Origin of the sequence: Kitasatospora sp. NPDC091276 (assembly GCF_040684355.1) — a bacterium.
In the GTDB taxonomy this organism is placed as follows: Bacteria; Actinomycetota; Actinomycetes; order Streptomycetales; family Streptomycetaceae; genus Kitasatospora.
On record NZ_JBFBFU010000043.1, the window covers coordinates 1 to 57,671 of the forward strand.

The window sequence follows — 57,671 nt, forward strand, 5'->3', positions numbered from 1 at the left end:
TCACAGCACACGACTACCGGGACCAACCCTCCAACGGCAGGCGAACGCTACTGCTTCACCCATCCGAGCGACATCACGAATTCAACTTCAATAGCGTCAACCTTGGGCTGTGGGTCAATGGCTTCGGTCTCCATGATGTTGAGGACTTCGAAGCGTGGTTGATTGATGCCGACGCAGCGATGTGACTCCACGTAGCTCGAAACGCGCGCGGCCCCGTCGGAATGTATTTCCGGTGGGGCCGCTGCGGCGTCTGACGGCAACGTCAACGGACGGATGCAGCACAAAGCGGCGGGGCGTCGTCGTTGTCGAGCTCGGTGGCAGCCCAGGAGGGCCCGCCGAGCACGCTGCTGAGGAAGTCGATGGCGCCGTACTGGAGGCGGAGGCGGAGGCGGACCCGTGCGGACATTGTCGCGGTCACGCCGATGTGCGAGTGTCCCGGCCTGCTCGCGGTGGTGACGAAGGCCGGCGGAGCCGGAGCTGTTCAGCGTTTCTTTACTGATTCAAGGCGGCCCGCTGTCGCGGGCCGCGCGCTCCGGCCCGGCGGGGCCGCCGCCCGCTCCTGTCTCCGCCCCGCTCAGCGGCAGCCCCGCCCGTCCGGGCGCGCAACACCAGCGAGAGCAGCGCAGTCCGCAAGGCTCTACCCCACACCAGGCCCTCCCTCCGAGGGACCAGGGGCCGAGCACCGGTGCAGCACCGTCGTGGTGAGAGGTCGCGGTCGCGGGTCGTGCCCCTCACCGGCGGACCCCCGGAGGCGTACCAGGATCCCCCGGGGGCCACCAAGACCGAGCGCAGGCGTCACCGGGTGAGCCTTGGCGGCCCCCGGAGAACCCTGGTCCGGCGAAGCTGCCCGACCGACGAGGGACCCGTCCCGCTCAGGCCCGCGGCCTGCCGAAGTCTCTGGTGCCGCGCCGTCCAGTCAACCGCTTGCCCGACGGTGCGCGTGGCGGTGGGTCACCGTCCCGGGTGGGTATCTGCCCAGAGAGCCCGGTCAGTTCACCGTCAGGCGTACCGTGGCGCTGGAGGTGGTGAGCAGATGACGATGGAACTCGCGGACAACGTACGGAAGTATCGGCGCCGCGCCGGGATGAGCCAGGAGGAACTTGCGCACGCGGCGGGTCTGTCTCCGGCGACCGTCCGGAAGGACGAGCAGGGCGGGACGGTCCGGATGGAGACGCTTCATGCTCTGGCTCGCGCTCTGGGCATCCCCACGGCGGCACTCGTCGCGTCCGACGCTCCGGAGCCCGTGGGACGGGCGGAGGAGCCGAACCGGCTCAACCTCATCCAGCTTCGTGCCGCGCTCACCCCGGCGGTGGGGCTCGTGGACCAGGACACTGACGCCGTGGGCGAGGAACCGAACCTGCGCGCCTACGCGCGAACAGTTCGAGACGCGCGGGTGCTGTACTTCTCCGACAGCTACAAGAGCGTCGCCGCCCAACTGCCCGGCCTGTTGCGGGACGCTGCGCGGGCCGTCGCCCACTACGACAGCGGCGAGGAGCACCGGCAAGCCCTGCTCGCCCGCGCCGAGGCGTTGCGCCTGGCCGGCACGTACCTCACGCAGGTGAGGCAGTACGACATTGCCTACACGGCCCTGCGAGGAGCCATCACGGACGCCCGGGCAGGTGGGGACATGCTCGCGGCTGGCTCCGGAGTCGGCTGTATGTGCTGGCTGCTGGTGCGGCAAGGCCGGCTGGAGGAGGCGGAACGGATCGCTGCCCAGAGCATGGACGTGGTGGAGCCGAAGATCACCGGCGCCGAACCGGACCACTACGCGGTGTGGGGCGGTCTGGCCATGGAGGCCGCAGCCGCAGCGGCACGCAACAACCGCCCGGACGAGGCCAAGGCGTACCGCAGGGCGGCGCGGGTGGCGGCAACCGCCGTCGGCACGGCACACCGCAACGTCTCCCGACACTGGTCCGTCTTCGGACCGGTGACCGCCGCCATCAAGGCACTCGAAGACTCCATGGTCGTCGGCGACGCCCGCGCGGTGGTGCGCAAGGCGGGTGAAGAGGTGGAGCTGTCGCCGAAGGCGTGGAAGCGACTGGGCAGGCCCAGCACGAACGACGGGAACCGCTTCACCCTGGACATGGCGCGCGCCCACACGCGAACCGGAGACCTGTCGGCGGCCATGGACGAGCTGACCCGCGCTCGTGAGGCCGCCCCCGAGTGGCTGAGGCACCAGAACTCGGCCGCCGAGACGATGCAGGAGATCCTGAGCCAGCGCAAGCGCACACTGACCAGCGACATGCGCGAGATGGCCGGCTACCTGGGCGTCGTCGGATAGCTGCTACGTAGCGTGGCAGTTCGCGAACCTTGCGTTGCGATCTGCCCTGCTGGGTCCGTGGAATGACGCATGGCCAGGTCGTTACGGTCGCCGTGTCCTGTTCCAGCGACCGAGGCCGGGGATCCACGATGGGCATGCCGAGGAGCGACGCGGACCGTCTGCGTCGCAGGGAGTTGCACGAAGCGGCGTCGGGCATGGCGGGACCCCGCCTGCTGCCATGGACCACCGAGGACGGACGCCCCTGCTACCTGAGCACCGACGGCAAGGGCTACATCTCGACGCTCGCTGACGGCATCGAAACCGTGCAACTCGGCATGGGTCAGGAGCTCCTGGAGTACGCCCGGGGCATCCTGACCCCCGGAGCCAAGGCTGAGTCGGCCATCGAGTACCGGTGGCTCGCCTGCCGGCTGACCGAGGCCCTGTCGGACGCGCTCAGGGTCGCCGAGTCGCGCGGCCAGCGCATCCCGGCGCCGCAGGAGGAGGCGGCCGACGAGGGTGAACCTGCGAACGCCAGCCCCCTTGATGGGAACGAGGAAGGCTGATGGGCAAGACCACCCACTACCGCTTCCGCGAGTACCACGTGACCACCGCGACCGACCCCCTGGCGCTGCCGACCTTCGAGGCAGTCTGCGTCACCGGCGAAGAACGGAATTGCGCTGCCGCATCCGGCGAGCTACACACCCCAGAGGAGCTGACGCGCTGGATCGCCGGACACTGCGCGCAGACCGGGCACCACTCGTACGAGCAGACCACCCGCACTATCGTCCGCGCCGAGCCCGGAGCTTGGCAGTAGGATCACGCGCGCGGCCGACGACAGCACGACTGGTCTACACCTCTGACGGCAGTAGCGACGGCAACAACCACGGACTTCAGCGCACATCCACGAGCACCGACGGACCGTCAAACTACCGCTGACCTGCGAAAATGCAGGTGGAGAGGGGTCGTGTAGCACACGTACTATGTGCTGGCGGGGACCACGCCGGTCCTGGTGCACAACACGTGCGGTGATGGCGTCGCAACATTGCACTATCACGGCGACGGAAAATCACTTCAGTATTGAGGTGACGGATGGTGAGACGGTGACGCACACACACCTGATGCCTCACGACGGGGAAGCGGTTGTCTCGCCGTATTCTGGCCCTCCGAGCATCATGAGCCGAGACATTGACCTTCCGAATGCTAAGGCTGCCCTGGAATTCTAGAAGGAAACTCAGGGAAGCTGGGGTCCGTATCACCCGCTGGGGAACAGTTGCCTGACGTACTGTGCAAATTTTCTCCGAGCGGGAGGAGTTGACGTTCCGGAAGGAAAGGCGGCCATCCCGTGGGCGAGGAAGTTCCTCTCCGGTGACCAGGAGGATGCTCGCTGTCGATACGCTGACCAGCATCTTCAAGTGTTGTGTCCTGACTGCAAGGAACGTTGATGGCTGCAAGAAACTCCGAGGCTCTCGATGTTTTCCTCAGGGTGGCTGCTGACTCGCGAGTTTCGTGGCACACTGTCGAACTCGCTGGCCGAGGGATCTCGGCGGACGCGGCGAGTGTCACTTGGGTGATTTCTGAGGGGAAGCGCTCGCTGGGCGGAGAGGAGCTTTCCGATCTCCTCATCGAGCAGAGTGATCTGGTTGATACGCTGGTCGAAGCATGGCAATCTTTCGAGAGCGGAGAGATTTCCGGCGCAGACTTTGAGGTATATCTAGAAAGGGTTGTCATAGGGCTCGAAGGATGGATTTCTAGAGCCTCGCGGAAGTAGCTCCTTCCAAGATCATAAGCCCCACCGGATTCTCATCCCGGTGGGGGGCTTCTGGGCGTCTTGACGGCAACGGTTGACGGCAACGTCAGCGGACGGGTGCTGCACAAGTGGGTGGTTCGTCGCCGTCGTCGGGTCGGGTGGTGGGCTGGGCGGGGGCGCGGAGGGCGTTGCTGAGGGTGTCGATGGCTTGGCGCTGGAGGTGGAGTCGGACGTGTAATGGTGACGTCGGGTATTGGAACTGTCCGAATGCCTGCGTGCAGAGTTGGGTGGAGCGGGCTCACAGGTAGTCGAAGAAGCGGGTCCACCAGGTTGGTGGGTGCTCGGGTGGGTAGTAGGCGGCGAGATTGCTGGCGCCGTCGTATCGGGTCCAGAGCAGGTGCTCGGAGACCGCGATGTAGCCGAGCGCTTCCACTTCGTCCTTGATGCGGCGCCGGTCTGCGGTCTCGAAGAGGAGGTTCTCTTCTTCCTCGTCGTAGCTGCCAGGGTTCCCCAGCGTCACGGTGACGAGGGCGCCGAAGTTGCTGACACGGATGGCGATGTGGTCGCCGCTGGCCGTCGCCGTGGTGGGAATGACGATCGTCCCGTGGTGGCTGGCGTCCTGGACGCCTCGATCGACGGAGCAGGTGCACTGGAACCGTTGATTCAGCCTGGCTGCGAGCTGGTCGAATCGGGCCCGGGTCGCGGCGTGGTCGTAGTTCTGAGGGAACTCCATGTGGTCGGGATCGTCGAGGTCCCTCAGCAGAGCCCAGATGTGCTGGTCATCGAGGGGCATGATCATCGTCTCCGTGTTGGTGGGTGTGGTTGATGCGGTGGCTGACTTCGGCGGCGTAGTTGGTCCAGTCGCCGGCGGAGAGTCGCTGCCAGGTGACGGCGACGTCTGTGTGGATGCCGAGGGTGCGGGCGAGGATCGCGGCGGGGATCTCGGTGGCGAGTTGGAAGAGTGCGGTGCTGCGGTTCGCGGTGACGGCGCGGGCGAGCGCGGCTACTGGTTCGGGCAGCTGGATAGGGGCTTGGCCGAGGTGGAGGCGCACTCCTTGAGCGTCGGCTTCGACGTCCGTGGTGGTGAGGCGGCTGATCGCTGCGGGTCTTTGGGCGTAGAGGAGGAGAAGCAGTCCGGCGAGGCGGTCTTCGGCTTTGAGAGCGCCGTCGTGCAGGAGTCGGCGTGCGGTGTCCCATCGGTGCTGGTCGTCCAGGGGCTGGGTCGGGCCGCTCCAGCGGTGGGCGGGGGCGTGGATGGTGGTCAGCTTGTTGGTGCGGGCCCAGCGGATGAAGTGGCCGGCGGTCTCGCGGTAGGTGGCGGAGTCGTCGGTGAGCCAGCGGTCGAGGTCACTTTGTCCGCAGGTGGCCAGGGCAAGGTTGTGGGTGGAGAGCCAGCTCAGGAAGGCGACGGCCGCGTGGGTGCGCTGGCGGATGGAGTTGAACTGCTGCAGCGTGGCGGGTTGGCCGTTGTTCTTGGCGCGCAGTCGCCTGACGAGGTGCCAGGTCGTATAGCGGTGGAGGAGTCTGCGCTGGTCGGGGTCCTGTTGGGAGGTGATCAGGTCGGCGAGGAAGCGTTCGGTGCGGGCCATGTGCTCGTCGCGTTCGGGCAGGGCGCCGGCGCTGACGAGTACCTGACGCAGGTGCGCGAGGGGCTGGGTGTCGGGCAGTTCGTCGAGGGCTTGGTGGGTGAGTGGACGTCGGCCTGCGGCAAGGTCGGCGAGGACCGGGGCGACGGAGGGCTTGTTCAGCCAGCGCCTGGCGGTGATGGGGTATTCGGCGGTGGCGATGTTGCGCCGGAGGGCCTGGAGTCCGGGGTGGAGGGTCGCTGTCGGAGGCCCCAGCAGCTCGTTGAGGCGCTGGTTGATCAGGCAGCGGGCGCACTGGCCCGGGTGCGGATGGTCGGGATCGGTGCAGGTGGGGCAGGTGTGCCAGACCTCGGGGGCGGTGCAGTCGGCGCAGAGGGGTTCGGCGAGGGTCCCGGAGATCACCGCTGAGAGGCGGCCGCAGGCCGAGCAGGAGGCGGTGCGGCGTTGACAGGTAGGACACCAGGGGCGACCGGTGGTGCGGGAGGTGCCGCAGGGTCTGTTCTCGCCGCAGATGGAGCAGGTCGCGGTGCGCAGAGCGGGGCAGCTCGGGCAGATCGGACCGTCTGGCGTGCGGGTGTTCACCAGACGTAGGCGGCCGCAGTTGATGCAGGTTTCGAGGTTCGCGGGGTCGGTGATCAGGCAGTTCGGACACAGCGGTCGGCCCTGGTCGTCGCGGGTGGCGGGTTCACGGTGGGCCCCACAGCGCGAGCAGTCCTGGAGGCGGCTGTGGGCGATGCAGGTGCGGCAGACCCGCTGACCATCGAGTGGCTTGTCGATGCGGACGACTCTGCAGCAGCGGGGACAGGCGGGTTGGACGACTCCGGCGATGCCCGCGGTGTGCAGGAGGTCGATCAGCCGCAGAATGGCGCGAAGGGGTGCGAGGTGCCCGTCCCCGGTCAGCAGGCCGGGATCGGTTTCCAGGGCCCAGGCGAGTTTCTGCTGGTAGGCGGGGCGTGGTGCAGAGCGGCGGACCGCGTCGGCTATCGCCCCGCGATCGGCGGCCGGGTCCAGAGCGCTGACCAGCGTCTGGATGACCGTGATCGGATCCCGGTCGTCGAGGTCCGGACACATCTTGCAGCGCGGCCGCCCGGCGCGATCCCGCGTCGCGACACGCCGGGTATTTCCGCAGGCGCCGCAGGGCTCGGGCTGCGGTCCGCAGATCCAGCAGTACCAGTCCTGCCCACGGCGCTGGAGGGTTCGCATCGACTTGCCGCAGTCGGCGCAACAGGGAGGCGAGATGTGCGAGGCGCCTGCCTCGCGGAGCGCGATGAGCAGGTCACCGACGGCCCGGGGCGCCGGCGAGCGGCCGTCGGTCAACACACCGGGACGCCCAGCCAAGTGGGACGCGAGACGGCGGGCCTTCGCCCGGCCGCCCGCGATGCCGGTGACCACGGTGCGGATCTGCTCGGTCCCCAGCTGAGGTTCGATGGCCGCGACCAAGTCCACGATCGTTCCGATCGGATCGGAGACCGCCCGATCAGGGTGTCCCGTGGTAGTCACGGTCGCTCGACACCACGGATGCGGGCCCGCTTGGGCCGAAGATCACCAACACCGGCCTCGGCGCCGACTGCCTTCTTTGTTCGGCTGGTTGCTCCGGCACCGGCTGCGGCCACGGGTTCGATGAGGTCGTCCATGGTGCAGTCCAAGATGTCGAGCAGGGCCATGAGGATCCTCAGGCTGAGCCGTTCGGGGCGCTCGACGACGAGTCGGTAGACCTGACTGGAGGACAAGGTGATGCCGCGTTTGTCCAGCAGCGGGATGAGGTCGGTGGTGGAGAACAGCCCTCGGTCGGCCATGACCTTGCGCAGGTGCCAGTGGTAGTCGAGCTTGGCGGCCATCAGCGGTCCTTGTCTGCGGAGGTGGTCGGCGCGAGCACGGGCGCGAGCGCCTTATGGAGCATGGTGTTCATGAAGTCGTCGCTGACGTGGGTGTAGATGGCGGTCGAGCTGTCGTTCTCGTGACCGACCTGCTGCTGGATGAAGCGGCGGTCGACACCGTCCTCGGTGAGGTGGGTGACATAGGTGTGCCTTGTGTCCGCAGAGGCCGTGTGCGGATCAGCCCGTGTTGGTATTGAGCTCGCGGGACTCGGAGGGGACATTCGCCGCGCTTCTCCCGGGCCGTGTTGCATTGCGACCACCCAGATGTGAGGCAGACCACACTTCTGGGTGACGCCCCTGGACCGTGCTGATCATGCCTCCTCGAAGCCCTCGATGAGCTGCTGATGTTCCCTCAGCTCGGTAGTCCGGGCTGCACTTGTGAGTACGGTCTCCTTCGCCGTCCCGAGGGATCCTTGGCCTGCGCCGAGCAGTTCGCGGGTGACCACGATGGAGTCGATGACGCTGGCCCCCTGACTGCGCAGGAAGCGTTGGACGGCCTCCATTCCGCGCTCCTGGTCGAGCAGTGGAAGGCTCTGCTCGACCAGAGAGACAAGGTGGGCGGCTCGGTCAGGGGTGAGGCCGTGAACGTCGTCGAACATGCGATCCCTCCTGGAGGTTGCTGCTTCGATGCTCAGGTGACCTGGGCTTCTTCGCCGTTCTCTCGGTCCGCAAGGAACTCGTCGAGTAGTTGGAAGAGAACCTCGATCGCGCGGGCTTCGTCCTCAGGCGGCAGGTCCCAGGGGTTGTCCCAGCCGCCGGGAAGAGCGATGTGCAGGACCTGGCCGGGCCATGCGTGGTTGCAGTCCTGTCCTCGCCGGGCGACGAGCCACTCGCGCCATCCCACCAGTCCTGGAGACCGGTGCCGGGCCGCGTTCTGGTCGTATCCGGTGAGGAATGCAGTCAGCGCGTGGAAGGAAGGGCGGCCGACGAACATCCCGGGCCGCTTGCCGACGTTGGAGAAGTACTCGCGTTCGCTCATCTCGATGAGGCTGGTCATGACTCCGTTGAGTACCGTCAGCGAGGGAACATGTCAGCGTAGGGGTCTGGTTCGCCAGTGGCAGGGTCGAGTCCTGCCTTCCAGCGGAGTTGCTCCACTCGCCAGTGGACGAAGGTCGGTGGTGAACAGTTCCAAAGCTCACCACCGATGCTGATCGGCCAGGGCGACCACAGGTCGTGGTCCTTCTGGACCAACCGGCGGAGAAACTCGACCATGCCGAACGTGTGGATCGTGAAGGTCGGGTTTGTGTGCCGCCCGTAGACCAGGACCGGCCAGCGGTCCGGATCACTGTCTTCGGTCAGCCAGCAGAGAATGTCTGGCCCCGAGGTGATTCCCCAGGCGAGAATGTGCCCCGGATCGACATCAAGAGCGGCCCGGCCGCCCTCCATTTGCCAGCCATAGCGGGCATTCTCGGTCTCCCCTGCCATGTCGCCGGGGTCCCACTGAATGCCTTCCGTAGGGAGGGGAAGCAGGACGCTGGCCTCGCCGTTGATCGAGCCGCCGCCGTAGACAGACATGAAAGCCTTGTAGTCAGCGGGAAAGCGAACGTGCCAGGTCGCTTCAGCGACCCTCCAGTCGACCTGTTCGTCCGCACCGTGCTCCGGCGACATGATCTGTGTGAGCGCTGCGACGCCCGACTGCTCCACGATTACGCTCCCTCTCCTCTGAGGCAATCCGATCAACCTAGCGGCCAGGTCCGACAGCGAATCCCCTCACCTGGTCCGGCTCCCGCGGCGTGAATCCCACGGGCAGATCATCGCATCCGCTGCTGACGGTGCCGAAAGCCGGGACGGTTGCCTAACTGCAGGATCCGATCGTTGAGGTTCGGGCCGTCGGGAGGCGAGTCACGCGACTTGCCACCGCCGCTGACCCGCGGAGGTGCAGGATCTCCTCGTGCTGGGCGGCGAGCCGTGCCAGGGCCTGGGTCCGGAACTCGCTCAGCTCTTCATTCACGTTCTCGGCGCGGGCCAGCCGTTCCTTCAGGGTGGCGATCTCGGCTTTGAGCCGCTCGATCTGGGCTTCGCGCGGGTCGGGGACCTGCCCTGCTTCCTGCAGAATCTGGAGGCGGCGCTCGAACTCGGTGCGGAGGTGGGCATAGGGGCGGGTTCCGTAGAAGGCGGTGCGGTCGACGGCGGCCGCGCGGGCGAGGGTCTTGATGTCGCACTTGCCGCCGGGCGGGATCTCTCCGCGGAGGAGCCGGTCCATGGCGGCCCGGATGCGGTTCTCGTTCTCGGTGCGCTGAGCTGTGGTGATCCTCATGCGGAGTCCTCATCGGCTTGGTCGAGGGTGGCCGCGTCGATCTCGGTGACGACTCGAAGGGCCCGGTCGTAGTCGTGCTGTAGGCGGGAGCGTTCGGTCTTGCGGGTCTTGCCCAGGTCACCGAGGAACGTCTTCGTCCGTTCGGCGTGTTCGGCCCAGACAGGCCGGTGGCAGGGGTGGTGGGTGGCCTGCGGGCACCGGGCGGAGTCACACATCCCGACCAGTGGCCGGTCCGCGGTGGGGGTGCCGGCGAGCTTGAGGCAGAGCGCGCGCGAGGGGTCGGTGAGCCAGCAGAAGTTCGCCGGGCCGATGTGCAGGGTCTTGGCGCGCTTAGTCAGCAGGTTCAGCACGTCTCGGTCACTGCGCTGGGTCTTGGGCGCCGGTGCTGCGGCCGGTTCGAGCTTCTCGTCGATGCTGGCGAAGAACTCGGTGAGGCTGCGGGCGCCGGGGCCGGCGGGCAGGATGCCCTGCTGGTAGTTGCGGAACTCGGCCAGGACCAGCTGGAGGTTGCGGTCGCTCTCGTGCTTGTTGACCTCGGCCAGGAGTTCGGCCTGAGCTCCGCCAGGTCGCGAGGCATAGCCTTCTGTAGTGGCGACGGCGATGTGTTTTAGGTGGATCTTGGAGGCCAGGACACCTCCGGGACGGTAGGCCATTTCCAGGGCCAGGGCCCTCCTCAACATCCGGAGGTTGACCGGCCCGTCGGGAATCGGGGCAAGGCCGAGCCGTTGTCCTGCCTCGGAGTTGACCCAGTTCTTGAACCACTTGTAGCGGACGCCGAAGGCGAACCGGCCGAAGAGCAAGATCCCGTCGCGCGGGTCGTCGTGCAGTTGCTCGGCGAGTTCGATCGCACGATAGACCGGTTCGATGACGACCCATTCATCGTCGGTTCCGCCTAGTGGCTGGCCTTTGACGACCTTGCTCGCGACGCGGTAGCGGGTCAGGCCGGGGACGGGCTCCTCGGGCGGGCGACGGCAGCCGACCCGGAGTTCCATCAGCTCGCTCGCCCTCATTCCGGAGATCGTGGCCAGGACGATGATCACGGCCGTGCGGACGATCCCGACCAGTGCGTCGGCCTGGATCCTGTGCAGCGGCAAGCTCCAGGACACCGAGGAGGCGCCGTCCGCCGTGGTGACCTCGGGGGCATGGCGGGCGAACAGCTTCTCCACTCCCACCGAGGCGACTGCGGCTTCCAGAGGCCCGCGCAGAGTCGGGAGCCACCTCGACCAGAACTGGCTGAACCCGGCCTGTCGGGCCAGCGCTCCGGTTGCCACCGGCAGCAGCGGATCATCGGGGGCCCAGCCGTCGGCCAGCCGGTCGGTGGCACGGTGTTCGGCGAGCATCGGCAGCGGTGTGCACGTTCGTGTGTACTCGGTCAGCAGCTTCACGATCTCATCGGCGAAGTCGGGGCCGCCGTGACGGAGCCCGGCGCTCTTGGAGGAAGTGCTTCGGTCGTTCTCCCGTACTTCCCGGTCCAGTTCGACAGCGTGCGGGCCGAGGGTGGACACGACGTAGAGTGCAGCCGCGAGCATGGGCTGTAGCACGCTGTGCTCGACCGGTGCTGTCTTGTTCTCGGTGCGGCCGCTGGGCATCTCGGCGACCGCCGAGGCCGTGGCCCCGCCCCAGGGTCGCAGAGCCGCGGCGACACGGTCGGCTGTGAACAGTTCGCGGTAGTTCACCAGGTCGACGATGACCTGCGCGGCGGCGCGGCGCGTCCCGGGGCTTTGCTCGCCGACGACCGTGCCGCCCTCGTCGAGCACGTAGCGGCGGTAGGCCATGTATGCCTCGCAGGTCTGTGTACTGATCTGCGGCAGGCTCTCGACGCTGTGCCCGTCCAGCCATGCAAAGAGCCTGGTGAGCTCGTCCAGCCGGCCCGCGCAACTGCGCAGGTGCAGGGCCGTGCGGTGTGCCCTGGGCAGTGGGGCGACGGCCGGGTGGCGCGGAGCGAACAGCGCCAGCACCAGTTCCTTGGCGACCAGACGCCACCGTGGGTCGGCGATCGCGGCGAAGTCGAAACGACGGGTGCAGAAGGCGAGTTGGACCGGCAGACCGATGACGTCGGTGAAGTCCCAGGTGTCGTCCTCGAACCGGGGCGTCGAGTGCCTTCGGGGAGGCGGAACCCGGCCTCCCGGCAGACATCGGCTCCGGCGAAAACCGCGGATCGGCCGTCGAAGGCCAAAGTAGCGGCAGTGGTCACGCGGTCATCTCCTCGGGCCTCAGGGGCACTTCATCGTCTTGGCCGGCGACGTGGGCCGCGCTTGCGGCCAGGACGGCGGGGTCGAAGCGGTCGAGGATCTGCTGGATCCGGGCCGCGTAGGGGCCGAAGACCGCCATGAACTGGGCGGCGGGCATCTGCTGCCACTGCCGGGAGAAGAACGCCTTCAGCCGCAGCATGTTGACCGCGTGCCGAGGGGCGAACACCGCCAGTGGGCAGAGCAGACAGACCCAAGGCCGGGCCGGACAGGGTTTGCCCTTGGGCCCGTGCAGCCCGGACAACTGGTCACCGCAGGCGGCCGTGAACACGTCGCGCTGGCCGCCGACCAGCTCGGCGATCGCCGCGTCGTCCAGGTCCATGGCCGCCACCAGCTGCGGATAGCCCCCGGCCAGCGCGGCGGCGTCCTCCTCGGTGATCACCATCGGAGGATGGGCCCGCCGCAGCATGTCGTGCTGGGCGTCCTCGACGATCGTCTCAATGGCCTGCTGCTGGGCCGGTGTCGCGGCCGTGAGGTAGTGATCGCCTTCGACGGCCGGGGTGTGGTTCGGGTCGATGGTCGCTCGGCCGCTGCCCGTCCAGGTGCTCTTGTCCCGCATGGCTTCGTGGGTGGTGCGGATCCGTGACCGGTGGATCTTCAGGGGCTCCCCGTCGTTCCCGACGACGCCATGGCGAAGGACCCATCGCTGAACGGCGACCCGGTCGATCCTGCGGACGCGGCGTGACCCGCCGGCCCGGCTCACCCCCACCCACAACTTGCGACGTTCTTCCGGCGGCATGAAGGTCCGCAGCAGTGCCGTGTGCGCGAGCCACTGTTCCAGCAGCCGGACAGCCCGGCGGGGCAGGTTCAGGCTCTCTGCAGCGGTGCGGCGCTTGATGTAGGAGAGCAGGACCGTTGAGTCACCGGCCCAGTCGATGTCCTCGGTGCCCAGGTCCTCGATGCCGTCGGGGACGATGCCGGAGTAGATGCCGAACAGCAGCCGGTAGGCGATCAGCGCGTCCAGATGCGGGAACACGGCCCGTGTCGCGTCGTGGAAGCCGCCGCGGTTGTGGACCACCGCCGCCGAGACCCCCAGGTGCCGGCCGAAGTCGCCGATACTGACGGGCCCGACCCGGGCCAGCAGCCAACGCAGATTGCCGGGCTGCCACCCTCCTTCGAGGGGATGCCGTCCGTCGGCGGCAGCTGCGAGCGCCTCGCGGTGGGCGATGTAGGAGTCGTCGACCAAGGTGCGGCAGACCGCGGTCAGCCGCTGCCATTCCTCCTCCGCATAGGGCGGCAGCGTGTGGCGGTAGGGCTGGATGTTGAAGTGACGCCCCGAGGCGAGCTCCAGCACCCCCTCGCCGAGAGCGCCGCCGGTCTGGGCATACCCCTCCACCAGGCTGCGGGTCAGAGCCTCCAGGCTGGTCGGACTGGCCATCCAGAACTCGGCGAGCTGGCCTCGCCGCAGCTGAGCGACTCCACCGGTAAAGCCCTGTGCGGCCAGGGTGCGGACCATGTTCCGCAGGGCCTGGACGTAGAAATTCACCGTGCCGTCCGAGTCCGCGGTGCCGTGCGGATGGATCAAGTCCACGAGACCGATGGCCAGGTCCCGGACCAGGCGCGGGTTCGGCAGCCCGTCCAGGCTGTAATCGGCGCGGCGACCGTCACTGAACACGCAGGTGAGGCCGAGGGGTTCGTCGAGCAGCATGGTCGGCATCAAAGATCACCGTCCTCGATCTCGTCGGCGAACTCGGCCGCGGCCTCCCGCTCGGCCGCCGCGTCATCGGTGAGCCCGGCCGCGGCTCCGGCCCCCTCGTATGCCTCCCGGTAGATGCGCGTCGTGTCCAGACGGCGGAGGTACTTTTCCGTGGTCAGGACGGTGGAGTGGCCTAGAAGTTCACGGAGGACCAGCAGCGGGTCCGCCTTGCTCAGGTAGAAGACCAGAGCGGCGTCGGCATCGGTGTCCCGCACGAGCTTCGCTGCCTGCCGGTAGTGCCCGGTGACCAGGTATTCCAGGGTCCTCATGGAGAAGGTGTGGCGACATCGGTGGGGCCAGACGTGCGGGAACCGGGGCTCGAAGCGGGCCCGGATCCGGTCGGATGTGCGCTCGAAGACCGTGGCCCAAGCAGTGAACGGGCCGCCGCCGTTCTTCACCGCCAGCAGGCACGAACCGCCCTCAGGAGCGACCAGGCGACGCCGCTCGACCGGAGTCAGTGATGCCCAGGGACGCCGTATCCCGTTGATCATCCCTCCCTGGGCATCCGGCTCGGTCACCATCAGCGGGTCGCCCCAACGCCGCGGCGGCCGCCAGGATGAGCCCTCCGTCGTGGCGGCCCGGTCCAGCTCGATGTAGTCGTGCAGCCCGGCCAGTGCCTCGTAAGAAGTCCACGTGGTGCGGAACTTCTTTCCCTTGGCGATCCCTGCCGGCACCGGGAAGGGGATCGGCACCGTAGTCGGCTCCGGAGGCAGGACGGGAAGCTCCCAGGGAAGCAGGTAGGTGAACTCCTGCAGCCGCATCCCGCTGGCCAGCGCGTGATCCCCGACTGCCCCGTTGCGGGTCAGCTCTCGCCCGTGGAACCCGGAGTCCTGCGAGCCGTCAGGGGCGAGCCCGCGCAGTCCCTTGCGGAACAGTTCGGTGAAGTCCGGCTCCAGGTACTTGATCGTCACATGCGGCTTCGGTGTGCGGCGGACCGCCAGGTTCACCTTCACCTCCCGGCCAGTCCCGGCGAACAGAGCCCGCGCGGCCCGATAGGTGAACGGCTCGGCTGTTGCGTACCCCTCGTTGATCGCCCTCCGGTAGAACAACGACAGGATGCTCATGTGCTGGCCCCACGTCGTCGCCGCGAACCGGGCCTTCAACGGGCCCGCAGCCCGGTGCTCGGCGTACCTGCTCAACCCCGCCTTCAACCGCTCCCGCGAGTCGAACAGCCCCACCCCGTGCTCGGCCAGGAACTCCATCCACTCCTTGACCGCCCGCGCGTAGTTCTCCCACGAGCTCGGTGCTGGTGCCCCGTTCGCAGGTAGCTCGCGTAACCAGCGGTTCACCACCGCTGCGGGGCGCGGTGCGGCCGGGCCGTCCTCGAAGCGCAGGTCGTCGTCGACGAGCACGGGCATCCCCTCGGGGATCAACGGCCGGTGCTCGATGTCCCAGGACTGCCAGCCGTGGGACGAGAAGAAGGTCAGGATCACGAGCGCTGACAGTAGAAACACCACACGGCCCGGGGCAACTCACAAACCCCAAGGCCAAACGGCTACTTGGAGTCAATCGCCACACGGGAACTAAGCGGAGACAACGTGACGGGCGGAGTGGACGACCAACTCCTTCGGGAGCTTCAGCGCGTCTCGATAGGCGACGAACCGGGCGTTGATCTCCGCCGGCTTGATCCGGCCACCCCGCTCGGTCACCCACAGCGCGGGGTGTTCCGCGCAGCCGAACCGCGGCCGGACGTTCTCGACGTAGTCGGCGACGGCCTCCACCGCCCAGCCCATCACCGATAGCACGTGTGATCGAGCCATCGCCCTGACCTGAATCTGTCGACAGGGCCGTTCGACGGTCGCGTCGCCCCCGGGCTCCCGCACCCCCTGACGTGCACCTCCGCAGCCGCCGTTCGAACCCGGGAGGGGGCGCCGGCCGTGATATCGGCCGAGGCCGGTCGGCGGACGGCGGGCGGCGCGAGGACGGATGCGGGAGGACAGCGATGGCCTGGTACCAGGGGCGGAGCCGGATCACGGTGACGGCGGTGGAGGGGCAGTGGCCGCAGCGGGCGGTGGTGACGGTGCGCGGTGGCCGTCCGGTCGAGATTCCCGGGACGGTCGGTGCGAGCCACCTCGTGGACGCCGAGCGCTGGGAGCTCGACCTGGAGCACCGGCGGGAGGGCGAGTGGTGTCCCAACATCCGCGCGGTGCAGGGGCGCTGGCAGGAGGTCCGGGGGGTGCTGACGCAGGTGGTGCACAGTCGCAACCGGGACGGGGGCGGTGACCGCAGCGACCGGAACCTGGTGCTGCGGATCGAGCGGGTCGAATCGGGCGGCGGCGCGCCCGTGGACGTGGCCGCGCAGGGCCGTGCGACCGCGCCGCGCACCTCGACGGGCGGGCCGGCGGCGGCGTCCGGGGCGTCGGCCCCGCGGACTTCGGCCGCGCCGGTGCGCGGGACGTCGACCACCTCGTCGGCGCCGACCGTGCGGACCAGCGGTTCGGGGGCCGGGTCGGCCCCGTCCGCTCCGTCGCGCGCGGTGACGTTCACCGGTGGCACGGCGACCCGGCCCTCGACCGGCAGCTCCTGGCAGGGCTGACGGGTGTTCTGAGCCCCGAGCCCGCCCGCGTTCCGGCGCGCGGCGGATCCGCTCGGTCGCCCCGCGCCCCGGGGTGGCCGAGCGCGGCGGTCCTTCCGTGGCCCGGGGGCGGCAGACGCGAACCAGGGCACGCGCAAGACGGGGCGCGCGCGCACCACGGCAGAAGCGCGTCAGAGCACGCGCGCACCACGGCACAAGCGCATCGGGGCACACGCGCATCAGAGCCCTCATTGATTCACCCGCGACGCATCCGATCGGTCCCGTCGCATTCCTGCACAACCGCCCCAGGCGTCAGGGGAATCACTCGGCTATTCCCCGCGGAAACCCGGCCGGGCGGCCGGGGGGATCCGGGTGCCACAGTTTCGGCCAAAGAATTCACACCCGTCATCAGGCGTTCCGGGTGTGGCCGGGAGTCACACCAGCGATTTTGCGGTTCCGATTCCGGGGAGAGTCGCTTTCCGTTCAATCGCCAGGGGTTGCGAGCGGGTGACCCGCCGTGAAGACTGTTCCGCGTTCGTCGTTCCGAGCGTTCGGGCCGTCAAGGTATTGCCCGGTCCTCGCGACGGTCGTGGCAGGTTCCGCACGGTGGTTGCGGGGAGGGATCGCAGGGGGGATAGGCATGCCGGGCGCAACGATCGCACAGGTCAGGGCCGTCGGAGCGGCCGACTGGAGCGTTCGGGATTCCTGTCCGGCCCCGCCTGCGGGGTGAGGTCATTCGGCGGTCGGCCGTTCGCCGCCCACCGTTCCCGCTCACCGTTCCCCCGTTCGCCGTTCCTGGGCGGCGTGGAATTCGGGTCGCATTCGCACCGTCCGGTCGGGGAGCGCCGAAGCGGCCCGGAACGGTTCCCCCGGGGCGCGTGCGGCGCCCTGCCGGGAACCGTCGGGGATTCCCGCTCGCACCCGTCGGCCGTCATCGGCAGGGCTTCCGTCGATTCCCGTTGTTCCCGCGAGTCTTGAGTCGAGGAGCGCAGGTGGCAGGAAATTTCACGGCGTGCTCCACAGTAATCCGGAATTCATCCGCGGACGCTCGCCGCGCCCGCATCTGAGAACCAGTCAACGGGAGCGTCCGCCCATGCCGTACCCCAGTTCCGCGCCGGTCCGCGAGCGCGCGCCGTTCCTCTTACGCCGCGAACTGCAGCACCGGCTCGACACGCTCGCGCGCACCCACCGGGTGCCCGGCGCCCAGGTGGTGCTGGACACCGGCTCGGAGGTCGTGGCCCTGCACACCGGTGTGGCCGACGCCGCCACCGGTGCGCCCTTCACCGGGGACACCGTCGTGCCGGTGGGGTCGCTCACCAAGCCCTACACGGCCGCTCTGGTGATGCTCCTCGCCGACGACGGCGACCTCGACCTCGACGACCGGGTCGCCGATCACCTGCCCGAGCTCCGCCGGATGCCCGCAGTAACGATTCGCCAACTCCTCAGCCACACCGGCGGACTGCCCACCGGGCCGGACTCCGACGCCGCCGCCCGGACCACCGCGGCGCACTACCTGTCGTCCGTGTGCACGGCCGGGGACGCGCTCTTCCCGCCCGGGACGGACTTCTCCTACTCCAACGCCGGCTACGTCGCCGCCGGGCGCCTGGTGGAGGCGGTGACCGGGATGCCCTGGCACGAGGCCGTGGCCGCCCTGCTGCTCGAACCGCTCGGCACCGTGCCCGTGTTCGTCGACGCGAGCGCACCCGCTCGCCCGGTCGCCGCCGGGCACGCGCTCAACGCCGCGACCGGCCGGGCCCGGCCGGTCCGGCAGAACCTGGCCCCGCTGGAGGCCCCGGCCGGCGCCCTGCTGGCGAGCGCCGCGGACCTCGCCGCGCTCGGCGGCGCCCTGGTCGGCCGGGCCAAGGCCCTGCCCCCCGCCGTCGCCGAGGAGATGCGCCGCCCGCAGCCCGGCGCCCGGCCGGGTGCGCTCGCGGACGGCTGGGGCCCGGGGCTCGCCCTCTACCAGCAGGACGGCCGGCTGTGGTGCGGCCACGACGGCAACGCCATGGGGACCTCCTGCCACCTGCGGGCCGACCCCGACAGCGGCGTGGTGGTCGCCTTCGCGGGCAACGCCGCCGCCGCCACCGCGCTCTGGCGCGAGCTCGCGGCCGACCTGGCCGAGCTGGCGGGCGTCCGGGTGCCCGCCGCGATCGCGCCCGTGGGCGCGGGCGAGCCCGTTCCCCTGCCCGAGTGTGCGGGCACCTACCGCAACGGTTCGATCCGGTACCTCGTCGAGCCCGCGGGCGACGGATCGTCCACGCTCTCCGTGGACGGAGACCTGCCGATACCCCTGCGCTGTTTCGCCGACCTCTCCTACGATCTGCTCGCCCCCGACACCGGCCGCCCCGAGCCGGGCGGGCGCTTCCACCGCGATCCCGCCACCGGCGTGATCGACCGGGTGCAGGTGTCCGGGCGCACGGCGCGTCGCGCCGACCCCGCCTGAGGCGCCTTTCGCCCGCCTGCCGCCGCCGCTGCCCGTCGCCTGAGGCGTCCGCCGCCGCGCCGACGCCGCTCCACCGGGCTCACCCCCCGCTCGTTCCGTTCCCCCGGCCCCCGTTCCCGGGTCCGAGGGCCTGCCCCCGCCTGCCCCGGCGCCCGCATCGCCTCCTCCCCGTCCGGAAGGACCTTCCGCCATGACCGACCGGCCTGCCCAGCCCGTACGTTCGTCCGCTCCGCCGCAGGCCGGCGACACCCCTGGCGCCCCGGGGACCGATGCCGCCCCGCCGGCGGCGCACCGGACGCTCGACGCGTTGTTCGCCGCCCAGGTGGCCCGCGCGCCGCACGTGCCCGCGGTGACCGACGGCCGGCGCAGCTGGACGTACCGGGAACTGGCCGACCGGGTCGAGCGCCTGGCCCGCGACCTCGCGCGGCGCGGCGCCGGGACGGACCGGACGGTGGCGCTGGTCCTGCCGCGCTCGATGGAACTGGTCGCGGCGGAGCTGGCCGTCGCCCGGACGGGCGCCGCCTTCCTGCCCGTGGATCCGGCCTACCCCGCCGGGAGACGGGCGCTGATGCTCGCCGACGCCGCCCCCGCCGTCGTCCTGGACGATCCGGCCCGGGTCCGCGCGCTGCTGGAGGCCGACCCGGCCAGCGCCGCGGACCGGGCCGACACCGCGGACGCGCCCGGCAGCACGGACACGCCCGGTACCGCCGCCGCGCCCGACGCCGGCCTGGCGGGCCCGACCGGTACCGCGCTGCCCGGCCCGGCCGGCACCGACCACGCGGCGTACGTGATCTACACCTCGGGCTCCACCGGGACGCCCAAGGGCGTGGTCGTCACCCACCGGGGGATCGGCGGCTTCGCCGAGGCGGCCCGCGCGCACTACGCCGTGCGCCCCGGAGACCGGGTGCTGCAGTTCTCCTCGCCCAGCTTCGACGCCTCCGTCCTCGAACTGTTCATCTCCGTCCTGGCCGGGGCCACGCTGGTGATCCCCCCGCACGGCCCCTGGCTGGGCGAGGAACTCGCCGCCGTGCTCGACGAGCACCGCATCACCCACGCCCTCATCCCGCCGGCCGCCCTGGCCACCGTGCCCGGCGGCGCCGGCCGCCACCTGCGCACGCTGATCGTCGGAGCCGAGGCCTGCCCCGCCGAACTGGTCGACCGCTGGGCGCCCGGCCGGCGCATGGTCAACTCCTACGGCCCGACCGAGGCGACCATCGTCGCCACCTGGACCGGCCCGCTGACCGCCGGCAGCGGCGCACCCCCCATCGGCGGCGCGCTGCCGCACACCCGGGCGTACGTGCTCGACGCGGCCATGCGGCCCCAACCGCCAGGTGCCGACGGCGAGTTGTACGTCGGCGGGGAGGGCGTGGCCCGCGGCTACCTGGGCCGCCCCGGTTTGACCGCCGGGCGCTTCGTCGCCGACCCCTTCGGCCCGCCCGGCGCCCGGCTCTACCGCACCGGAGACCGCGCCCGGTGGACCGCCGACGGGGAGCTGGAGTTCCTCGGCCGGCTCGACCGGCAGGTGAAGATCCGCGGCTTCCGGATCGAGCCGGGGGAGATCGAGGCCGCCCTGCGGGCGCACCCCGCCGTCGACCAGGCCGTCGTCGTGGTCCGGGAGGACGAACCGGGCCGCGAACGCCTGGTCGGCTACGCCACGCCCGCCGACCCGGAGCACGCCCCGGACCCGGCGGAGCTGCGCGCGGCGCTGGCCGCCGCCCTGCCGGCCCACCTGGTGCCGTCCGCCGTGGTCGTCCTGGCCGCGCTGCCGCTCACCCCGCAGCACAAGATCGACCAGCAGGCGCTGCCCGCCCCCGCCCGCTCCGGCGCGGCCGGGCCCGTCGCCCCGCGCACCGAGCGCGAACGCGCCCTGGCCACCATCTGGGCCGAGGTCCTCGGCGTCGACGCGGTGGGCGCGACGGACGACTTCTTCGACCTGGGCGGCGACTCGATCCTCGCCGCCCGGACCCTGGCCCGGGTCACCGAGCGGCTGGGCGTCCGGCTCACGCTCCGGGACGTCTTCACCGCACGGACCGTCGCCGCCCTGGCCCCGCTGGTGGACGAGCGGCACACCGCCGCGCCGCCGGAGCCGATCCCGCCCGCCCCGCGCGAGGAGCCGCTGCCGCTGTCCAGCGCCCAGCGCCGCCTGTGGTTCCTCGACGACCTCACCGTCGGGGGGACGGAGTACAACACCGGCGTGGCCCTGCGGCTGCGCGGAACGACGGACCCGGAGGCCCTGCGCCGGGCTCTGGGCCGACTCGCCGCCCGCCACGACTCGCTGCGCACCACCTTCGCCACCGTCGACGGGCAGCTCGTGCAGCGCGTCGCGACGGAGGGCACCCTGCCGCTGCGCACCGAGGACGTCGGCGACCGGCCGGCCGGGGAGCGCGCCGAGGCGGCCGAACGGCTGCTGACCGAGGAGCTGAACCGGCCCTACGACCTGACGGACGGCCCGCTCGCCCGGGCACTACTGGTCCGCCTCGCCGCCGACGAGCACCTGCTGCTGCTGGCGCAGCACCACATCATCACCGACGGCTGGTCGGTGGGCGTCCTCACCCGCGAACTGGCCGCGCTCTACCGGGCGGAGGTCTCCGGCGAGCCGGACGCGCTCGCCGCCCCCGCCCTCCAGTACCCCGACTTCGCGCGCTGGGAGCAGCACCGGCGGACCCAAGCCGGGGCAGCGGACGCGCCGGACCTCGCCTACTGGAAGCGGAACCTGGCGGAGCTGCAACCCCTGCAACTGCCCACCGACCGGCCCCGGCCCGCCCAGCGCACGACGAACGGCGCGGCGCACCGCCACCGCCTCCCGGCCGAACTGGTGGCCCGGCTGCGGCACCTCGCCGCGGGCCGCGGTACGACGCTGTTCACCCTGTTCGCGGGGGCGTCCGCGCTGCTGTTCTCGCGCTACTCCGGCCAGCGGGACGTGGCGTTCGGCACCGTCACCACCGGGCGCGACCGGCGGGAGCTGGAGGAGGTGACCGGCTTCTTCGTCAACACCGTGGTGCTGCGCGGCGACGTGGACGAGCGGGCCACCGTCGACCGGTTCGTGGAGAGCGTGCGCACCACCCTGCTGGACGCCTTCGCCCACGCCGCGGTGCCCTTCGACCGGGTGGTCGAGGAACTGGCCCCGCCCCGGGACCCGAGCCGCACCCCGCTGGTCCAGGTCATGGTCGTCCAGCAGAGCCCCACCACCCCGCCGCCCGCCGGAGGCCTGCGCTTCGAGGACCACCCGCTGCCCCGCCCGGCCGCCCGGTTCGACCTGGTGCTGGAGTTCACCCCGGAGGACACCGACGGCTGCGCGCTGACGGTGGAGTACAACACGGACCTGTTCGACGCCCGGACGGTGGCCCGGATGGCCCGCCACCTGCACCGCCTGCTGGCGGGCATGGCGGACGGCCCGCAGCGCATCCTCGCCGAACTGCCCATGCTCTCCGAGGAGGAGCAGCGCACGCTGCTCGACTCCTGGAACCCGCCCGCGCACGCCGCCGGCGACCTCCCGGACACCGTGCCGCCCGTGCTGCCCGGGCTGTTCGAGGCGCAGGCGGCCCGTACGCCCGGGCGGACCGCCGTCGGCTGCGGCCCGGTGCGGCGGGACTACGCGGAGGTCAACCGGCGGGCCAACCGCCTCGCCCGGCTGCTGGTCGCCCGGGGCGCGGGCCCCGAGCGGCTGGTCGCGCTGTGCCTGCCGCGCTCCGCCGACCTGCCGTCGGTGCTGTGGGCGGTGCTCAAGTCGGGTGCGGCGTACCTGCCGGTGGACCCGGGCTACCCGGCCGAGCGGATCCGCTTCATGCTGGCGGACGCCGGGCCCGCGCTGGTCCTCGCCACCCGGGAGACGGCGGCCGCGCTGCCCGAGGGCTGGCCCGTCCTGCTGCTGGAGGACGGCGCCGGCCTGGCCGCCGACGCCGGCGGCCAGGCGGACACCGGCCTGGCCGCCGCCGGCCCGGCGGACACCGACGACACCGGGGACGCCGACCTCACGGACGCCGACCGCCTCCGGCCGCTGCTGCCGGAGCACCCCGCCTACGTCATCTACACCTCGGGGTCGACCGGCCGGCCCAAGGGCGTCGTGATCACCCACCGCAGCGTCGTCGCCCTCGCCCGCTGGGCGGCCGAGCGGTTCGGGCCCGGCGGGCTGGACCACGTGGTCGCCGCCACCTCGCTCAACTTCGACGTGTCGGTCTTCGAACTGCTCTGCCCGCTGCTGGCGGGCGGGAGCGTCGAGGTGGTCGCCGACCTCGCCGCCCTCGCCGAGGAGCCGGCCCCGCGCCGCGTCGGCCTGGTCAGCGGCGTGCCCTCGGTGATCTCCCGGCTGCTCGCCGGGGGCGCCGCCCCGGTCGACGCGGCCACCGTCGTGCTGGCCGGCGAGGCCCTCTCCGCCCAGGCGGTGGGCGACCTGCGGCGCGCCCTGCCCGGCAGCGCGATCGCCAACATCTACGGCCCCACCGAGGCCACCGTCTACGCCACCGCCTGGTTCGCCGGTGACCGGCTGCCGGAGCAGGCGCCGCCGATCGGCAGGCCGCTCGCACTGACCCGGACGTACGTCCTGGACCCCGGGCTGCGCCCGCAACCGCCGGGCGTGGTCGGCGAGTTGTACCTCGGGGGCGGCGGCCTGGCGCGCGGCTACCTGGGCCGCCCCGGGTTGACCGCCGCCCGGTTCGTCGCCGACCCGTACGGCGCGCCGGGGGAGCGGATGTACCGCACCGGAGACCGGGTGCGGTGGAACGCCGACGGTGACCTGGAGTACCTCGGCCGGATCGACCAGCAGGTCAAGGTGCGCGGCTTCCGGATCGAACTGGGAGAGGTGGAGGAGGCGCTGCGGCGCTGCGAGGGCGTGGCGGAGGCGGCCGCCACCGTCGCCGACGGCGGGGGCAACCGGCGCCTGGTCGGCTACGTGGTCCCCGTCCCGGGCGGGCGGGTGGAGCCCGAGGCCGTGCGCCGGGCGCTCGGCCTGGCCCTGCCCGACTACCTGGTGCCCTCGGTCGTCGTGCCGCTGCCCGCGCTGCCGCTCAACCCCAACGGCAAGCTCGACCGGAGCCGGCTGCCCGACCCGGGGCCGGCCGTGCCCGCCGTACGCCACGTCGCCCCCCGGACCCCCGCCGAACAGGCGCTCGCCACCATCTGGGCGGAGGTGCTGCGGCTGGAACGGGTCGGCGCGGACGACAACTTCTTCGACCTCGGCGGCGACTCCATCCTCGGCATCCAGGTGGTGGCCCGCTCCCGGCAGGTGGGGTTGGCGGTGACCTCCGGGGACCTCTACCGGCACCAGACGGTCGCCGCGCTGGCCCGGTGCGCGGACGACGCCGAACGGCCGGCCGTGACCGCCCGGGTGGCCGCCACCGGGGCGGGCGTCCTGACCCCGATCCAGCGCTGGTGGCTCGACCGGGCCGCCGGGCGCGCCGGGCACTTCAACCAGGCGCTCTCCCTCCTGCTGGGCGCCGACGTGGACCGGGCGGCGCTGGAGGACGCCCTGAACGACGTGGTCGCCCACCACGACGCGCTGCGCTCGGCCTTCACGGCCGACGACGGAGAGTCCGACGCCGGAGAGCCCGACCCCGCAGAGCCCCGCACCGGAGAGTCCGACCCCGCAGAGCCCCGAGACGGGGAGATCGGTACCGGCCCCGGCGTGCGCTGGCGGATCGACGACCGGGCGCCCCGGATCCGCCTGGGCCGGCACACCGGCCCGGACGGCGACACCCCGCACTTCGGCCCCTTCGACCTGGGCGGCGAAGGCCCGCTGCTGCGCGCCGTGCTGCACGAGCGCGGTGCGGGGCAGCCGCCGGTCCTGCACCTGGCCGTCCACCACCTGGTCGTCGACGGGGTCTCCTGGCGCGTGCTGGCGGAGGACCTCGACACGGCCTACCGCGCCCGCCGCGACGGCCGGGACGGGGCGGCGGCCCTGCCGGCGAAGTCCTCCCCGCTGCGGCAGTGGGGCCAGCGGCTCGGCGCCCACGCCGCGGCCGGCGGCTTCGAGGACGAGACGGAGTACTGGGCGCGGGCCGTCCCCGCGCAGGACGGTGACGCCCCGGCGGACCCGTTCCCGGCCGACCTCGCGGGGGCCGACACCCACGCCTCGGCCCGCTCCGTCACCGTGCGCCTCGACCCCGCCGACACCGCCGCCCTCCTGCGCACCCTGCCCGACACCTATCGCACCCAGGCCAACGACGTGCTGCTGAGCGCCCTCGGCCGGGCCCTGTGCGGGGCGAGCGGCCTGGAGCGGGTCGTGGTGGACGTCGAGGGGCACGGGCGCGAGGAGCTGTTCGCCGACCTCGACCTGAGCCGCACGGTGGGCTGGTTCACCACCCGGCACCCCGTGGCGCTGGCCGTGCCCGCCGGGGCCGACTGGGACGGAGTCCTCAAGCGGGTCAAGGAGCAACTGCGCGCCGTCCCCCGACGGGGCCTCGGATTCGACGCCCTGCGCCACCTGGGGCGCCCCGGCACGGCCCCCGACGTCCCGGCCGCGCGGATCAGCTTCAACTACCTCGGCCGGATGTCCTTCCCGCAGGACGCGGCCGGGCTCTACCGCGGCACCTTCCGGCCCCTGGAACTGGACGCCGACCCGCGCGTCGAGCGCCCGCACGCCCTGGAGGTGGTCGGCCGGCTCGACGGCGACGCGCTGGAGTTCAGCTGGTTCTACTCCGGCGCCGTGCACCGGCGCGACACCGTCGAGGCCCTGGCCCGGCGCTTCGCCGCCGAGCTGGCCGACCTCGCGCGGTACGCGGCCCGCCCGGGCGCCGCCGGGCGCACCCCGTCCGACTTCCCGCTGGCCCGGCTCGACCAGGCGGTCGTGGACCTGATCACCGGCGACGACCCGGGCGCGGTGGAGGACGTCCTCCCGCTGACGCCGACCCAGTCCGGGATGCTCTTCCACGGCCTGGCCGAGGAGGACAGCGGCGCCTACTTCCAGCAGCTGGACTTCGTCCTGGACGGCGTGCCCGACCCGGGGCGGCTCGCCGCCGCCTGGCAGTGGGTCACCGACCGCACCCCGGTGCTGCGCGCCCACGTCCGCTGGCAGGAGGTGCCCGAGCCGCTGCTGGTGGTGCGGCGGCGGGCGGCCGTGCCGGTCACCCACCTGGACTGGCGCGAGCTGCCCGAGTCCGAGCGCCGGGGCCGGCTGGCCGAGCTCCTGGACCGCGACCGGGCCCGCGGCCTGGACCTGGCCCGGGCCCCGCTCCAGCGCCTGCTGCTCATCCGCCTCTCCGACACCCGGGTGCGCGTGCTGTGGTCCTTCCACCACCTCGTCCTGGACGGCTGGAGCCTCTTCCAGGTGCTGTCGGACGTGTTCGCCGTGCACGCCGCGCTGGCCCGCTCCGGGCCGGAGACGGGAGAAGTCCCGTCCGGTACCGTGCCGTCCGGCACCGACCCCTTCGGCACCGAGCCCTTCGGCACCGAGCCCTTCGGCACCGTCCCGTACGGCACGGTGCCGGAGCGCCGGCCCTACCGCGACTTCGTGGCCTGGCTGCGCGAGCGCGACCCGGCGGAGGCCGAGCGGCACTGGCGCGGGCGCCTGGCCGGGCTGGCCGAGCCGACGCCGCTGCCGTACGACCGCGAGCCGCGCCAGAGCCACCGCGCGGAATCCACCCGGGCCGTGCCGTTCACCCTCCCCGCCGCCGCGACCCGGGCGCTGGAAGGCCTCGCGCGCAGCTCCGGCCTGACCCTGAACACCCTGGTCCAGGGCGCCTGGGCGATCCTGCTGGGCCGTCAGGCGAACCGGGACGAGGTGGTGTTCGGCACCACCTCGTCCGGGCGGCCGCCCGAGCTGCCCGGCGTCGAGTCGATGACCGGCCTGTTCATCACCACCCTGCCCACCCGGACGGCCGTGCCCGCTGACGGCACCCTGCTCGACTGGCTCCGCACGCTGCAACGGGAGCAGGGCGAGGACCGGCGCCACGGCTTCGTCCCGCTCACCCGCCTGCGGGCCGCCACCGTCCTCCCCGAGCAGACCGCCCTGTTCGACAGCATCGTCGTCTTCGAGAACTACCCGGTCGAGGACGACGCGGCCGCCGCGCACGGCCTGCGCCTGCGCGACCTGGACGGGATCGAGACCACCAACTACCCGCTCGCCCTGCTGGCCTACCCGGGGCCGGAGCTGGCCCTGCGGCTGTGCTACGACCCACGGCTGTTCGACGAGGCCACCGTCCGGCGGATGGCCGGGCAGCTCGCGGCCGTCCTGACGGGACTGCCCCGGGGCGCCGGGAGCCCGCCCGCGCGCGTGCCGCTGCTGACCGCCGGGGAGCGCCGGCGGATCCTCGTCGACTGGAACGCCACCGCCGTCGAACGGACCGAGCGCGACATCGCGGACCTGTTCGCCGAGCAGGTGCGCCGCAGCCCGGACGCCGCCGCCCTGGAGGCGGGCCACGAGCGCCTCAGCTACCGCGACCTCGACGCCCGCGCCGCCGCCCTGGCCGGCCGACTGGCCGCGCTCGGCGTCGGCGTCGAACACCCGGTCGGCGTGCTCATGGACCGCTCCGTCGACCTGGTCGTCGCCCAGCTGGCGCTGGTCCGGACCGGCGGGGTCTACGTGCCGCTGGACGGCAGGGCGCCGCGCGAGCGGCTGCACCTGATGCTGGCCGAGGCCGGCGCGGACCTGCTGCTCACCGACGCGCACCGGGCGAGCGCCGCCGAAGAACTGCTCCCCGCCGAGCGGGTGCTGCGCGTCGACCGGCCGGACCGGCCGCACATCGCCGACCGGCCGCACGCCGCCGACCGGCCGCACGCCGCCGACCGGCCGGGCCCGGCCGCCCCGGCCGCGGCCCCGGTGCCCCACCCCGACAACGTCCAGTACCTGATGTTCACCTCGGGTTCCACCGGCACCCCCAAGGGCGTCGCGGTGCGCCGGCGCGACGTCGCCGCGCTCGCCCTGGACCGCGCCTTCACCGGCCACGACCGGGTGCTCGTGCACTCCCCGCACGCCTTCGACGCCGCCACCTACGAGCTGTGGGTGCCGCTGCTGCGCGGCGGCACCGCCGTACTGGCCCCGCCGGACGACCTGGACGCCGCCGCCGTCCGCCGCGCCGTCACCGAGCAGGGCGTGCAATGCCTGTGGCTGACCGCCGGCCTGTTCCGGCTCCTCGCCCAGGAGGACCCGGGCTGCCTGCGCGGCGCCCGGGAGGTGTGGACCGGCGGCGAGGCGGTGCCCGGCGCGGTCGTGCGCCGCGTCCTGGAGGCCTGCCCCGACCTCACCGTGGTCGACGGCTACGGCCCGACCGAGACCACCACCTTCGCCACCCGCCGGGCCTTCCGCTCGGGGGACCGGCTGCCCGCCGTGCTGCCGATCGGACGCCCGCTGGACGACACCCGGGTGTACGTGCTGGACGGCGCCCTCCAGCCGCAACCGCCCGGCATCACCGGCGAGTTGTACATCGCCGGCGCCGGAGTCGCGCGCGGCTACGCGGGCCGGCCCGGCGAGACCGCCGCCCGCTACCTCGCCGACCCCTTCGGGCCGCCCGGCGGCCGGATGTACCGCACCGGCGACACCGCCCGGTGGAGCGAGGACGGCGAACTGCACTTCGTGGGCCGCGCGGACGACCAGATCAAGATCCGCGGCTTCCGCATCGAACCCGCCGAGATCGAGGCACGGCTCACCGCCCACCCGGCCGTCGCGGAGGCCGTCGTCTCGCTCCACGAGGACGCGGGGCGCAAGCGGCTGGCCGCCCACCTGGTGCCGACCGGCGGCGCCGAGCCGCCCTCCGCCACGGCGCTGCGCGCCCACCTGGCCGCCGACCTGCCCGACTACATGCTGCCCGCGGCCTTCGTCACGGTCTCCGAACTGCCGCTGACCGCCAACGGCAAGGTGGACCGCCGACGGCTGACCGCCCCCGACTGGTCGGCGACGGGCGACCGCGCCCACCGCGCCCCGACCACCGACACCGAACGCGTCCTCACCGCGATCTGGGCGGAACTGCTCGGCGTGGAGCGGGTCGGGGTCGACGACGACTTCTTCCTGCTCGGCGGCGACTCGATCCTGAGCATCCAGGTCGTCTCCCGCGCCCGCGCCGCCGGTCTCGCGCTGTCCCCCCGCGACCTGTTCCGGCACCCCACCGTCGCCGCGCTGGCCGCCGCCGCCGGTACCGCCGTCACCGTCGCCGGGACCGAACCGGTCAGCGGAGAGGTGGGCCTGACGCCCATCCAGCACTGGTTCCTCGACCCGCACCCGCCGTACGCCGCGTCCTTCGACCAGTCCGTCGTGGTGGAGGCTCCCGGCGAGGTCGACCCGCAGGCCCTGCGCCGCGCCCTGACCGCCCTGTGGGCCCACCACGACGCCCTGCGCTCCCGCTTCACCACCGGGGAGGACGGCGCCTGGCAGCAGCACTGCGCCCCCGCGGACGCCGCCGCCCCCGAACTGCTGGAGGTCGTCGACCTCGGCGCCCTGGACCGGGCGGCGGCCGAGGCCGCCGAGGCCCGGGCCACCGGGGCCGCGCACGCCGCGTTCCGGCTGGACACCCTCCCGCTGCTCACCGCCCGTCTGTTCACCACCGACGGCACCCGGCCCGCCCGGCTGCTGCTGGCCGTCCACCACCTGGTCGTCGACGGCGTCTCCTGGCGGATCCTGCTGGAGGACCTGGAGACCGCCTACCGGCAGGCCGTGGAGGGCCGGCCGCTGCGCCTGCCCGCCCGCACCACCTCCGTTCGGGAGTGGACCCGCCGCCTGCGCGAGCACACCGCGGCCGGCGGCTTCGCGTCCCGGCGCGCCCACTGGGCGGCGGCCGCCCGGCACTGCGCGGACGCGCTGCCGGTGGACGGCGACGGCGGCAACACCGCCGCCGACCTGCGCGCCGTCACCGTCCGGCTGGACCGCGAGCGCACCGGGGACCTGCTGCGCAAGGTCCCCGGGGTCTACCGCACCCGGATCGACGACGTCCTGCTCACCGCCCTGGGCCGGGTGCTCGCCGAGTGGACCGGACGGCGCACCGTCGCGATCGGCCTGGAGGGGCACGGTCGCGAGGACCAGCTGTTCGAGGACATCGACCTGTCCCGCACGGTCGGCTGGTTCACCTCGCTCTTCCCCGTCGCCCTCGACGTCCCGGACGGGGACTGGGGCACCGCGCTGAAGGCCGTCAAGGAGCAGCTGCGGGCGGTGCCGGAGCGCGGCCTCGGCTACGGCGCGCTGCGCCACCTCGCCCGGGACGAGCAGCTCGCCGACGCCCCGGCCCCCGGGATCAGCTTCAACTACCTGGGCCGCTTCGACTGGTCCGCCGACGGCGCCGCCCTGGTCCGCGCCGTCCCCGGCGGCCTCGGCGGCGCGGAGGCGCCCGGCACCGAGCGCCCGCACCTGCTGGACGTCGTCGCCCGGGTCGAGGACGACCGGCTGGAGATCGGCTGGTACTACAGCGCGGGTCGGCACCACGAACGGACCGTCACCGCGCTCGCGGACGCCATGCTGCGCGCCCTGGAGGACCTCGTCGCCCACTGCGCCGAGCCCGGCGCCGGCGGCCGCACCCCCGCCGACTTCCCGCTGGCCCGGCTGGACCAGGCGGCGGTGGACCGGATCGCCGGGGACGGCCGCCGCGTCGCGGACGTGTACCCGCTGACGGCGATGCAGGCGGGCATGCTCTTCCACAGCCTGCTGGACCCGGACGCCCACACCTACGTCAACCAGGTCCAGCTCGTCCTCTCCGGGGTCACCGACCCGCACGCCCTGGCCGCCGCCTGGCAGCAGACCGTGGACGCCAACGCGGTGCTGCGCACCCGGCTCGCCTGGCAGGACACCGCCGAACCGCTCCAGGTCGTCCAGCACCGGGCCGCCGTCCCGGTGACCCACCACGACTGGACCGGCCGGCCGACCGACCGGATCGAGCGGGACACCGCCCGGCTGCTCGCCGAGGACCGGGCGGCCGGCCTCGACCTGGCCGCCGCACCGCTGATGCGGCTGACCCTGGTCCGGCTGTCGCCGACCCGGGTGCGGGTGGTGTGGACCTTCCACCACGTCCTGCTCGACGGGTGGAGCGCGGCCCAGGTCTTCGACGAGGTGTGCGAGCGGTACGCCGCCCTGGCCGCCGGGCGGCGGCCGAACCCGGCCGCGCGCGCCCCCTTCGCCGACTACCTGCGCTGGCTGTCCGGGCAGGACCCGGCGCGGGTCGAGCGGTACTGGCGCGACACGCTGGCCGGGTTCCCCGCCCCCACCGAACTGCCCCGCGACCGGCGCCCGGCCGAGGCGCACCGCGCCTCCTCCTCGGCATCGGTGCGGGTGACCCTCGACAACGACCTGTCGGAGCGGCTGCGGACCACCGCCCGGCAGGCCGGGCTGACCGTCAACACCGTGCTCCAGGGCGCCTGGGCGCTGCTGCTCTCCCGCTACGGCGGTGGGGACGACGTGGTCTTCGGCACGATCGTCTCCGGCCGGCCCGCCGAACTCCCGGGCGTCACCTCGATGGTCGGGCTGTTCATCAACGCGCTGCCCACCCGGGTGCGGATCGACGCCGGCCGCTCGCTGCTGGAGTGGCTGCGGGAGCTCCAGGACGCCCAGTCGGAGGCCCGCCGCTACGACGCCGCCTCCCTGGCGCAGCTCCAGAACTGGAGCGAACTGCCGGGCGGCACGGCCCTGTTCGACAGCATCGTGGTCTTCGAGAACTACCCGTTCGACGCGCAGGCGCTGACCCGGCACGGCCTGGGCGTCGAGACCGAGCACGTCCTGGAGCCGACCAACTACCCGCTCGGCGTGGTGGTCGCCCCCGGCGACGCCATCGCGGTCAGCCTCGACCACGACCCGGCCGTCTTCGACACCGCCACCGTCGAGGCGCTCGGGGCGGGCCTGTGCACCCTGCTGACGGCGATGGCGGACGGCCTCGACCGGCCGGCGGCGCACCTGCCGCTGCTCGACCCGCCGCGGGGGCGCGAACTCGTCGACCGCTTCGGCGGGGCGGCGGTCGAGGCACCGCAGGACACCGTGCCCGAGGCCTTCGCCCGGCAGGCCGCCCGCACCCCCGACGCCCCGGCCGTCCGCTGCGGCGACGTGCAGCTGACCTACCGGGAGCTCGACGAACGGGCCAACCGGCTGGCCCGGCTGCTGATCGCGGCCGGCGCCGGGCCCGAGCGGTTCGTCGCGCTCGCGCTGCCCCGCACCGCCGACCTGGCCGTGGCGCTGCTGGCGGTGCTCAAGAGCGGCGCCGCCTACCTGCCGGTCGACCCCGGGTACCCGGCCGAGCGGATCGCGTTCCTCTTCGCGGACGTCCGGCCCGACGCCGTGGTCACCGACACGGAGACCGGAGGGCGGCTGCCGGCCGGCCCGTTCACCCGGATCGTGCTCGACGACCCGGGGTGCGCCGAACGGCTCGCCGCCGCCCGCCCCGGCGCCGTGCGCGACGACGAACGGCTCGGCGCCCTGCTGCCGCAGCACCCCGCGTACGTCATCCACACCTCCGGCTCGACCGGCCGCCCCAAGGGCGTCGTGGTCGCCCACGCCTCGGTCCTGGCCCTGACCGACTGGGCCGCCGCCGAGTTCGCCGACCACGGCCTGGCCCACGTGGTGGCCGCCACCTCGTTCAACTTCGACGTGTCGGTGTTCGAGATCTTCTCGCCCCTGCTCGCCGGCGGCTGCGTGGAACTCGTCCGGGACCTGCTGGCCCTGGCCGAGCGCCCCGGGCCGTGGCGGGCCGGCCTGCTCAGCGCGGTGCCCTCCGCCCTGGGCGGCCTCCTCGCGGAGGACGCCGTGCACCTCGGCGCGGACACCGTCGTCCTGGCCGGCGAGGCCCTGCCCGCCCGCACCGTGCGCCGGCTGCGCGAGGCCGTCCCCGGCTGCCGGGTGCTGAACATCTACGGCCCCACCGAGGCCACCGTCTACGCCACCGCCTTCGCCTGCGACCCCGCCGACCCCGACCGCGACCCGCCGATCGGCCGCCCGGTCGGCGGCGCCCGGGCCTACGTCCTGGACGACCGGCTGCGCCCGGTGCCCGTCGGCGCGCCGGGGGAGCTGTACCTGGCCGGCACCGGCGTCGCCCGCGGCTACCTGCGCCGCCCGGGCCTGACCGCCGCCCGGTTCCTGCCCGACCCCTTCGGCCCGCCCGGGCGCCGGATGTACCGCACCGGGGACCTGGTGCGCTGGACGGCCGACGGCGACCTCCGCTACCTCGGCCGCGCGGACGACCAGGTCAAGGTGCGCGGTTTCCGGATCGAACTCGGCGAGGTCGAGGCCGCGATGGCCCGCCACCCGCAGGTGTCGGCCGCCGCCGCCCGGGTCGTCGACCACGACGGCCACCGGCGCCTGGTGGGCTACGCGGTGGCCCGCGACGGCGCACTGCCCGACCCCGCCGAGTGGCGCGCCTTCCTCGGGCGCACCCTCCCCGACCACCTGGTGCCCGCACTGGTGGTGCCGCTGGACCGGCTGCCGCTCGGCGCCACCGGCAAACTCGACCGCCGCGCGCTGCCCGCCCCGGTGTGGGCCGCCCCGGCCGCAATCGGTGCCCGGCCTCCGCGCACCGAGGCCGAACGCACCCTCGCCGCGATCTGGCGCGAGGTGCTCGGCGTGCCCGACGTGGGCGCGGACGACAACTACTTCGCGCTCGGCGGCGACTCGATCCTGGGCATCCAGATCGTCTCGGCGGCCCGCCGGGCCGGCCTCGCGCTCACCCCCCGGCACCTGTTCGCCCACCAGACCCTGGCCGAACTCGCCCTCGCCGCCGAGGAGTCGCCGAGCCCGGCGGTCGCCGCCGAGCAGGGCGCCGTGGTCGGCGACGCCCCGCTCACCCCCGTCCAGCACTGGCTGCTGGACACCCTCGGCGGGGACACCGCCCAGTTCACCCAGTCGGTCTCCTTCGCCCTCGCCCCCGGAACCGAGGAGCCCCTGCTGCGGGCCGCGCTCGCCGCCGTCCTGGACCACCACGACGCGCTGCGCCTGCGGTTCGAGCCGCTCGGCGACGGGCGGTGGCGCCAGCACGGCACCGCGCCCGGCGACCTGCCGGAGCTGCGCACCCACGAGCTGCCCGCCGCACCGGCGCAGGAGCGCGAGGCGACGCTGCGCGAGCTGGCCGAGCGCCTGGCCGCGGGCTTCGACCTGGCCGAAGGGCCGCTGCTGCGGGCCGCGCTGTGCCGCTTCGACGGCGAACGGCACCCCGTCCTGCTGCTGGCCGCGCACCACCTGGTGGTCGACGCGGTGTCCTGGCGCGTGCTCCTGGAGGACCTGGACACCGCCCACCGTGCGCTGCGGGCGGGCGAACACCCCGACCTCGGCCCCAAGAGCACCTCCTTCCGGGCCTGGGCCGAACGGCTCGCCGAGCACACCGCGGCCGGCGGCTTCGACGACGAGCACGCCCACTGGTACGGGCCGGAGCACGGCGCCGCGACCGCCCTGCCGACCGACCTGGACGGCGCCAACACGGCCGCCACCGAGGAGTCGCTGGACCTCGCCCTGGACGCCGAGGACACCCGCCGGCTGCTCCAGGACGTCCCGGAGGTCTACCGCACCCGGGTCAACGACGTCCTGCTCTGCGCCCTGGGCCGGGTGCTGGCCCGCTGGACCGGCCGGGACCGGGTGACGGTCGCCCTGGAGGGCCACGGCCGCGAGGAGCTGTTCGACGGGGTCGACCTCTCCCGGACCGTCGGCTGGTTCACCACGCTGTACCCCGTGGCCCTGGACATGCCCCGGGACGCCGACACCGGCACCGCCCTGAAGACCGTCAAGGAGAACCTGCGCGCCGTACCGCGCGGCGGGCTCGGCTACGGTGCCCTGCGCCACCTGCGGCCCGCCGCCACTGTCGAGCCCCGGCTGCCCGACCTGCCGCAGATCGGCTTCAACTACCTGGGCCGGCAGGACTGGACCCCCGCCCCCGGCGGCCTGCTGCACGCCCCGTCCGGCCCGCTCACCGGCGGCATGGACCGGGCGGCGGACCGGCCGCACCTGCTGGACGTGCTCGGCCGGGTGAGCGACGGGAGGCTGGCGTTCACCTGGTCGTACTCCCGCGCGGTGCACCACCGCGCGACCGTCGCCCGGCTCGCCGCCGAACTGCTGGACGAGCTGCGGGAGATCGTCCGCCACTGCGCCGAACCCGGCGCGGGCGGCCGCACCCCCGCCGACTTCCCGCTGGCCCCCCTGGACCAGGCCGCCGTCGACCGACTGGCCGGCACCGGACGGGACGTGACGGAGATCCAGCCGCTCACCCCCACCCAGACCGGCATGGTGCTGCACGGCCTGGACGAGGCCGAACACGGCCTGTACGTCGAGCAGATCACCTTCGTGCTGGACGGCGCCCGCGACCTGCGGCCGCTGGCCGCCGCCTGGCAGCACGTCGTCGACCGCACCCCCGTGCTGCGCACCGCCGTCGTCCTGCGCGACGTGCCCGTACCCCTCCAGGTGGTCCACCGGGACGTGACGCTGCCGGTCACCGAACACGACTGGAGCGCACTGCCGCAAGCCGAGCGCGAAGCCCGCCTGGAGCGGCTGCTCGCCGACCAGCGGGCCCGCCCGCTGGCCCTGGACCGGGCCCCGCTGCTGCGGCTCGACCTGATCCGGCTCGGGCCGGACGCGGCGCGCGTGGTGTGGACCTTCCACCACGTGCTGCTCGACGGGTGGAGCGTCTTCCACGTCCTGTCCGACGTCCTGGCCGCCCACGCCGCGCTCGCCCGCGGCGACCGGCCGGGCCTGCCCGAGCGCCGGCCCTTCGCGGACTACGTCGGCTGGCTCGCCGCCCGCGACACCGCCGCCGCCACGGAGCACTGGCGCGGCGTCCTGGCGGACCTCACCACCACGGCGCTGCCCTACGACCGCAAGCCCGCCCAGGGCGACACGGCCCGCTCCGGGGCCTGGCTCTCGCACCGCCTGGCCGAGGCCGAGACGGAGCGGCTCCAGGAGTTCGCCCGCCGGCACCGCCTCACCCTCAACACCCTGGTGCAGGGCGCCTGGGCGCTGCTGCTGTCGCGGTGGAGCGGGGAGCGGCGGGTGTGCTTCGGCACCACCGTCTCCGGGCGCCCGGCCGACCTGGCCGGATCCGACGCCATCGTCGGCCTGTTCATCACCACCCTGCCCGCCCGCGTCACCGTCGACGGCTCACAGCCCTGTGCCGCCTGGCTGCGCGCGCTCCAGGAGGAGCAGGCCGAGGACCGCCGCTTCGACCACCTGCCGCTGGCCGCGATGCACGGCCTGAGCGGGCTGGCGCCCGGGACGGCGCTGTTCGACAGCCTGGTGGTCTTCGAGAACTACCCGGTCGGCGACGCGACGGCCGGCGCCCACGGCCTGCTGATCCGCGAACTGGACGCCAGGGAGGCCACCAACTACCCGCTCACCGTGGTCGTCTCGCCCGGCGACCGGCTCGCCGTCGAACTCGGCCACGACCCCCGGTACATCGACCGGGCCACCGCCGAGAAACTGGCCGCCCAGCTGCTGCACACCCTCGCCGCGCTGGCCGGCTCGGACGGCACCGCCCGCTTGGACGACCTCGACCTGCTGCCGCCCGGGGAACGCGAGCGGCTGCTGCGCGGCCCGGCCCGCCCGGCGGGCGGCCCGGTGCCCCCGGCGGCCCTGCCCGCCCTGGTCGAGGCCGCCGTGGACCGCCGGCCGCACGCCCCGGCGCTGAGCGCCCCCGGGCTGGAACTGACCTTCGCCGAGGCCGAGGCGCACGCCAACCGCCTCGCGCACCGGCTCATCGCGCGCGGCGCCGGCCCCGGCGAGGTGGTCGCCCTCCTGCTGCCGCGCTCGGCGGACATGGTGCTCGCCCAGCTGGCGGTGGCGAAGACCGGCGCCGCGTTCCTGCCGGTCGACCCCCACTACCCCGACGAGCGCGTCGAGTTCATGCTGCGCGACGCGGCGCCCGCACTCACCCTGGACGCCAAGGAGGTCGCGGCGCTGCTGGCCGCCCCGCCGGACGGCGCCCCCGACCACCGCCCCGCCGACCCCGACCGGATCCGCCCGCTCGACCTGGACGACCCCGCCTACGTCATCTACACCTCCGGCTCCACCGGCACCCCGAAGGGCGTCGTCCTCACCCACCGCGGGCTGGCCGCCTTCGCCGCCGCCGAGGCCGAGCACTACCAAGTGGTGCCGGGTGACCGGGTGCTGGCCTTCGCCACCCCCAGCTTCGACGCCTCCGTGCTCGAACTGTGCATGTCCCTGCCGCACGGCGCCCGGCTGGTGGTGCCCGCGCCCGGACCGCTGCTCGGCGCCCGACTGGCCGAGGTGCTCCGGGCGGAGGCGATCACCCACACCCTGCTGCCGCCGGCCGCCCTCGCCACCCTGCCCGCCGACACCCCCGGCACGCTGCCCGCGCTCAGGACCCTGGTGGTCGGCGCCGAGGCGTGCGGCGCCGACCTGGTGGCCCGCTGGGCCCCGCACCACCGCATGGTCAACTCCTACGGCCCCACCGAGGCCACCGTGGTCGCCGCCTGGTCCGCGCCGCTGGCCCCGGACGGCGCCGCGCCGCCGATCGGCCGCCCGCTGCCCGGCACCGGCGCCTACGTCCTCGACGCCCGGCTCCGGCCGGTGCCCGACGGCGTCACCGGCGAACTGTGGCTGAGCGGACCGGCCCTGGCCCGCGGCTACCTCGGCCGGCCGGGCCTGACCGCCGCCCGCTTCACCGCCGACCCGTACGGGCCGCCCGGCACCCGGATGTACCGCACCGGGGACCTGGTGCGCCGCGACCACCGGGGCGAACTGCACTACCTGGGCCGCACCGACCACCAGCTCAAGCTGCGCGGCCACCGCATCGAGGCGGGCGAGGTCGAGGCCGTCCTGGCGCGCCACCCGGCCGTGCTGGACGCCGTGGTGACGGTGCGGGAGGACGATCCCGGGCTGCCCCGCCTGGTCGCGCACCTGCTCGCGGCCCCCGGCGCCGAACCGCCGACCGGCGCCGAACTGCGCGCCCTGGCCGCCCGCTCCCTGCCCGGCCACCTCGTCCCCTCGGCCTTCGCGGTCCTCGACCGCTTCCCGCTCACCGCGAGCGGCAAGACCGACCGCGCCGCCCTGCCCGCCCCCGCACCCGAGGAGGAGCAGCGGCCCGGCCGGCTGGCGCCCCGCACGCCCACCGAGGAGGCCGTGGCCGAGATCTGGGCCGAGACCCTGCGGACGGCCGTGGGCGTGACGGACGACTTCTTCCAGCTGGGCGGCGACTCCATGCGGGCCCTGCTGATCGCCTCCCGCGCCAACGATGCCTTCGGCGTCACGCTCACCCCCCGCGACGTCCTGGTCTCCCGCACCGTGGCCGCCCTGGCGGAACTGGTGGAGGACCAGGTGCTGAGCGAACTCGAAGACGCCGCGTCCGGCGGCCCCGACGATGACGAACGATGACGAACGGTGAGGATCCGACGACCATGACGCCTTCGAAGCGAGACCGCGCCGAGGCCCTGCCCGCCGACCTGCGCGAAGCGCTGCGCCTGCGGCTGGCCGGGCGCTCCGGCGGCGCCCGGGCCGCCGCCGACCGGTCCATCCCGCAAGCCGACCGCAGCCGACCGCTGCCGCCCTCCTTCGTCCAGCAGCGCCTGTGGTTCCTGGACCGGCTGCGCCCCGGCGACCCCCGCTACAACAGCGCGGTCGCCGTACGGTTCACCGGCCCGCTGGACCGCACGGCGCTCGCCGGGGCGCTGGCCGCCGTCGTGGCCCGTCACGAGGGGCTGCGGACCACCTTCGACGAGGCCGACGGCCGCCCGGTGCAGACCGTGCGGCCGGCCGGGCCGGTGCCGCTGCCCGTCCGGGAGCCGGCCGACGGGGAGACCCTCGACGCGATCCTGCTCCAGGAGTACTCCCGCCCCTTCGACCTCCGGCAGGGGCCGCTGCTGCGCGCCCTGCTGGTGCGCGAGTCGGACCGCTCGCACGTCCTGCAGGTGACGGCGCACCACATCGTCACCGACGGCTGGTCGATGGGCGTCGTCCTGGACGAACTGTGCACCGGCTACGAGGCCCTGGCCCGCGGCGCCGCCCCGGACCTGCCCCCGGTGGCGGTCCAGTACCCGGACTTCGCGGTGTGGCAGCGCGAACAGCTCTCCAGCGCCCGGCTGGAGGGCCAACTGGCCCACTGGAAGGCGAAACTGACCGGTGCGGTGCCGCCGGAACTGCCGCTGGACCACCCGCGGCGCGGCGAGGAGGCCGGCCCCGGCGCCGTCCACGCCTTCACCGTCCCCGCGCCGCTCACCGCCCGGCTGCGCGAGCTCGCGGCCGAGCGGCACGGCACCCTGCACACCGCCCTGGTCGCCGCCACCCAGGCGCTGCTGGCCCGCTGGTCCGGCCAGCAGGACGTCACCGTCGGCTCCCTGACGCCCGGGCGCTCCCGCACCGAGCTGGAACGGGCCGTCGGCTGCTTCGTCAACACCGTCGTCCTGCGCACCCGGGTGGAGCCCGCCGGATCCTTCCGCGACCTGCTCGCGGCCGCCACCGAGACCGGCAACGACGCGCTCGCGCACGGCGACACGCCCTTCGAACGGCTCGTCGAGGCGGTCGGCGCACCCCGCCAGGCGGGCCGCAACCCGCTGTTCGACGTGCTGGTCCTGCTGCACCCCGCGCCGCCCGAGGCCACCACCCCGCTGGGGTCGGCGCTCACCCCGGTCGCCGTGCCCCGGCAGGCCGCCACCTTCGACCTCAGCGTCGAGTTCGTCCCGGACGGCGAGGCGCTCACCGGCCTGCTGGAGTACCGCGCCGACCTCTTCGACGCGCCCACCGCCCGCCGGATGGCCGACCAGCTCCTGCTGCTGCTGGACGGCGCCGCCGCCGAACCCGACCGCCCGCTCGGCACCCTGCCGCTGCTCTCGCCCCGGGAGACCCGGCAGGTCACCCGGGACTGGAACGCCACCGCGCTGCCCGTCGAGGACACCAGCTACCCCGAGCTGTTCCGGCGCAGGGCCGCCCTGACCCCGCACGCCCCGGCCCTGGTCGCCGGAGCCGAGCGGCTCGACTACGCGACGCTCGACACCCGCGCCAACCGGCTCGCCCACCAGCTCATCGCCCGCGGCGCCGGCCCCGAACGGCTGGTCGCGCTGCGGCTGCCGCGCACCGCCGACATGATCGTGGCGATCCTCGCCGTCTGGAAGGCCGGCGCCGGCTACCTGCCCCTGGACCCGGCCCTGCCGGCCGAGCGCCTGCGCTACCTGCTCGACGACGCCCGCCCCGCCCTGGTCCTGGACGAGCAGGCGCTCCGGGCGCTGCCCGACACCGGCCCGGACACCGACCCCGGCGACGCCGACCGGACCGCCCCGCTGCACCCCTCCAACACCGCGTACGTGCTCTACACCTCCGGCTCCACCGGCCGCCCCAAGGGCGTCGCCGTCCCGCACCGCGCGGTGGTGAACCTGCTCGCCGCCCACCGGGCGGGCTTCGTCGCCGACGCGGGCGGCGGGCCGCTGCGCGTGGCGCTGACCGCCTCGTTCTCCTTCGACACCTCCCTGGAGGGCGTGCTGCTGATGGCCGACGGCCACCCGCTGCACCTGGTCGACGAGACGACCCGGATGGACCCGGCCGCCCTGGTCGAGTACGTCGTGCGCCACCGCGTCGACTTCCTCGACCTGACCCCCTCCTACCTGCGCCAGCTGCTGCCCGCCGGGCTGCTCGACGACCCGCGCCACCACCCCCGGGTGCTGATGCTCGGCGGCGAGGCCGTCGGGCCCCGGCTCTGGCGCGAACTCGCCGGACACCCGGACGTCGCCGCCTACAACTACTACGGCCCCACCGAGTGCACGGTCGACGCGCTCGCCTGCCGCATCGCGGGCGGTGACCGGCCGCTGGTGGGCCGCCCGCTGCCCAACCTGCGCGCCTACGTCCTCGACGACCGGCTCCAGCCGGTGCCGCCCGGGGTGAGCGGCGAACTCCACCTCGCCGGCGAGCAGGTCGCCCGCGGCTACGCCGGCCGGCCGGGGCTGACCGCCGCCCGCTTCACCGCCGACCCGTACGGGCCGCCCGGCGCCCGGATGTACCGCACCGGCGACCTGGCCCGCTGGACGGCCGACGGGAGCCTGGAGTACCTCGGGCGCGCCGACGACCAGGTCAAGGTGCGCGGCCACCGGATCGAACCCGGCGAGATCGAGGCGGCGCTGCTCGACCTGCCGCAGGTCGCCGCGGCCGCCGTCGCCGCCGTGCCCGACGCGCGCGGCCACACCCGGCTGGCGGCCTACCTGGTCTTCGCCGACGGCGCGGCCCGCCCGTCCGCCGACCTGCGCGCCGCCCTGCGGCGGGTGCTGCCCGACCACCTGGTGCCGTCCTCGTTCACCGCGCTCGACACCCTGCCGCTCACCACCAGCGGGAAGCTGGACCGCCGAGCGCTGCCCGCCCCCGACCTCGAAGGCGAAGGAAGGGAAGGGGAGTTCGTCGCCCCGCGCACCCCCGAGGAGGAGACCCTCGCCGGGATCTGGGCCGAGGTGCTGGGCGTGGCGCGGGTCGGCGTCACCGACAACTTCTTCGAGCTCGGCGGCGACTCGATCCTGAGCATCCAGGCCGTCTCCCGGGCCCGCGCCGCCGGCCTGCGGATCGGCTCCCAGGACGTCTTCCGCCACCAGACCGTCGCCGACCTGGTCGCCGCCGCCCGCCCGGCAGCCGCCCCGGCCCCCCGGCCGCGCCGCGCGGACGGACCGGCCCCGCTCACCCCCGTCCAGGAGTGGTTCTTCGCCGCCCACGGCCCGCTGCGCCACTTCACCATGTCGATGCTGCTCGACCTGCCGCGCGACCTCGACGAGCCGGCCCTGGACCAGGCGCTGCGGGCGGTCCTGGCGGCCCACCCGGCGCTGCGCACCCGCTTCACCCGCGCCGGGGGCACCTGGCGCCAGGAGCCGGTCGCGGACCCGGGCACCGGGCTGCTGACCAGACTCGACCCGCCCGCCCCCGGCGCCGGCCCCGGCCCTGAAGCCGCCCGGGTCGAGGCCGCCGAGGCCGCCCGCGCCGCCCTGGACCCGGCCACCGGCACCCTGCTGCGCGCCGTCCTGTTCCGGGCCCGCGGCGACGCCCGGCCCCAACTCGTCCTGACCGCCCACCACCTGGCCGTCGACGGCGTCTCCTGGCGGGTGCTGCTCGCCGACCTGGAACAGGCCTACCGGCAGGCGGCGGCCGGGGACGCCCCGCACCTGGAGCCCGAGCCCACCCCGTTCACCGACTGGGCCCACCACCTCGCCGAACGGGTCCGGGCCGGAGGCCTCGACGACGACCTGCCCTACTGGAGCGCCGAGACCAGGGCCCCGGCGGCCCCGCTGCCCGTCGACCACCCCGGCACGCCCACGGCCGCCTCCGTGCGCACCCTGCGCACCCGGCTCGACCGCGCCACCACCGAGGCCCTGCTGCGCAGAGTCCCCGAGGCCTACCGGACCCAGGTCAACGACGTGCTGCTCAGCGCGCTGGGCCGGGCCCTCGCCGACTGGACGGGCACCGAACGGGTGACCATCGCCCTGGAGGGCCACGGCCGCGAGGAACTCTTCGACGGCGTCGACCTCTCCCGGACGGTCGGCTGGTTCACCACCCGGTACCCCGTCACCCTCGCCCCGGCCGGCCCGGCCGGCGCCCCCGACTGGGCCGCCACCCTCAAGCAGGTCAAGGAGCGGCTGCGCGCCGTACCCCGCCGGGGCCTGAGCTACGAGGCCCTGGCCCGGCTCGGCCCGCCCGCCGCCGACGCCCTGAGGGGCCGTCCGCTGCCGCAGGTCTGCTTCACCTACCACGGGCAGTGGACCGCCCCCGGGACCGGCGACTTCGCGCCCGCCGGCCAGGCGCCGGGCCGGGAGCTCGCCCCCGACGAACCCCTGGACCACCTGCTCGACGTCTCCGCCGTCGTCGCCGACGGCGAACTGGAACTCACCTGGCACTACAGCGACCAGGCGCACGAGGCGGCCACCGTCCGCGCGCTGGCGCAGGCCACGGCCTCGGCGCTGACCGGCATCGTCGAGCACTGCGCCCGCCCCGACGCCGGCGGCCGCACCCCCTCCGACTACCCGCTGGCCGGACTGGACCAGGCCGGGGTGGACCGGATCGCCGGCGACGGGCGGGACGTCGAGGACCTGCTGCCGCTCACCCCGCTCCAGGAGGGCATGCTCTTCCACCGCCTGGTCGGCGGCCCCGACGACGTCTACGTGGACCAGGCCGGCCTGCTGCTGGAGGGCGTGGGCGACCCGTACGCCTTCGCCCTGGCCTGGCAGCGGGTCGCCGACCGCACGCCCGCGCTGCGCACCTCGGTGGTGTGGGAGGGCGTCCCCGCCCCCCTCCAGGTCGTGCGCCGCGGCGTCCGGCTGCCGGTGACCCACCTGGACCTGCGGGCGGTCGACCCGGGCGAGCGCGCCGACCGGCTGGCCCGGCTGCGCGCGGACGACCTCGCCCACGGGCTGGACCTCGCCACGGCGCCGCTCACCCGGCTCACCCTGGTCCGGCTGCCCGAGGCCCGCCTGCACCTGCTGTGGACCTCCCACCACCTGATCCTGGACGGCTGGAGCCTGGCCCAGGTGCTCACCGACGTGTTCGAGGAGTACGCGGCCCTCACCACCGGGGGCGTGCCGACACCGGCGGTGCGCCGGCCCTTCGCCGACTACGTGCACTGGCTGGCCGGGCAGGACACCGCGGCCGCCCGCGCGCACTGGCGGGGCGTCCTGGACGGCTTCGCCACCGCCACCCCGCTGCCCGCCGACCGCGTCCGGCGCGAGGCCCACCGGGCCCGCTCGGCGCTCGCGCACACCGCCGGCCTGTCGCCGGAGGCCTCCGAGCGGCTGGCCCGCACCGCCCGGCAGGCCGGGCTCACCCTCGGCACCGTGGTGCAGGGCGCCTGGGCCCTGCTGCTCTCCCGGTACAGCGGCGAGCCGGACGTGCTGTTCGGGACGACCGTCTCCGGACGCCCCGACGAACTGCCCGGCGTCGAGTCGATGATCGGCATGTTCATCAACACCCTGCCCACCAGGGTCCTGGTCGACGGCGACCGCACCGCCGCCGACTGGCTGCGCGACCTCCAGGAGGCCCAGGCCGAGGCCCGGCGCCACGCCGCGGTCTCCCTCGCCGAACTCACCGCCTTCAGCGGCGTGCCGTCCGGCGGCACGCTGTTCGACAGCATCGTCGCCTTCGAGAACTACCCCTTCGACGACGCCCGCACGGCCGGCAGCGGGGTGCGCCTGGTGGAGGTCACCTCCCGGGACGCCACCAACTACCCGCTCGTCCTGCGCGCCTACCAGGGCGGGCACTTCGGCTTCGACCTCGCCTACGACCCGGAGCTGTTCGACGCCGCGACGGTCCGCGCCCTCGCCGAGCGGCTCTGCCTGCTGCTCACCGGACTGGCCGCCGGACTGGACCGGCCGCTGCGCGCCCTGGAGTGGACGACCGCGCAGGAGCGGCGGCTGCTGACCGAGTGGGACGGCACCGTGCGGGGCCGCCCCGACCGGACCCTGGTCGACCTCTTCGAGGCGCAGGCCGCCCGCACCCCGCACGCCGAGGCCGTCACCTGCGGCGACGAGCACCTCGACTACGCCGCCCTGGACGCGCGGGCCGACCGGCTCGCCCACCGGCTGGCCGGGCTCGGCGCCGGGCCCGAGCGGTTCGTGGCCCTCGCGCTGCCCCGCACGGCCGACCTGGTCGTGGCCGTCCTCGCCGTCCTCAAGACCGGCGCGGCCTACCTGCCGCTCGACCCGGGCCTGCCGGCCGAACGCCGCGCCCAACTGCTGGGCGACGCCGCCCCGGTGGCCCTGGTGACCCACGTGCCCGGCGCGCCGCCCGAGAGCTTCGAGCACGGGGTGCCCGTCCTCTCCCTGGCGGACCCGCAGCTGCGCGCCGACCTGGCCCGGGGCCCGGCCGCCCCGCTCGCCGCCGGGCACCGCCCGCTGCCCGACAGCCCCGCCTACGCCATCTTCACCTCCGGCTCCACCGGCCGCCCCAAGGGTGTCGTGGTGCCGCACGCCAACGTGGTGCGGCTGTTCGAGCAGACCGAGGACGTGTTCGGCTTCGGCGCCGAGGACGTCTGGACGCTGTTCCACTCCTACACCTTCGACTTCTCGGTCTGGGAGCTGTGGGGCCCGCTGCTGCACGGCGGCCGGCTCGTCGTCGTGCCCGAGGACACCGCCCGCTCCCCGGAGGACTTCCTGCGGCTGCTCGCCGACGAAGGCGTCACCGTCCTCAACCAGACCCCGTCCGCCTTCCACCCGCTGGCCCGCGCCGACGCCGAACACCCCGAGCTCTCCCGCCGGCTGGCGCTGCGCACGGTGGTCTTCGGCGGCGAGGCGCTGGACGCCGGCCGCCTCGCCGACTGGTACGACCGCCACCCGCAGGACGCGCCGCGCCTGGTGAACATGTACGGCATCACCGAGACGACCGTGCACGTCACCCACGCCCCGCTGGACCGCACGACCGCGGCGGCCGGCGGCCCCGCACCGATCGGCACCGGCCTCCCGGACCTGCGGCTGTACGTCCTCGACACCGACCTGGCCCCGGTGCCCCCGGGCGCCGTGGGCGAGCTGTACGTGGCGGGGGAGGGTCTGGCCCGCGGCTACCTCGACCGGCCCGGCCTGACCGCCACCCGCTTCCTCGCCGACCCGTTCGGGGCCCCGGGCACCCGGATGTACCGCACCGGCGACCGGGCGCGCCGACAGGCCGACGGCACCCTTCGCTACCTGGGCCGCGCCGACCAGCAGGTCAAGATCCGCGGCTACCGGATCGAACCCGGCGAGATCGAGGCCGCCCTCCAGACCCACCCGGGTGTGGGCGCCGCCACCGTGGGCGTGTACCAGGACGCCTCCGGCACCCGCCGGCTGGTCGCCCACGTCGTCGCCGGCCCCGGCGCGGCCCACCCCCCGGCCGCCGCCGACCTGCGCGCCCACCTCGAACGGCTGCTGCCCGCCTACCTGGTGCCCGCCGCGTACGTCCCCCTGGCTGTCCTGCCGCTCACCCCCAACGGCAAGCTCGACCGGCGCGCGCTGCCCGCGCCCGGCCCGGAGGGCTTCGCCGCCGGCCGGCAGCGCACCGCACCCCGCACCCGCGCCGAGCGGCTGGTCGCCGCGGCCTGGACGGAGGTCCTGGACACCGGGGAGATCGGCGCCGAGGACGACTTCTTCGCCCTGGGCGGCGACTCCATCCTCGCCGTCCGGGTCACCGCCCGGCTGCGCGCGGCCTTCGGGGCGGCGGACCTCTCGCCCCGGCTGCTGTTCAGCCACCCGGTGCTGGCGGACCTGGCCGAAGCCCTCGGCTCGCTCGGCGAGCCGGGCGAGCCGGGCGCGGCGGACGGCCCGTCGGCCCGGGTCATCCCGGCCGCGGACCCGGCGGCCGAGCCACCGCTGTCGTACGCCCAGCAGCGGCTCTGGTTCCTCGACCGGTTCGAGCCGGGCAGCACCGAGTACACCTCGCTGTCCGTGCTGCGCCTGCGCGGAGCGCTCGACCCGGTCGCGCTGGGCACCGCCCTGGACGCCCTGGTCGCCCGGCACGAGGCGCTGCGGACCACCTTCGCCGAGCGGGACGGCCGCGCCCGGCAGGTGGTGCGCCCGCCGCAGCCGGTCGAGCTGCCGTGCGAGGACCTCGCCGGGTCGCCCCCGGCGGCCCTGGACGCGCTGCTGGAGCGGATCGCCGCCACCCCGTTCGACCTGGCCGCCGGGCCCCTGCTGCGGGCCCGGCTGGTCCGGACGGCCGCGGACGAGCACGTGCTCGCGCTGGCCGTGCACCACATCGCCACCGACGGCTGGTCGATGGGCGTCCTGGGCCGCGACCTGGGCGAGCTGTACGCGGCGGCCCGCGAGGGGCGCCCGCCACGGCTGCCCGCGCTGCCCGTGCGCTACACCGACTACGCGTCCTGGCAGCGCGCGCGCACCGACCTCGCCGAGGCGGACCTCGCCCACTGGCGCCGGGCCCTGGACGGCCTGACCCCGCTGGAGCTGCCCACCGACCGGCCGCGCCCGGCCGTACGCACCCGGGACGGCGCGCTGGTCGCCTTCACCCTGCCCGCCGGGCTGACCGCGCGGTTGCGCGAACGGGGCCGGGAGGTCGACGGCACCCTCTACACCACCCTCCTGGCGGCCTGCCAGGTCCTGCTCGCCCGCTGGTCCGGGCAGCAGGACATCGCGGTCGGCACCGTCACCTCGGGCCGCGAGCAGGGCGAACTCCACGACGTGGTCGGCATGTTCGTCAACACCCTGGTGCTGCGCGGCGCCGTCCGGCCGGAGCTGCCGTTCGGCGAACTGCTGGCCGCCGCCCACGGCACCGTCCTGGAAGCGCTCGCCCACCAGGAGGTGCCCTTCGAGCGGCTGGTGGACGCCCTCCAGCCGGAGCGCGACACCAGCCGCACGCCGCTCTTCCAGGTCATGGTGGCCCTGCACAACCTCGGCGCCGAGGTGCCGAACCTGCCGGGCCTGACGGTGGAGCCGGTCACCCCGCCCGTCCACGGCGCCACCTTCGACCTCTCCTTCGACTTCGTCGAGCGCGACGGCGGCCTGACCGGCTATCTGGAGTACAACACCGGGCTGTTCGACGCGCGGACCGCCGAGCACCTGGCCGGCTGGCTGGGCACCCTGCTGGAGGCCGTGGCCGAGGCGCCGGAGACGGCCGTCGGGGCGCTGCCGCTGATGACGGCCGACGAGCGGCGCCGGGTGCTGCGGCAGGGGCGGGGCACGCCGCTGCCCGCGCCGGACACCACCTTCCCCGCCCTGTTCGAGGCGCAGGCCGCCCGCACCCCGGACGCCACCGCCCTGGTCGCCCGGGACGCCACCCTCGACTTCGCCGCCCTCAACGCGCGGGCCAACCGGCTCGCCCGCCACCTCGCCGCCCGCGGCGCCGGCCCGGAGCAGGTGGTCGCGGTCCGGCTGCCGCGCACCTCGGACCTGCTGGTGGCGCTGTTCGCGGTGCTCAAGGCGGGCGCCGCCCTGCTCTTCGTCGACCCGGACCTGCCCGAGGACCGGGCCGCCCTCCTCCTCGACGACACCCGGCCCCGGGTGGTGCTGACCGGGCAGGCCCTGCGCGAGGTGCCGTGGGACGCGCTGCCCGCCCACGACCTGACCGACGCCGAGCGGACCGCCCCCCTGCTGCCGCAGCACGCCGCCTACCTCGTCCACACCTCCGGCTCGACCGGCCGCCCCAAGGGCGTCGTCGTCGAACACCGCCAGCTGGTCAACCTCTGCCGGGACCACCAGGAGGGCCTGGTCGCGCCGCACACCGCCGACGGAGGGCGGCTGCGGGCCGCGCTCAGCGCCTCCTTCTCCTTCGACACCAGCTGGGAGGGCCCGCTGCTGCTCGCACTGGGCCAGGAGCTCCACCTGATCGACGAGGACGTCCGGCTGGACCCGCAGGCGTTCTGCGCCCAGGTCGTCGACCGCCGCCTGGACCTGGTCAACGTCACCCCCTCCTTCCTGCGCGAACTCACCGCCGCCGGACTGCTCGCCCCCGGCCCGCACCACCCGCGCCTGCTGCTGGTCGGCGGCGAGGCCGTCCCCGCCGCCGTCTGGCGGGAGCTGTGCGCGGCGCACGCGGACCTCGGCGTCACCGCCTACAACATGTACGGGCCCACCGAGTGCACCGTCGACGCCGCCTACGCCCGGTGCGCGGACCACCCCGAGCGCCCCGTCATCGGCCGCCCCGGCCGCAACCTGGGCGCCTACCTGCTCGACGGCGCCCTGCGGCCGGTGCCGCCCGGCATGCCGGGGGAGCTGTACCTGGCGGGGGAGCAGGTGGCCCGCGGCTACCTGAACCGGCCCGGGCTGACGGCCGCCCGCTTCCTCGCCGACCCCTACGGCCCGCCCGGTGCCCGGATGTACCGCACCGGCGACCTGGCCCGCTGGGACGCGAACGGGCAACTGGAGTTCCGGGGCCGGGCCGACGAACAGGTCAAGGTCCGCGGGTTCCGGATCGAGCCCGGGGAGGTGGAGGCCGCCCTGCTCGCCCACCCGGACGTCGCCGACTGCGCGGTCGCCGCGCGCGAGCACGCCGGCCGTACGGTGCTCGTCGGCTACCCGGTGCCCGCCGGCCGCCGCGTGCCGACCGCCGAGGAACTGCGGACCTGGCTGCGGCGGACGCTGCCCGACCACCTGGTGCCCGCCGCGTTCGTCCCGCTGGCCCGAATACCGCGGACCACCGGCGGCAAGACCGACCGGCGCGCGCTGCCCGCGCCGCCCGCCCAGCCCGACCGCACCACCCCGTACGTCGCACCGCGGCCCGGTGCCGAGGAACGGCTCGCCGCGATCTGGGCCGAGGTGCTGGGCGTGGAGCGCGTCGGCACCCGGGACAACTTCTTCGCGCTCGGCGGCGACTCCATCCTCAGCATCCAGATCGTCTCCCGCGCCCGCGCCGCCGGGCTCTCCCTCACCACCAAGGACGTCTTCCGGCACCAGAGCATCGCCGAACTCGCCCTGTGCGCAGGAGATCTGACCGATCGCCAGGAAGGTGGCGAAGCCGAGCCCGGCGAGGCGCCGCTCACCCCGATCCAGCACTGGTACCTCGACGGCCGCCGCCCCGGCGACGCCCTGCGCTTCACCATGACCCAGCGCCTGGAACTGGCCCCCGGCACCGATCCGGCGGCCCTGCGCCGGGCGGTGCTGGCCCTGGTGGAGCACCACCCGGCCCTGCGCACCCGCTTCCACCGCACCGAGGCCGGCTGGCGCCAGGAGGTGCTTCCCCAGGGGGCGGACGGCGTCTTCACCCGGCACGACGTCAGCCACCCGGACCTCACCGGCCATGACGCGGAGGCGCAGGTCCAGCGCGCCACCGACGAGGCCCAGCGCTCCCTCGACCCCGTCGACGGCCGGTTGCTGCGGGCCCTGTTCTTCGACCCCGGCCCCCGGCAGCCGGGCCAACTCGTCCTCACCGTGCACCACCTGGCCGTGGACGGCGTCTCCTGGCGCATCCTGCTGGCCGACCTCGAAGCGGCGTACCGCACGGCCCGCGCCGGAGCCCCCGTCGCCCTGCCGCCGACCGGCACGTCCTACGGCCGCTGGGCCACCCGGCTGGAGCGGCACACCCGCGCCGGCGCCCTGGACGGCGACCTCGACCACTGGACGCGCACCGGCGCGGCCCCGGCCGACCTGCCCGCCGGCCGCCCCGCCCCTGACACCGGCGCCTCCAACACCCACGCCACCGCCGCCACCGTGCAGGTGACGCTGGACGAGCGGACCACCGAGGCGCTGCTGCGCCGCGTCCCCGAGGTCTACCGCACCCAGGTCAACGACGTCCTGCTCAGCGCCCTGGGCCGCACCCTGGCCCGCTGGTGCGGCCGGGACACCGTGCTGGTCGGAGTGGAGGGGCACGGCCGCGAGGACCTGTTCGAGGACCTGGACCTCTCCCGGACGGTGGGCTGGTTCACCGCCGAGTTCCCGCTCGCCCTGCGCGTCGACCCCGACGCCGGATGGCACGACACCCTGCGCTCGGTCAAGGAGCAGCTGCGCGCCGTCCCGCTGCGCGGACTCAGCCACGGCGCGCTGCGCCACCTGCGGCCGGACGGCCCGCTGACCGGCTCGGCGGCGCCGCAGATCGGCTTCAACTACCACGGTCAGTGGGACACCCGCGGCGGCGCCGACGGCCTGGTCCGCGGCGCGCTGCCCCCGGCCGGTCGCGACACCGACCCCGACGAGCCCCGCCCCTACCTGCTGGACATCATCGGCGCGGTCCAGGACGGTCGCCTCGAACTGGCGTGGACCTACCCCGCCGCCGTCTACGACGAGGCCACCGTCCGCGGACTCGCCGAGGAGATGGGCGCCGCGCTGCACGAGCTGGCCGCGCACTGCGCCCGCCCGGACGCCGGCGGCCGCACCCCGTCGGACTTCCCGCTCGCCGGCCTCGACCAGGACCGGCTGGACCGGCTCGTCGGCGACGGGCGCGAGACCGACGACGTGCTGCCGCTGACGCCGCTGCAGTCCGGCATGCTCTTCCACGGGCTCGTCGACGCCGACGGCGCCTACGTCGACCGGATCGCGGTGCGCCTGGCCGGCGTGGCCGACCCGCGGGCCTTCGCCGAGGCCTGGCAGCAGGTCGCCGACCGCACCCCGGCACTGCGTTCCAGCGTTCACTGGCGCGGCCTGCCGCACCCCGTCCAGGTGGTCGCGCGGCACGCCGCGCTGCCCGTCCGCCGGCTCGACTGGCGCGACCTGACGGCCGGGCAGCGCGCCGACCGGACGGAGCGGCTGCTCGCCGAGGAGCGCGCCGCCGGGATGGACCTCGCCACCGCGCCGCTCACCCGGCTGACCCTGGCCGCGCTGCCCGGTGACGAGGTCCTGCTGCTGTGGTCCACCCACCACCTGATCCTGGACGGCTGGAGCACCGGACAACTGCTCACCGAGGTGTGCGAGGAGTACGCCGCGCTGACCGGCGGCCCGCAGGCGCCCCGGCCGGTCCGGCGGCCGTTCGCGGACTTCCTGGGCTGGCTGCACGAGCGGGACGAGGAAGCGGCCGAGGCCCACTGGCGCGGCCTGCTGGCCGGGTTCACCGGCCGGACCCCGCTGCCGTACGACCGCCCGCCGACCCGGGCCCACCGCGCCCGCTCCAGCGCCGCGGCCCACCGCGAACTGGACGAGACGCTCTCCCGGCGGCTGCGCGAGAACGCCGCGGCCGCCGGACTGACCGTCAACACCGTGGTGGAGGGCGCCTGGGCGCTGCTGCTGGCCCGCTACAGCGGCGGCGACGACGTGGTCTTCGGCACCACCGTGTCCGGGCGCCCGGCCGAACTGCCCGGCGTCGAGTCGATGATCGGCCTGTTCATCAACACCGTGCCGACCAGGGTCCCGATCCCCTCGGGCGGCGTACTGCCCTGGCTGCGGGAGCTCCAGGAACGCCAGAGCGACGGCCGCCGCTTCGACCACCTGGCACTACCACGCGTCCAGGCCCTGAGCGACCTGCCCGCCGGGGAGCCGCTGTTCGACAGCATGGCGGTCTTCGAGAACTACCCCGTCGACGAGTCGGCCGCCGACCGGACCGGGGTGCGGGTGGTCGAGGTGCGCGCCGACGACGCCACCACCTTCCCCTGGTGCCTGCGCGCCCACCTGGCCGAGCGGCTCGGCTTCGACCTGGCCTACGACCCCGCGCTCTTCGACCACCGGACTGCCCACGGCGCGGCCGACCGCCTGGTCCTGCTGCTCACCGCCCTCGCCGACGGCCTCGACGGCGACCTCGCCGAGCTGGACCGGCTCACCCCCGCCGACCGGGAGCAGCTGGCCTCCTGGCACGGAACCGCCCGCCCGGTGGCGCCGCGCAGCCCGCTCCAGGTCTTCGCCGAGCAGGTCCGGCGCACCCCCGGCGCGCCCGCCGTGCGCGACGGCGACCGCGAGCTGACCTACCGCCAACTCGACGACTGGTCCGACCGCCTGGCGGCCCGGCTGCTGGCCGACGGCCTGGCCCCCGAAGACCGGGTGGCGCTGCTGATGGACCGCTCCGCCGAACTCGTCGCCGCCCAGCTGGCCGTCCTCAAGGCGGGCGGTGCCTACCTGCCCGTCGACCTCCGGGCCCCCGAGGAGCGCCGCCGCGCCCTGCTCGACCAGGTCGGCGCCGCCCTGCGGCTCACCGCCGAGCAGGTCGCCGCCGCGCGCACCGGCGCGGCCGGGCCGGTGGCGGGGGCCCTGCCGCCCGCCGACCCCGACCGGCTGGCGTACGTGATGTTCACCTCGGGCTCCACCGGGGTGCCCAAGGCGGTGGCGGTACGGCACCGCGACGTGGCCTCGCTCGCCACCGACAGCCGCTTCGCCGACGGCCGCTGCGCACGGGTGCTGCTGCACTCGCCGGTCGCCTTCGACGCCGCCACCTTCGAGGTCTGGGCGCCGCTGCTGGGCGGCGGCTGCGTGCTCGTCGCCCCCGACGGGCCGGTGGACGCCGCCCTGCTGCGGCGGCTCGCCGGACCGGACGGGCCGACGGCGCTGTGGCTCACCGCCGGGCTCTTCCGGCTGCTCGCCCAGGACGCGCCGGACTGCTTCGCGGGCCTGCGCACGCTGTGGACCGGCGGGGACGTGGTGCCCGCCGCCGCGGTGCGCCGCGTCCTGGCGGCCTGCCCCGGGCTGACCGTGGTGGACGGCTACGGGCCCACCGAGACCACGACCTTCGCCACCGCCTTCGCCGTCGCGGAGGCGGCGGCGGTGCCCGACACCCTGCCGATCGGCCACCCCCTGGACGACCGCCGCGTCCACGTCCTCGACCGGCGCCTGCGGCCCGTCCCGCCGGGCTGCGCGGGCGAACTGTACGTCGCCGGCGACGGCGTGGCCCGCGGCTACCTGGGCCGGCCCGGCGAGACCGCGGCCCGCTTCCTCGCCGACCCCTCCGGCCCGCCCGGCGCCCGGATGTACCGCACCGGCGACCTGGCGAGGCGGCGCCCGGACGGCACCGTCGAGTTCCTGGGCCGCGCGGACGACCAGGTGAAGATCCGGGGCTTCCGGGTCGAACCCGGCGAGGTGGAGGCCGCACTCGCCCGCCACCCCCAGGTCACCGACGTCGCCGTGGTCACCCGCGAGGACCGGCCCGGCGCCCGGCGCCTGGTGGCCTACGTGGTCGGCCCGGCGGGTGCCGAACCCGGGGAACTGCGGGCCTTCGCCGCCCGCGCGCTGCCCGACTACCTCGTCCCCGCCGCCTTCGTCCCGCTCGCCGCCCTCCCGCTGAGCCGCAACGGCAAGGTCGACCGGGCGGCCCTCCCGGCGCCGGACGAGGAGCACGGGAGCGGACGCCGCGCGCGGATCGAGCCGCGCACCGAGGCCGAACGCCGCACCGCCGAGGTCTTCGGGGACGTCCTGGGCATCCGGCCGCCCGGCGTGGAGGACGGCTTCTTCGAGCTGGGCGGCGACTCCATCCTCAGCATCCGGCTCGCCGCCCGCCTCGCCGAGGCCTTCGGCGCCGACCTCACCCCCCGCGCCGTCTTCGACCACCCCACACCGGCCGGCCTGGCCCGCCTGCTCACCGAGGAGCAGGGCCGCCCGGGCGGCCCGGGGCGCCCGCCCGTCCTCCCGGTCGCCCGCGACGGCGCCGCGCCGATGTCCTACGCCCAGCAACGCCTGTGGTTCCTGGAGGAGTTCGCGCCCGGCGGCGCCGAGTACGTCACCGCGCTCGCGCTGCGCCTGCGCGGCGCCCTGGACACCGACGCCCTCGGCGCGGCCCTGCGCGCCCTCGCGGCCCGGCACGAGTCGCTGCGCACCACCTTCGACAGCGTCGACGGCCACGGCGTCCAGCTCGTCCACCCGCCGCAGGACGTGCCGCTGCCGCTGCACGACCTGTCCGGCCGGCCGGCGCAGCCGCGGGCGGAGGCCCTGCGCGGCCTGCTCGCCGCCGAGCGGGCCCGCCCCTTCGACCTGCGCCGCGGACCGCTGCTGCGCACCGCCCTGGTGCGGCTGGCCGAGGGCGACCACGTGCTGGCCCTGACCCTGCACCACATCGTCACCGACGGCTGGTCGACCGCCGTCCTGCTCACCGATCTGGCCCACCTCTACCGCGCCGAACTCGGCTCCGGGGAGAGCCGGTTGGCGCCGCTGCCGGTGCAGTACGCCGACTACGCGCACTGGCAGCGCACGGTCGGCGCCGCCGGGCCCGACCAACTCGCCTACTGGAAGGAGCAGTTGGCCGACGTCTCGACGCTGCGCCTGCCCACCGACCGGCCCCGGCCCGCCGTGCGCACCACCAACGGGGCCACCGCCCGCCTGGAGCTGCCCGCCGACACGGCCCGCCGACTGGCCCGGGTCGGCCGGGAGCGCGGCGCCACCCTGTTCACCACCCTGGTCGCCGCCGCGCAGGCCTACCTCGCCCGGCTCGGCGGCGACCAGGACATCGCCGTCGGCACCGTCACCTCAGGCCGCGAGCAGGCGGAGACCCAGGGTCTCGTCGGCTTCTTCGTCAACACCCTGGTGCTGCGCTCGCGGGTGGAACCCGCGCAGCCCTTCGGCGACTTCCTCGGTGCGGTCCGGCAGACCGTCCGGGACGCCTTCGCCCACCAGGACGTGCCGTTCGAGCGCGTGGTCGACGAGGTGCAGCCGGTGCGCGACACCAGCCGCAGCCCGCTCTTCCAGGCCCTGGTCGTCCTCCAGAACACCCCGGCCGCCGACCTCGACCTCCCGGGCCTGCACGTGACCGACGTCGAGACCGACACCACGCAGGCGGCCTTCGACCTCGCGCTGGAGTTCGCGGAGGCCGACTCCGGCGCGCTGCACGGCCTGATCACCTACAACACCGACCTGTTCGACCCGGCCACGGCCGAGCGGATGGCCGGGCAGCTCGCCACCCTGCTCACCGCCGTCGCCGAGGACCCGGATCGCGCCATCGGCGCGCTGCCGCTCGCCGGTGGCGACCAGCTGGCCGCCGAACTGGACCGGGCGCGCGGCACCTTCCGCCCCGTCCCCGAGGCGACCCTGGCCGAACTCTTCGAGCGCCGGGCCGCCCGCACCCCCGACGCGGTGGCGCTGCACGACGGCGGCCGCGAGCTGAGCTACGCCGAGGTGGAGCGGGCGGCCAACCGGCTGGCCCACCGGCTCATCCGGCGCGGCGTGGGGCCGGAGCGGCTGGTCGCCCTCGCCCTGCCCCGCTCGGCGGCGGCGGTGGTGGCCCAGCTCGCCGTCGCCAAGGCCGGCGGCGCCTTCCTCCCGGTGGACCCGGACTACCCGGCGCCCAGGCGGGAGTTCATGGTGCGCGACGCGGGTGCCCACCTGGTGCTCGACGACCCGGCCGAGGTGTGGTCCGCCGACGGGCCACAGACCCCGCCCACCGACGCCGACCGCGCCACCGACCGCGAGACCGCGCCCACCGACGCCGACCGCGCCACCCCGCTCACCCCCGGACACCCGGCCTACGTCATCTACACCTCCGGATCGACCGGCACGCCCAAGGGCGTCCTGGTGACTCACGCCGGACTCGCCGCCTTCGCGGCGGCCGCCGCCGAGCAGTACACCGCCGGCCCCGGGGCCAGGGTGCTCCAGTTCGCCTCGCCCAGCTTCGACGCCTCCGTCCTGGAACTGTGCGTCTCCCTGCTCAGCGGGGCCACCCTGGTCACGGGGGAGGAAGGGCCGCTCGTCGGCGAGCGGCTGGCCGAGGTCCTGGCCGAACGGCGCATCACCCACGCCCTGATCCCCCCGGCGGCCCTGGCCACCGTGGACCCGGCGACGGCCGCGACCCTGCCCGCCCTGCGCACCCTGGTCGTCGGGGCGGAGGCCTGCCCGGCCGATCTGGTCGACACCTGGGCCCCCGGCCGTCGGATGATCAACTCCTACGGCCCCACCGAGGCCACCGTGGTCGCCACCTGGACCGGCCCGCTGTCGCCGGGCACCGGCGCACCGGCGATCGGCCGCCCCGGCGGCGCCGCCCGCAGCTACGTCCTGGACGCCGCCCTGCGGCCGGTGCCGCCCGGCGTGACCGGAGAGCTCTGGCTGGCCGGCCCCGGCCTCGCCCGCGGCTACCTCGGACGCCCGGGACTGACGGCCGGGCGGTTCCTCGCCGACCCCTTCGGCGCACCGGGCGAGCGGATGTACCGCACCGGCGACCTCGCCCACCGGGACGCCGACGGCGAACTGCGCTTCGCCGGCCGCGTCGACGACCAGATCAAGCTGCGCGGCTTCCGGATCGAACCGGGCGAGATCGAGAGCGCGCTGCGCCGCAGCCCCCTGGTGCGCGACGCCGTCGTCACCGTGCGCGCCGACGCCCCCGGGAGCGGTGCGGGCTCCGGGGCCGGCCGGCTGGTCGCCTACGTCGTCCCGGCGCTCGGGGCCGGAGCGGGCGGTGCCGCACCGGAGGGCGACGACGATGGGGCCACTGCGGGCCTGCCCGCCGCCGAACTGCGCGCCCACCTGGCCGGGTTGCTGCCGCCGCACCTCGTCCCGTCGGTGTTCGTCCCGCTGGAACGGCTGCCGCTCACCCCGAACGGCAAGCTCGACCGGCGGGCCCTGCCCGAACCCGGGCCCGCGCAGGCCGCGGCCGGTCCGCGCCGGGAGCCGGGCACCGACACCGAACGCCGGATCGCCCGGATCTGGGCCGACGTCCTGGGCATCGAGGAGGTCGGCGCCGACGACAACTTCTTCCTGCTCGGCGGCGACTCCATCCTCAGCATGCAGGTGGTGTCCAGGCTGCGCCGGGACGGCCTGTACCTCGCCACCCGGGAGCTCTTCACCCACCAGACGGTGGCCGAACTGGCCACCGTGGTGCGCACCGCCCCCGACCGCGAGGACGACGGTCCGGTCACCGGGGACGTACCGCTCACCCCCATCCAGGAGTGGTTCCTGGCCACCCCGCGCGCCGCCCACCACCACTTCAACCAGTCGACCCTGCTCGAACTCGGCGCCGACCCCGACCCGCGGGCACTGCGGGCCGCGCTGGACGCCCTGCTCGAACACCACGACGCCCTGCGGCTGCGTTTCACCCACGACGAGACGGGCTGGCACCAGTTCAACCCGCCGCCGGCCCCCGCCGAGGACGTCCTCGTCCGGTACGACCTGACCGGGCAGAGCGCCGAGGTCGCCGACGCGGCCATGGCCAAGGCGGCCGACGAACTGCACGTCGGCTTCGACCTGGCCCGGGGCCCGCTGCTGCGGGCGGCCCTGTTCACCGGCGCCCCGGACCGCCCGGCGCTCCTGCTGCTGGTCGCCCACCACCTGGTCGTCGACGCCGTCTCCTGGCGCCTGCTGCGCGACGACCTGGAGAGCGCCTACCGGCAGGCCGCCCTGGGCACGGCGATCACGCTGGGGGAGCGCGGCACCTCCTACCGGGACTGGGCGCTCCGGCTCGCGGCCCATGTCGCCGACGGCGGCCTGGACCACGAACTGCCCTACTGGGACGAGGCGGTGAGCGCCGCCGAGGCCCTGCCCGGCCGACCCGCCGTGCCCGGTCCCGCTGACCCCGGTGCCGCTGACCCGGGTGCCGCTGACCCCGGTGCGGCCGAGCCCGGGACCGTCGAACCCGGTGCCGCCGAGACCGCGACGGTCACCGTCGAACTGGACGAGGAGGACACCGAGGCACTGCTGCGCGCGGCCCCGGCGGCCTACCGCACCCGCGTCAACGACGTGCTGCTGACCGCCCTCGCCCTGGCACTGGCCCGCTGGACCGGCCACGAGCGGATCCGGCTGGACCTGGAGGGGCACGGCCGGGAGGACGTCGTGGAGGGCGTGGACCTGTCCCGCACGGTCGGCTGGTTCACCACCATGTACCCGGTCACCTTCCACGTCCCCGACCCCGATGACCTCGGTCCGGACCGCGACTGGCGCGCCCTGGTGAAGTCGGTCCGCCGCCAGCTGCGCGCCGTGCCGGGCAACGGGCTGGGCTTCGGCGCCCTGCGCAC

At 74.5% G+C, this 57,671-nt stretch carries 21 protein-coding genes (1 of these 21 running past the window's edge); 9 read left to right on the forward strand and 12 right to left on the reverse strand.

The features are described 5' to 3' along the window. From AB0O19_RS34735 to AB0O19_RS34755, 5 genes are all read left to right on the forward strand, one after another. The coding region (locus AB0O19_RS34735) for a hypothetical protein (protein WP_363625306.1) at nt 1–185 on the forward strand (185 nt) is incomplete at its 5' end. A gap of 848 nt (nt 186–1,033) precedes the next feature. Next, on the forward strand, nt 1,034–2,281 hold the full coding sequence (locus AB0O19_RS34740; RefSeq protein WP_363625308.1) for a helix-turn-helix domain-containing protein: 1,248 nt from the start codon (nt 1,034–1,036) through the stop codon (nt 2,279–2,281). A gap of 128 nt (nt 2,282–2,409) precedes the next feature. Continuing rightward, nucleotides 2,410–2,823, forward strand: a complete 414-nt coding sequence (locus AB0O19_RS34745) for a hypothetical protein (RefSeq protein WP_363625310.1) — start codon at nt 2,410–2,412, stop codon at nt 2,821–2,823. Further along, entirely contained in the window at nt 2,823–3,074 is a 252-nt protein-coding gene (locus tag AB0O19_RS34750) for a hypothetical protein (RefSeq protein ID WP_363625312.1), read from the forward strand. Before AB0O19_RS34745 ends, AB0O19_RS34750 begins: the two co-directional genes overlap by 1 nt. 627 nt (nt 3,075–3,701) lie before the next feature. Then, nucleotides 3,702–4,028 (forward strand): hypothetical protein, encoded by a 327-nt coding sequence (locus AB0O19_RS34755; RefSeq protein ID WP_363625314.1) that lies wholly within the window; start codon nt 3,702–3,704, stop codon nt 4,026–4,028. Nucleotides 4,029–4,305: 277 nt separating this feature from the next. On the opposite strand, the gene AB0O19_RS34760 is transcribed toward AB0O19_RS34755, so the two are convergent. From AB0O19_RS34760 to AB0O19_RS34815, 12 genes are all read right to left on the reverse strand, one after another. Continuing rightward, on the reverse strand, nt 4,306–4,800 hold the full coding sequence (locus tag AB0O19_RS34760) for a hypothetical protein (protein ID WP_363625316.1): 495 nt from the start codon (nt 4,798–4,800) through the stop codon (nt 4,306–4,308). After that, a complete protein-coding gene (locus AB0O19_RS34765; RefSeq protein ID WP_363625318.1) occupies nt 4,787–7,039 on the reverse strand; it encodes a site-specific integrase in 2,253 nt (750 codons plus the stop codon). Before AB0O19_RS34765 ends, AB0O19_RS34760 begins: the two co-directional genes overlap by 14 nt. A 50-nt stretch (nt 7,040–7,089) precedes the next feature. Then, a complete protein-coding gene (locus AB0O19_RS34770; protein ID WP_363580306.1) occupies nt 7,090–7,431 on the reverse strand; it encodes a helix-turn-helix transcriptional regulator in 342 nt (113 codons plus the stop codon). After that, on the reverse strand, nt 7,431–7,721 hold the full coding sequence (locus AB0O19_RS34775) for a tyrosine-type recombinase/integrase (protein WP_363625320.1): 291 nt from the start codon (nt 7,719–7,721) through the stop codon (nt 7,431–7,433). Before AB0O19_RS34775 ends, AB0O19_RS34770 begins: the two co-directional genes overlap by 1 nt. Before the next feature lie 60 nt (nt 7,722–7,781). Beyond that, a complete protein-coding gene (locus AB0O19_RS34780; protein WP_363625322.1) occupies nt 7,782–8,069 on the reverse strand; it encodes a hypothetical protein in 288 nt (95 codons plus the stop codon). Between the two features lie 32 nt (nt 8,070–8,101). Beyond that, nucleotides 8,102–8,467 carry a hypothetical protein gene (locus AB0O19_RS34785; RefSeq protein WP_363625324.1) on the reverse strand — a complete coding sequence of 122 codons (366 nt, stop codon included), beginning with the start codon at nt 8,465–8,467 and terminating at the stop codon, nt 8,102–8,104. A gap of 17 nt (nt 8,468–8,484) precedes the next feature. Then, a complete protein-coding gene (locus AB0O19_RS34790; RefSeq protein WP_363625327.1) occupies nt 8,485–9,114 on the reverse strand; it encodes an SMI1/KNR4 family protein in 630 nt (209 codons plus the stop codon). 151 nt (nt 9,115–9,265) lie between these two features. Then, entirely contained in the window at nt 9,266–9,727 is a 462-nt protein-coding gene (locus tag AB0O19_RS34795; protein WP_363625329.1) for a hypothetical protein, read from the reverse strand. Then, a complete protein-coding gene (locus tag AB0O19_RS34800; RefSeq protein ID WP_363625331.1) occupies nt 9,724–11,685 on the reverse strand; it encodes a site-specific integrase in 1,962 nt (653 codons plus the stop codon). The genes AB0O19_RS34795 and AB0O19_RS34800 overlap by 4 nt, the downstream gene beginning before the upstream one ends. 232 nt (nt 11,686–11,917) lie before the next feature. After that, a complete protein-coding gene (locus AB0O19_RS34805; protein ID WP_363625333.1) occupies nt 11,918–13,624 on the reverse strand; it encodes a hypothetical protein in 1,707 nt (568 codons plus the stop codon). Between the two features lie 8 nt (nt 13,625–13,632). Continuing rightward, entirely contained in the window at nt 13,633–15,030 is a 1,398-nt protein-coding gene (locus tag AB0O19_RS34810; protein WP_363625348.1) for a site-specific integrase, read from the reverse strand. A 165-nt stretch (nt 15,031–15,195) separates the two neighbouring features. Beyond that, nucleotides 15,196–15,432 carry a hypothetical protein gene (locus tag AB0O19_RS34815; RefSeq protein WP_363625335.1) on the reverse strand — a complete coding sequence of 79 codons (237 nt, stop codon included), beginning with the start codon at nt 15,430–15,432 and terminating at the stop codon, nt 15,196–15,198. Between the two features lie 182 nt (nt 15,433–15,614). Here AB0O19_RS34815 and AB0O19_RS34820 point away from each other — a divergent pair, with 182 nt between their 5' ends. The 4 genes from AB0O19_RS34820 to AB0O19_RS34835 all read left to right on the forward strand — a co-directional run. Next, nucleotides 15,615–16,208 (forward strand): hypothetical protein, encoded by a 594-nt coding sequence (locus AB0O19_RS34820; RefSeq protein WP_363625338.1) that lies wholly within the window; start codon nt 15,615–15,617, stop codon nt 16,206–16,208. Nucleotides 16,209–17,280: 1,072 nt separating this feature from the next. Next, nucleotides 17,281–18,630, forward strand: coding sequence for a serine hydrolase domain-containing protein (locus AB0O19_RS34825; RefSeq protein ID WP_363625340.1), 1,350 nt, complete (start codon nt 17,281–17,283; stop codon nt 18,628–18,630). 190 nt (nt 18,631–18,820) lie between these two features. Beyond that, entirely contained in the window at nt 18,821–37,834 is a 19,014-nt protein-coding gene (locus AB0O19_RS34830; RefSeq protein WP_363625342.1) for a non-ribosomal peptide synthase/polyketide synthase, read from the forward strand. A gap of 23 nt (nt 37,835–37,857) precedes the next feature. Beyond that, a protein-coding gene (locus AB0O19_RS34835) for a non-ribosomal peptide synthase/polyketide synthase (RefSeq protein WP_363625344.1) crosses the window boundary here: on the forward strand, nt 37,858–57,671 show its 5' portion. The gene runs 328 nt beyond the window's last position; only the first 19,814 of its 20,142 coding nucleotides appear in the window; its start codon is at nt 37,858–37,860; its stop codon lies beyond the right edge, outside the window.

What these genes read in the sequence shown, in the direction of transcription:
- AB0O19_RS34740 (WP_363625308.1), top strand. Translation starts at nt 1,034, where the DNA reads ATGACGATGGAACTCGCGGACAACGTACGGAAGTATCGGCGCCGCGCC.
- AB0O19_RS34745 (WP_363625310.1), top strand. Translation starts at nt 2,410, where the DNA reads ATGGGCATGCCGAGGAGCGACGCGGACCGTCTGCGTCGCAGGGAGTTG.
- AB0O19_RS34750 (WP_363625312.1), top strand. Translation starts at nt 2,823, where the DNA reads ATGGGCAAGACCACCCACTACCGCTTCCGCGAGTACCACGTGACCACC.
- AB0O19_RS34755 (WP_363625314.1), top strand. Translation starts at nt 3,702, where the DNA reads ATGGCTGCAAGAAACTCCGAGGCTCTCGATGTTTTCCTCAGGGTGGCT.
- AB0O19_RS34760 (WP_363625316.1), bottom strand. Translation starts at nt 4,800, where the DNA reads ATGCCCCTCGATGACCAGCACATCTGGGCTCTGCTGAGGGACCTCGAC.
- AB0O19_RS34770 (WP_363580306.1), bottom strand. Translation starts at nt 7,431, where the DNA reads ATGGCCGCCAAGCTCGACTACCACTGGCACCTGCGCAAGGTCATGGCC.
- AB0O19_RS34775 (WP_363625320.1), bottom strand. Translation starts at nt 7,721, where the DNA reads ATGCAACACGGCCCGGGAGAAGCGCGGCGAATGTCCCCTCCGAGTCCC.
- AB0O19_RS34780 (WP_363625322.1), bottom strand. Translation starts at nt 8,069, where the DNA reads ATGTTCGACGACGTTCACGGCCTCACCCCTGACCGAGCCGCCCACCTT.
- AB0O19_RS34785 (WP_363625324.1), bottom strand. Translation starts at nt 8,467, where the DNA reads ATGACCAGCCTCATCGAGATGAGCGAACGCGAGTACTTCTCCAACGTC.
- AB0O19_RS34795 (WP_363625329.1), bottom strand. Translation starts at nt 9,727, where the DNA reads ATGAGGATCACCACAGCTCAGCGCACCGAGAACGAGAACCGCATCCGG.
- AB0O19_RS34805 (WP_363625333.1), bottom strand. Translation starts at nt 13,624, where the DNA reads ATGCTGCTCGACGAACCCCTCGGCCTCACCTGCGTGTTCAGTGACGGT.
- AB0O19_RS34810 (WP_363625348.1), bottom strand. Translation starts at nt 15,030, where the DNA reads ATGCCCGTGCTCGTCGACGACGACCTGCGCTTCGAGGACGGCCCGGCC.
- AB0O19_RS34815 (WP_363625335.1), bottom strand. Translation starts at nt 15,432, where the DNA reads ATGGCTCGATCACACGTGCTATCGGTGATGGGCTGGGCGGTGGAGGCC.
- AB0O19_RS34820 (WP_363625338.1), top strand. Translation starts at nt 15,615, where the DNA reads ATGGCCTGGTACCAGGGGCGGAGCCGGATCACGGTGACGGCGGTGGAG.
- AB0O19_RS34825 (WP_363625340.1), top strand. Translation starts at nt 17,281, where the DNA reads ATGCCGTACCCCAGTTCCGCGCCGGTCCGCGAGCGCGCGCCGTTCCTC.
- AB0O19_RS34830 (WP_363625342.1), top strand. Translation starts at nt 18,821, where the DNA reads ATGACCGACCGGCCTGCCCAGCCCGTACGTTCGTCCGCTCCGCCGCAG.